This is a genomic window from Kribbella qitaiheensis (assembly GCF_042657745.1).
Taxonomy (GTDB): Bacteria; Actinomycetota; Actinomycetes; order Propionibacteriales; family Kribbellaceae; genus Kribbella; species Kribbella qitaiheensis.
The window spans coordinates 1-57,269 of record NZ_JBHSKE010000022.1 but is presented as its reverse complement, the minus strand read 5'-3'; the positions used below and the strand labels follow the sequence as shown (position 1 = coordinate 57,269).

The following is a 57,269-nucleotide window of genomic DNA, read 5'->3' as shown; positions in this document are numbered from 1 at the left end:
ACCCTTCGGCGACCCCGGCGTACGAGGCGACCAGGGTGAAGCCCAGCCCTTCGGTGAGGAACTTCAGCGCGGCCTGACCGTCGCGGTAGATCAACGTCGGCCAGACGCCGATCGCAGTTCCTTGCTGCGCTTGTTTCTGGGTCTCGTTCACGGTTGCGTTCATACCTCCGACTCTGGCAGCGGATCCTCGTTCCTGTCTTGGACGAATGGGAGTTCCTCGGTCATCCACTGCCGCGGCGAGCACCCGGCGATCGAGTGCCACTCGCGCGTCAGGTGTGCCTGGTCGGCATACCCGAGGTCCGCCGCGAGATCCGCCAGCCTGGTCGTGGGTCGCTGCTTCAGCCGGTTGACGGCCTGCTCGAATCGCATCACCCGCGCAGTGACCTTCGGCGCCAACCCGTACTCCGCGCGGAACCGCTCGGTGAGATGCCGCCGGCTCCACCCGACCTCCGTCGCCAACTCCTGTACTCCGACGCCGCCCGCCGTCTCGCACAACCGTCGCCAGGCCCAGCTGAGCTCGGCCCTCGGCTCGGGCACAGGCTCGTCGCGCCAGTTCTCCAGCAGCAGCCGTTCGACCAGGTCGAACCGTTGCTCCCAACTCGTCTTCGCGCGCAGTTGCTCGGAGAGCTCCCGCGCGGGCCGGCCGAGCACGTCGTCGAGGTTGATCACGATCGAGGCCAGCTCACCCGGTGGGATACCGAGCAGGACCCGCGAACCGGCCGGCGTCAGGGCGAGCTGGATGCCAGACACGTTGGGGGACTCGCCGATCCGCACGGCCGTCGAGTGCAGCCCGCCGACGAGAGTGTCGAACTTGTCCACCGGCGCACCGGGCCAGGCCACCCCGACCGGCTCGTCCAGGCTGATCACGATCGTCAGATACTGCGAGGGGAGTCCCCGGTGCACCTCCGGCGGCTCGTCGACGTACGCATAGCCGATCAGGGCGCCCAGGTACGGCCGCAGCGCCGGCACGGCCGCGCGGGCGTGGAACTCGAACCCGGACTCCATCTGCTCAGGCTAGATCCCCTCGCCGACAGAATCAGACCAAGCGGCGGCAGCCGGTTGGGTGGCGACCGCGATGCGGGACCGGAGTACCGGTATCTGGACGCGAGGTGGCACCATGCAAGCTGGGCGGAAGCCGCCGCACCGGATCAACCTGGAGAGATCGTCGTGCCTGAACTGAGGTCCCGCACTGTCACCCACGGCCGCAACATGGCGGGCGCCCGCGCCCTCATGCAGGCCTCCGGCGTCGCCAGAGAGGACTTCGGCAAGCCGATCATCGCCGTGGCGAACAGCTTCACCGAGTTCGTCCCCGGGCACACGCACCTGCAGCCGGTCGGCCGGATCGTCTCCGAGGCGATCCACGCGGCCGGCGGGATCGCGCGCGAGTTCAACACCATCGCGGTCGACGACGGCATCGCGATGGGTCACGGCGGGATGCTCTACAGCCTGCCGTCGCGGGACCTGATCGCCGACTCGGTCGAGTACATGGTCGAGGCGCACTGCGCCGACGCGCTGATCTGCATCTCCAACTGCGACAAGATCACCCCGGGCATGCTGATGGCCGCGCTGCGGCTGAACATCCCGACCGTGTTCGTCTCCGGCGGCCCGATGGAGGCAGGCCGGGCCACCCTCGTCGACGGCACCGTGCGCAAGCTCGACCTGATCGACGCGATGTCGGAGGCCGTGAACGAGAACGTCTCCGACGCCGACATCCTGCGGATCGAGGAGAACGCGTGCCCGACCTGCGGCTCCTGCTCCGGCATGTTCACCGCCAACTCGATGAACTGCCTGACCGAGGCGATCGGCCTGTCGCTGCCGGGCAACGGGTCCGTGCTCGCCACCCACACCGCCCGCAAGGCGCTGTACGAGAACGCCGGCCGGACCGTCGTCGAGATCACCAAGCGGTACTACGAGCAGGACGACGCCACCGTGCTGCCCCGGACGGTTGCCTCGCGCGCCGCCTTCGAGAACGCGATGGCGCTCGACATCGCGATGGGCGGTTCGACCAACACGATCCTGCACCTGCTCGCCGCGGCCCAGGAGGCCGAGGTCGACTTCGACCTGGACGACATCAACGACGTGTCCCGCCGGGTGCCCTGCCTGGCAAAGGTCGCACCGAACGTGGCACCGGGCGGCACCTACTACATGGAGGATGTGCACCGTGCCGGCGGCATCCCCGCCATCCTGGGCGAGCTGTACCGGGGCGGGCTGCTGAACGAGGACATTCACACGGTCCACAGCGCCTCGATCGACGAGTGGCTGAAGAACTGGGACCTGCGCGGCGGTTCGCCTTCGGCAGAGGCCGTCGAGCTTTGGCACGCGGCGCCCGGCTGTAAGCGATCGGCGACGGCCTTCTCGCAGTCCGAGCGCTGGGACACCCTCGATACGGATGCTGCCGGCGGCTGCATCCGCGACCGCGAGCACGCGTACTCGGTCGACGGCGGTCTCGCGGTCCTCAAGGGCAATCTGGCGATCGACGGTTGCGTGGTGAAGACGGCGGGCGTGGACGAGTCGATCTGGACCTTCGAGGGGCCGGCGGTCGTCTGCGAGTCGCAGGAAGAGGCGGTCGAGAAGATCCTCGCCAAGGCGGTCAAGCCCGGCGACGTGGTGGTGATCCGCTACGAAGGTCCCAAGGGCGGCCCGGGCATGCAGGAGATGCTCTACCCGACGTCGTTCCTGAAGGGCCGCGGCCTGGGCAAGGTGTGCGCGCTCGTCACCGACGGCCGCTTCTCCGGCGGTACTTCGGGGCTGTCGATCGGCCACGCCTCCCCGGAGGCGGCCTCGGGCGGCACGATCGCCCTGGTCCAGGACGGCGACCAGATCCGCATCGACATCCCGAACCGCTCGATCGACCTGCTCGTCCCCGACGAGGAACTCGACGCCCGGCGCGAGGCCCTGAACGGCGTCTACGCGCCGAAGGTCCGCGACCGCAAGGTCTCCGCCGCCCTCCGCGCCTACGCCGCGATGGCCACCAGCGCCGACAAGGGCGCAGTACGAGACGTCACCAAACTCGGCTGAGGTACTCGAGCACCAGAGGCGCGCGATCCCCATCGTCTTCGCGGCGACTGGGTGGTGCGGTCGGGTTTGCCGCTGGGTGACCTTGTGCACGAGGTGAGCAGTCGCATGCCCGGGCGCTGCTCAGGTGGTGCACAAGCTGACCGCTGCTGCTGGCGCTCGGTGGCTGTGTGGTTGGCGCGCGGTGGGCCAGCGCGGGTGCCGGGCGTGTGGCGTGCCGAGGGCAGTGCCGGTGCGAGGGTGCCGGGGCGGAGCGGGGTGCCAGGCGGGGGTGGGGAGATCAGGGGCTTAGATCGAACGCGCGGGTTATTCCTTCGGTCAGGAGGTGTTCCTGGTCGGGGGAGGAGATAACCGGACAGGCGGCTTACCTCCTCGGGGAGGGGTTCGCCCACTGGCAGAGCAAGGGGCGAACCCCCGCAAGAGGAGCGAACCCCGCTGAAGCCCAACCCGCCCACGCCGGACAGCGCCCACCCGGCACACCACCCGACCTGCCCACCCCAACCCAGCACGAACCCCCGAACAGGCGGCTTACCTCCTCGGGGAGGGGTTCGCCCACTGGCAGAGCAAGGGGCGAACCCCCGCAAGAGGGGCGAACCCCCGCAAGAGGAGCTAACCCCCGCAAGAGGAGCTAACCCGCGCAAGAGGGGCGAACCCGCGCAAGCGGGGCGATCCCCCGTAAGAGGGGCGAACCCCCGCTAGAGGAACTAACCTCCGCTGGAGCCCTGGCCCGGTCCACCCGCGCTCGCACGACCCCGATGTACAGCTTGCGCTCCGCGGCCACGCGAACACCCGACGCGCCGAGGCCGCATGAAACTGCTCCGCCCTCCGACGGCGCTCGGTTAGCGGAGGGGGTCCAGGTCGAAGGCGAGGGTTATGGATTCGGTGAGGAGGAGCTCCTGGTCGGGGAGGAGGTAGCCGATCAGGCGGCCGAGCTGGAGCTTGGGGATGGTCTGGATGTTGTCGCAGCTGATCGCGCTCGGGTGGTCGAGGCCGTTCTGGGTGCCGACCAGTACTTCGGTCGACAGGCCGCGGATCGTGCTGGTGATCGGGGCGACGGTGACGTTCTTCAGCCGCGGCCGGATCAGCTCGCGGGTCAGGACCACCACGGGCCGGGGCTTGTCCAGCCGGGCGACGTGCAGCGGCCGCATCAGTCGAGGTCGGACAGCGCAGTACCGCCGGCGTAGCTCGCGAGTCCGTCGAGGTCGGACGGCTCGCCGTACTCGGCCAGAATCGCGGCGTCCCGGGCAGCCAGTTCCCGGCGGCGCTCGCGCTCCATCGCCCGGGCCACCACGGAGGCCCGGCTGGATGCCTTGTTGTCGTCGACGAGCCGGTCCATGAACTCGACCAGCTCGTCCGGCAACCGCACAGTGATCTGCTTACTCATACCAGAACCATACCGCTCTGGGATTCACTTCACCACCAGTCGGCGGAGCGGACCGGTCGAGCGGGTCAGTTCGGTGACATGTCGGACCAGGGGAGGTCGGTGGCGGGGAGGGAGGGGAGGGCGGTGATAGCGGAGAGCTCGGTGTCCAGGAGGCCGACGAGCTGGGCCAGGCGGGTGGTGGTGTCGGTGGCCTCGAGGAGCTTCTGGCGGTCGGGGGTGACGAGCGTCATCGCGGCCGACATCAGGTACGAGAGGGTGGTCGGGTCGTCCGGCAGTGACTCGATGTGCAGGCCGGGCTGGGAGATCTCGGTGACCGCCGCGGCGTAGCGACGGAAGCGCTGGACCGCCACGGTCGCAGTACCGAGGGGGTCGTCGCCGGGTTCCTCGTCGAGAAACTCGACGTCGGCGACCAGGTAGTCGCCGCCGCTGTCGAGTTCGGCGACCTTGAAGCGGCGGTTGCCGGTCAGGGTGACCTCGACCGGGCCGTCGTCGCCCGGGTCCAGGGAGATCTCGGAGATGGTCGCGGCGCAGCCGGTGCCGTAGAGCGAGCGGAACACCCGGTCGCCGAGCTCGTAGCCGTCCCGGACCGCCACCGCTCCACAGACGAGTTCCCCGCCGTTCTCGACCAGGTCGCGGATCACCGACCGCCCCTGGACGTCGGTGACGGGGATCGGGAGCACCAGCCCTGGGAAGATCACTGTCTCGACAGTGAGGAGCGGCAGGCGGGAGTCCATGCCGTCGAGCCTAATGGCAACCGCCACCGGTCACCGTCCGTGCAGCAGACGGCGCGCGGGGACCGGGGGAGGCGACCACTAGACTGAGCCCCATGATTCGCCGCGTCGACCTGCGGGGCCGAGTGGCAGCCGGAGAGGTGCTCAACCTCCAAGCCCTGGTCCCCCGAGCCGTATTCGACGTCGAGGCAGCTCTCGACGTCGCCCGACCCATCTGCCTGGACGTCCGTCATCGGGGCCTCGAGGCGATCAGGGAGTACGGCGAGAAGTTCGACCATGTTCGGGTGGAGGACCTGAGGGTCCCGGCCGAGGCGCTGAAGACCGCGCTGGAGGAGCTCGACCCCGGGGTGCGCAGCGCGTTCGAGGAGTCGATCCGGCGGGTGCGCGAGGTCAGCGAGGACGAGCGCGGCGCGGACGTCGAGTCCCAGCCCGCTCCGGGTGGCCGGGTGACCCAGCGGCTGGTCCCGGTGCAGCGCGTCGGGCTGTACGTCCCAGGCGGCCGCGCGCCGCTCGCGTCCAGCGTGGTGATGAACGTCGTACCGGCCCAGGTCGCGGGAGTTCCGTCACTGGCTGTGGCGTCGCCGCCCCAGAAGGATTTCGGGGGACTGCCGCACCCGACGGTGCTCGCGGTCTGCGCGATGCTCGGCATCGACGAGGTCTACGCGATGGGCGGCGCCCAGGCGATCGCTGGGTTCGCGTACGGCTTCGAGGGCTGCCGCAAGGTCAACCTGATCACCGGTCCGGGCAACATCTACGTCGTCGCGGCCAAGCGGTTCCTGCTGGGCGAGGTCGGCATCGACTCCGAGGCCGGCCCGACCGAGATCGCCGTGCTCGCCGACGACAGCGCGAACGCCGCGCACGTCGCCGCGGACCTGATCAGCCAGGCCGAGCACGACCCGATGGCGGCCAGCGTGCTCGTCACCCCCAGCGAGACCCTTGCGGCCGAAGTGGAGGCCGAGCTCGGCGTGCAGGTCGCGCAGACGAAACACCGGGAGCGGGTGGAGGAAGCCCTCGCCGGGCAGCAGTCGGCCGTAGTACTGGTCGACGACCTGGAGCAGGGCACTGCGGTGGTGGACGCGTATGCGGCCGAGCACCTCGAGATCCAGACGGTTGACGCCGAAGAGCGGGCCGGGCTGATCAACAACGCGGGCGCGATCTTCGTCGGCGGCTGGTCGCCGGTGTCGCTGGGCGACTACTGCGCGGGGTCGAACCACGTGCTGCCCACGGCCGGCTGCGCGTGCCACTCGTCCGGCCTGTCCGTACGCAGCTTCCTGAAGGCGATGCACGTCGTGAACTACTCGCGCGAGGCGCTGGAGCAGGTTGCCGGCCACGTCGTCACTCTCGCGCACGCCGAGGACCTGCCCGCCCACGGCTCGGCCGTGTCCGTTCGCTTCAAGGCAGCGCGTCCCAAGGAAGGCGACTGATGGGCCGCTTCGACGGGCTGCCGCTGCGCGACGAGCTGAAGAGCTTCGAGCCGTACGGCGCGCCGCAACTGGACGTTCCCGTCCTGCTCAACGTCAACGAGAACCCGTACCCGCCGAGCGAGGCGACCGTCGCGGACATCACCGCGTCCGTGGCCGAAGCGGCACGCGGGCTGAACCGGTACCCGGACCGCGAGTTCCTCGACCTGCGGGCCGACCTCGCGGCGTACCTGGGTCGCGAGTCGGGGGCACAGCTCACCGCTGAGCAGGTGTGGGCCGCCAACGGGTCCAACGAGGTGATGCTGCACCTGCTGCAGGCCCTCGGTGGTCCGGGCCGTACTGCGCTGTCGTTCGCGCCGACGTACTCGATGTACCCGGAGTACGCGCGGGACACGAACACGGCCTGGGTCACCGGTCGCCGGTCCGAGGACTTCACCCTCGACCAGAGCAAGGCGCTCGCCGCGATCTCCCGGCACCGGCCGTCCGTAGTACTGCTGGCGTCGCCGAACAACCCCACCGGTACTGCGCTGCCGATCCAGCTGGTCGAGGCAGTCGCCGCCCGGACCTCCGCGATGGGGGCGGTCCTGGTGGTGGATGAGGCGTACGCGGAGTTCCGCCGCGCCGGTACGCCGAGCGCGGTCACGTTGTTGCCGTCGTACCCCAACCTGGCGGTGGCACGGACGACCTCGAAGGCGTTCGCGCTGGCCGGAGCCCGGGTCGGTTATCTTGCCGCCAGCAAGCAACTCGTGGACGCGCTGCGGATCGTCCGGCTGCCGTACCACCTGTCGGCCGTGACGCAGGCGGTCGCGCGGGCGGCGCTGCGGCACGCCGACGAGCTGCTCGGCCGGGTCGAGCAGCTCCGCATCGAGCGCGACGAGACGGTGGACTGGCTGCGGGCGCAGGGCCTGCGGGCGGTCGACTCCGACGCGAACTTCGTGCTGTTCGGCACCTTCGCCGACCGGCACGCGGTCTGGCAGTCGCTGCTGGACGACGGCGTGCTGATCCGCGAGACCGGACCGGCCGGCTGGCTGCGGGTGTCGATCGGCACCGGCGCCGAGATGGCGGCGTTCCGCGCCTCGCTGGAAAGAGTTCTGAAGACAGACGTGGGAAGGCAGACATGAGCAGGACAGGCCGGATCGATCGCGAGACCAGCGAGTCCAAGGTGCTGGTCGAGCTCGACCTGGACGGCACCGGGCGGGCGGACATCTCCACGGGGGTCGGCTTCTACGACCACATGCTCAACGCGCTGGCCAAGCACGCGCTGCTCGACCTGCACGTGAACACGGTCGGCGACCTGGAGATCGACGCGCACCACACCGTCGAGGACACCGCGATCGGCATCGGCCAGGCTTTGAAGGAAGCGCTGGGAGACAAGCGCGGGATCAGGCGGTTCGGCGACGCGACCGTGCCCTTGGACGAGGCGCTCGTGCACTGCACGGTCGACCTGTCCGGCCGGCCGTACTGCGTGCACACCGGTGAGCCCGACGGCCAGGTCTACGCGATCATCGGCGGCGACTACGCCGGTTCGCTGACCCAGCACGTCTTCGAGACGCTCGCGTTCAACGCCGCGATCTGCATCCACATCCGGGTGCTGTCCGGCCGCGACCCGCACCACATCGTCGAGGCCCAGTTCAAGGCCTTCGCGCGGGCGCTCCGGGCCGCGGCCGAGCTCGACCCGCGGCAGCCGGGCATACCCTCCACCAAGGGCGCCCTGTGAGCAAGAAGGTCGTCCTGCTCGACTACGGCTCGGGCAACATCCGCTCCGGCGAGCGTGCGTTGCAGCGGGTCGGTGCGGACGTCACCGTCACCGCGGACTTCCAACAGGCGTTGGACGCGGACGGCCTGCTGGTCCCCGGCGTCGGCGCCTTCGAAGCCTGTATGACGGGCCTGCGCGCAGTGCGCGGTGACGTCCTGGTGGATCGCCGGCTGACCCGCGGGCGGCCCGTGCTCGGCATTTGCGTCGGTATGCAGATCCTCTTCGGCAAGGGCATCGAGCACGGCGTCGAGACCGAGGGCTGCGACCAGTGGCCCGGCGTGGTGGAGCGGCTCCAGCCGAACGGTGCGGAGCCGGTTCCGCACATGGGCTGGAACACGGTCGGCGTGCCGTCCGGCAGCAAGCTGTTCGAGGGCATCGACAAGGAGCGGTTCTACTTCGTCCACTCCTACGGCGTCCGCGAGTGGGAGCTCAAGGACACCCGAGCGTCGGTGGCGCCGGCGGTCACCTGGACGTCGTACGGCAGTGACCGGTTCGTGGCGGCGGTGGAGAACGGACCGCTCAGCGCCACCCAGTTCCACCCCGAGAAGTCTGGCGACGCAGGCGCTGAACTGCTGGCCAACTGGGTCCGCTCGCTCTGACAGCAGCGCGGGCGAACGGCCTGCGGCTCATGCGGAGGGGGTGAGGACGGCTCCGGGCGTCCGGGTGTGGGATGGGTTGCGGCGACAAGTCATGTCGCCGCGATCAAGGGGTGATCGGCGATGGGCGGGAGCAGCAGCACCAGAGCACGGGCGGCCAGCGACCGATGAGGTCCTGGGCAGCCGGCTTCCGCGCCCGCCAGTTCGTCCGGCAGAGCCTGTGGGTGGTGCCGCTGATCGGTGGCGTGGTCGGTGCGGTGCTGGCCGACGTCGATCTGTGGCTCGAGGGCCGGATCACCTTGCCATCGGAGTGGTCGTACTCCGACAACACCGCGAACGCCGTCTTGTCGGCCGCCGCGGCCGCGATGATCGGGCTGATCGGCTTCGTGGTCACGATCGGTGTGCTGGTCGTGCAGATGGCGACCGGCACGCTGTCGCCACGCTTCATGCGGCTGTGGTACCGGGACCGGCTGCAGAAGCTCGTCCTCGCGGCCTTCACGGCCACGTTCACCTTCGCCTTCGCCCTGCTGCGCCACGTGGAGTCCGACTCCGTGCCCGATCTGGGCATCACCCTGGTCGGGCTGGCCGTCGCTGCCGACCTGATCCTCCTGCTGCTGTACTTCGACCGGTTCGTGCACGCCCTCCGGCCGGTCGCCGTCGCGGCCGCGATGGCACAGGCCGGTCTGGCGATCGAAGTCGAGGAGGACGGCCTCACCACGGCCGCCGAGTCCGGCGATCAAACCGACCGGCGCGGTGCGCCGGACGCACGGGTGCCGGCGCCCCGGTCGGGCGCCATCCAGGCCATCGACATCGCCGGCGTCGTCCGGTTCGCGGCGGCCCGCGGCCAGGTCTGCGTCGTACCGCACACGATCGGTGACTTCGTCACCGTGGGGAGCGTGCTGATGGAGGTTCACGGGGCGGCGAGCGAGACCGACCTGCGCCGGCTGGGTGGGATGGTCTCGCTGGGCCGCGAGCGCACGATCGACCAGGACCCGGCCTTCGCCCTGCGCATTCTGGTCGACATCGCCATCCGCGCACTGTCCCCGGCGGTCAATGACCCCACCACGGCGACCCAGGTGCTCAACCACATCGACGCCCTCCTGCTCGGGATCGGGTCCTCCGACCGCGCCTTCCGGGGGACCGCCCTCGACGCCGACGGCCGGGTCCGCCTGGTCGTCCGGACCCGCGGCTGGGCGGAGTATCTCGACATCGGGGTGACCGAGATCCGCCAGTACGGCGCCGCCTCGCCGCAGATCTGCCGGCGGTTGCGCGCCATGCTCGAGGATCTGCGGGCCGGCGTCCTGCCTGAACGCCGGGCGGCCGTGCAAACTCAGCTCGAGGCCCTGGACCGGGCCACCGACGCGGCGTTCGCCGACCCGTTCGATCGGGCCCTGGCGAGGATGAGCGACCGGCAGGGCCTTGGTACCACCCGGCCCGGCGAGACGTCCGATGCCCGCCGTTGACCCGAGACTGATCCGACGGACGCGGGCGGTCCGCGCGCTGTGGCTGCGGTCCACCGCGCTCGGACTCGCGACCGCGGCCTTGATCGTCGCGCAGGCCTGGCTGCTGTCCGGTCTCCTGTCAGAGTCGTTCCAGGACGGCGCCGGCCTTGCCGAACTGCGTGGCCCGCTGCTGATTCTGCTCGGCGTCGTCCTCGCCCGTGCCCTGCTCGCCTGGTGGGCAGAACTGATCGCGCACCGGGCCGGCGCCCAGGCCAAGGCGGAGCTGCGGATGACTCTGCTACGGCACGTTGTCGACCTCGGCCCAGCCTGGCTTGCCCGGCACCGCACCGCCGAGCTCGAGGCACTGGGTACCCGCGGCCTCGATGCACTCGACGGCTACTTCACCCGCTACCTGCCCCAACTGGTACTGGCGGTCGTCATCCCGACCGCGGTCATCGCCGCGGCAGTGACGCAGGACGTCGTGGCCGCGGCGATCATCGCCGGCACGGTTCCCCTGATCCCACTGCTGATGGCCGTCGTCGGTGCCGGCGCCAAGGCCCAGGCGGCAAAGCGTCTGGTCACCCTGCAGCGTCTGGGCGGCCACTTTCTCGACAGCATCGCCGGGCTGACGACGCTCAAGGTGTTCGGGCGGGCGCGTGCCCAGGCAGCGGTGGTACGACGTGCGACGGACGACTTCCGCCGGGAGTCAGTGAGCGCGCTGCGGGTGGCCTTCCTGTCGTCCCTCGTGCTGGAGTTGCTCGCCTCGTTGTCGGTGGCGGTGGTCGCGGTGGCTGTCGGAATCAGGCTCGTCAGCGGCGATCTCGAGCTCTCGACCGGCTTGTTCGTGCTCATCCTTGCTCCCGAGGCCTACCTCCCGCTGCGCACCTTGGGCGCGAGCTTTCACGCCGGCACGGATGGTGCCGCCGCGGCGGACCAAGTGTTCACGGTGCTGGACAGTCCGCTTCCGGCCCGCCGTACCGGCGCGGGTCTCCTGTGCGACCAGGCCGTGGAGCTGCGCGTGGACGAGGTGTGCGTGAGCTATTCGGACCGGGCCGAACCCGTGCTCGACCGGGTCAGCCTGTCGGTCCGGCCGGGTGAGGTGGTGGCCTTGACCGGTCCGAGCGGATGCGGCAAGTCGACCCTGATCGCCGTACTGCTGGGCTTCGCCGCCGTCGACTCCGGGCAGGTGACTGTCTGCGGGGTGGACCTCGCCCAGCTCGATCTCGACGTCTGGCGCCGGAATGTGGCCTGGGTCCCGCAGCGGCCCTACCTGCTGGCCGCGAGCCTGGCCGATAACGTCAGGCTCGGCAGGCCGGACGCTGCTGAGGAGGACGTACTTAGGGCGGTTCACGACGCCGGGCTGGCGCAGTTGACCGACCGGCTGCCGCACGGGCTCGCGACGCCACTGGGCGAGCGCGGCGCCGGTCTGTCCGCGGGGGAGAGGCAGCGCCTCGCACTGGCCCGGGCCTTCCTGATGGATGCGCCCCTGCTCCTGCTGGACGAACCGACGGCCAACCTGGACGGGGAGACCGAGGCGTCGGTGCTAGCTGCGGTTGCCCGCCTGACCGTCGGCCGCACCGCGCTGATCGCCGCGCATCGACCGGGCCTGGTCGCGTTGGCGGACACGGAGATCCGGCTGGAACACGCGACCATGCTGGACTACCGATGATTACCGGTGTGAGGGCCCGGCTGGCTGCGGCCAGTCTCCTCGGAGCGGGTGGCGCCGCCGCCGGCCTCGGTCTCGCGGCGACCGCCGGCTGGCTGATCGCCCGCGCCTCCGAGCAACCGAACATGGCCGCGCTCGGACTCGCTGTCGTCGGAGTGAGGTTCTTCGGGATCAGTCGCGGTCTGCTCCGGTATGGCGAGCGCTTGGTCGGCCATGATGCGGCGTTCCGCGTCCTGGCCGACGTACGGATGAAGGTCTACGCCAGACTCGAGCGTCTCGCGCCCGCAGGCCTGCCAGGTTTCCGGAGCGGTGATCTGCTGGCCCGGTTCGTGGACGACGTGGATTCACTGCAGGATCTGCTGCTGCGCGTAGTCCCGCCGTACGTGGTCTTCGTCGCCTCCATCGGGTTGACGGTCGGCCTGGTCGGGACCTTGGTACCGGCTGCCGGTGTGGTTGTCCTGGTCGCCGCGCTGCTCTGCGCGACCGCAGTCCCCGTCCTCGCTCGGCAGTTGGTGAAACGATCCGAGGCGCGCCAGTCCGAGACGCGAGGGGAGCTGTCGACCGCGGTGGTCGACCTGGTCCAGGGCGCGCCCGACCTCATCGCCTACGGTGCCGCGGAAGCGCAGCTGCGCCGGGCCGAGCGAGCCGATGCCGAGTTGACCAGGGTGGCCCGGGCGGCTGCTCGCACCGCCGGGACCGGCTCGGGGCTCACCACACTGCTCGCCGGGCTGTGCGTCTGGGGTGTGCTCGCGGCCGGAATCGTTGCCGTCGACAACGGCCAGCTTCCCGGTGTCCTGCTCACGGTCGTCGTCCTCGTCTGTCTGGCTGCCTTCGAGCTGGTCTCCGGACTCCCGCAGGCCTTCGCCACCTTCGAGCGGGTACGCCGTTGCCAGGAACGGGTCGATGCCCTCCTGGCTGTCGATGACCCGGTCCGCGAGCCCACGGATCCGGTGCCGCTGCCGGCCGCGCCGTACTCGATCCGCCTCCGCGGCGTGCGCGCCCGCTACCCGTCCGGACCGCTCGCGCTGGACGGGATCGACCTGGATCTGGCTCCCGGCGAGACCGTCGCGGTGGTCGGACCCAGCGGAGCAGGCAAGTCCACGCTGGCCGCCGTCCTGGTGCGGTTCCTCGACCTCGAGTCCGGTACGGCGTCGCTGAACGGGGTCTGTCTCGGCGACCTGGAACCCGATGCCCTCCGCCGGGTGGTCGGGCTGGCCGGACAGGACGCACACGTCTTCGACCGCACGATCGGCGACAACCTCCGGCTGGCGCGGCCGGACGCGACCGATGCCGAGTTCCGGGCCGTGCTGGCGGGGGTCGGTCTGCTGGCCTGGGTCGACGGTCTGCCGAACGGCCTGGCCACCGAGGTCGGCGAGCACGGTGCCCGGCTCTCGGGCGGCCAGCGGCAGCGGCTCGTCGTCGCTCGCGCCCTGCTGGCGGACTTTCCGGTGCTGATCCTGGACGAGCCGACCGAGCACCTCGACCCTCGGGCCGCCGACGCGCTGACCGCGAACCTGCTGGCCGCTGCCTCCGGGCGCACCACATTGCTCATCACCCACCGGCTGAGCGGCCTGCAGACCGTCGACCGGATCCTGCTGCTGGAGGCCGGGCGGGTGGTGGAATCGGGCACCCACACGGATCTGGTCGCGGCCGGCGGGACGTACTCCCGGATCTGGAACAGGGAGCAAGGGCACCTCATCCGTTCTGAGTGATGCGCCGACCGCTGACCAGGGACGAGCCTGCCAGAAACGACGAGCGATTCCGACGAAGGGTGATCAGCCCGAGGAGAGGTCTGCGATGGACCCGACCGACCTGGCTCGTATCCAGTTCGCCACCACGAGCATCTACCACTTCGTGTTCGTCCCGGTGACGATCGGGCTGGCGTTCCTGGTGGCCGTGCTGCACACCCAGTGGTACCGATCGGGCCAGGAGGACCACAAGCGGCTGACCCGGTTCTTCGGCCATCTGCTGCTGATCAACATCGCCGTCGGGGTCGTCACCGGGCTGGTGCAGGAGTTCCAGTTCGGCATGAACTGGTCGGTGTACTCACGGTTCGTCGGCGACGTGTTCGGCGCGCCCCTGGCGATGGAAGGGCTGGCGGCGTTCTTCCTGGAGTCGACCTTCCTAGGGTTGTGGGTCTTCGGCTGGAACGTACTGCCCCGGCGCGTCCACCTCGCCACGATCTGGCTGGTCGCCGTCGGGGCCTCGCTCTCGGCCGCGTTCATCATGGCCGCGAACTCGTGGATGCAGCACCCGGTGGGCTACACCACAGACGCCCAAACCGGGCGGCCGCAGCTCAGCTCGATCGGGGACCTGTTCACGAATCCGGTGTTCGTCTGGGGATACGTCCACGTGATCCTGGCTTCGTTGCTCACCGGAGCCGTGCTGATGCTGGCAGTGTCCGCGTGGCAACTCAGGCGCCGCGAGCACAGCGGACCCTTCCGCGGCTCGGCCAAACTCGCCATCCTCGTCCTGGTCCCGGTCTCGATCCTGGCGCTGGGGGTCGGCAGCCACCTCGGCGTGGTGGAGGCGGAGTACCAGCCGATGAAGATCTCGGCCGCCGAGGCACAGTGGGAGACCTGTCAGCCCTGCTCGTTCTCGCTGTTCCAGATCGGCGGCGGCAGGAACGACGAGACCCCGACCCAGTTGATCGAAGTACCCCATCTGCTGTCCTTGCTGGCCACGGGTACGTGGAACGGGCAGGTGGAAGGGCTCAACCAACTTCAGGCGGCCGACGTCCAGCAGTACGGCGACGGCAACTATGTGCCGGACGTGTTCGTGCAGTACTGGTCGATGCGGGTGATGGCCTACCTCGGCAGCCTGATGACGCTGATCGGCCTCTGGGGAGCCTGGCTGCTGTACCGCCGGAAGCTGACAGAGTCGCGAGTGTTCCTCGCGGTGGCGACCTGGGCGGTGCTGGCGCCTTTCCTGATGAACACGGCCGGCTGGCTGCTGACGGAGAACGGGCGCCAGCCATGGCTCGTCCAGGGACTGATGAAGACCGCGGACGGCGTGTCCACCTCGGTCAGCACGACCGAGCTCGCGATCAGCATCGGGGTGCTGGTCGCCGTCTACGTGCTGCTCGGGATCGTCTACCTCTTCCTGATGCTGCGCTACGCACGACGCGGTCTCGAGCTCGAGCACGCCGACGACGAGCCCACAGGTGATCCCCGGACGCCGGCGATCACCTACTAGCGACCCTGGAGGCGGCCGTGGGACTACCCGAGCTGTGGTTCGTGATCATCGCGATCCTGTGGACCGGCTTCTTCGTCCTGGAGGGTTTCGACTTCGGGGTCGGGATGCTGCACCGGGTACTCGGCCGGACCGGCCTGGAACGCCGGGTGGCGATCAACACCATCGGTCCGTTCTGGGACGGCAACGAGGTGTGGCTGGTGGTCGGCGGTGCGGCGATCTTCGCCGCGTTCCCCGACTGGTACGCCAGCTGGTTCTCCGCGAGCTACCTCGCGGTGGTGCTGCTGCTGGTGGCGCTGATCGCCCGAGGCGTGTCCTTCGAGTTCCGTGGCAAGGTCGACAGGCCCGGCTGGCGCCGGCTGTGGAGCGGCACGCTGACGATCGGCAGCCTGCTGGCGCCGCTCGTACTCGGGATCGCGCTGGGTGACCTGGTCGCCGGCCTGCCGCTCGACGCCGACGGCGAGTTCACGGGCACGTTCTGGGATCTCTTCACGCCGTTCGGCCTGTGGACCGGAGTGACGCTGGTGGTGCTCTGTCTCGTGAACGGGGCGACGTTCCTCGGCATCAGGACCACTGGTGAGCTGCGTGAGCGAGCGCATCGTGCCGCTCGCTGGTTCGGCTGGCTGAGCTTTGTGGTGGTCACGGTCTACGCGATCTGGATCCTGGTCATCGCGGACCACGGCTGGGCGCCGATCCTGCCGCTGGTCGTCGCCCCGGCCGCGCTGCCCGTCTCCGTCTGGGCGGTGCACCGGGCCCGCGATGGCGCCGCGTTCGTCCTGTCGGCGACCGCGATGGCAGGTGCCGTGGCGGGACTGTTCGCCGCCCTCTATCCCCAGGTCCTGGTGTCCAGCACGGACCCCGCGAACAGCCTCACCGTCGCCAACGCGGCGTCGGCCGACTATGCGCTCACGGTGATGAGCGTCGTCGCGTTGATCTTCTTTCCCTTGGTACTTCTCTACCAGGCTTGGTCGTACGTCGTCTTCCGTCACCGCCTGAGTACATAGGCCACGTCATCCATCGCGGATGAGGCATCTCGCGCGGATTCGACGAAGGGTGGAGAGATGGCTGGCGATCAGCACTACGACGTGATCATCATCGGCACCGGCGCAGGTGGCGGCACACTGGCCCATCGTCTGGCGCCGTCCGGTAGGCGGGTCCTCCTGCTCGAACGCGGTGACTATCTGCCGCGAGAACGCGAGAACTGGGACTCCACCGCCGTGTTCGTCGAGGGCCGGTACCGGGCTCCGGAGTACTGGTACGACCAGCACGGCCACGAGTTCCCGCCGGAGACCAACTACTACGTGGGTGGGAACACCAAGTTCTACGGCGCCGCTCTGTTCCGGTTGCGACCGCAGGACTTCGGGGAGCTGCGGCACCATGGCGGCGTCTCGCCCGCCTGGCCGCTGCGGTACGAGGACTTCGAGCCGTACTACACGGAGGCCGAGCACCTCTACCGGGTCCACGGTCGTCACGGCGAGGACCCCACCGAAGGTCCGGCCAGTGCGCCGTACCGCTTCGCGCCGGTCGAGCACGAGCCCCGGATCCAGCAGTTGAGCGACGACCTGGGCAAGCAGGGGCTGCATCCGTTCCATCTGCCGATCGGTGTCGATCTCATCCAGGACGCGCAAGGCCGCGCGAGCCGGGACAGCGTTTGCATCCGGTGTGACCGGGTGGACGGATTCCCGTGCCTGCTCCAGGCGAAGTCGGACGCGCAGGTGATCTGCGTCGACCCGGCGCTGAAGCACGAGAACGTCTCGATGCTGACGAACGCCCACGTGCTGCGGCTCGAGACCGACCCGGCCGGGCGGACGGTCTCGCAGGTCGTGGCCGAGGTCGACGGGTCGACCATGCAGTTCAGCGCGGACCTCGTGGTTGTCGCCTGCGGCGCGGTCAATTCCGCCGTACTGCTGCTGAAGTCGGCGAACGACCGCCATCCGAACGGCCTGGCGAACAGTTCGGACGTTGTCGGCCGCCACTACCTGCGGCACAACAACCTCGCGCTGATGGCGGTGTCGAAGGAGCCGAACCCGACCCTGTTCCAGAAGACCCTGGCGATGAACGACTGGTACCTCGGGGCCGACGACTGGGACTACCCGCTCGGCGGGATCCAGATGCTGGGCAAGTCCGACACCGAGCAGGTCCGCAGCGGCGCGCCGCGCTGGGCCGGCAAGATCTCGCCGGGCATGCCGTTCGAGATGATCGCCCACCACGCGGTCGACTTCTGGCTGTGCGGTGAAGACCTTCCGCAGCCGGACAACCGGGTCACCGTGCGCAAGGACGGCTCGATCCAGCTCGCCCTCGACGAGGAGAACAACATCGAGGGCGTCAAGCGGCTCAGGCACAAGTTGGAGGGCATGCTCGGTGACCTCGGGATGCACGAACACCGGCTGCTCGACCACAGCATCTACCTGTACAAGGGGATGCCCATCGGCGCCACCGCGCACCAGGCGGGCACGGTGCGGTTCGGCGACGACCGGCAGAGCTCGGTCCTCGACGTGAACTGCAAGGCCCACGACCTCGACAACCTCTACGTCGTCGACACCAGCTTCTTCCCGAGCATCGGCGCCGTGAACCCCTCGCTGACCGCGATCGCGAACGCGCTCCGGGTAGGCGACCACATCCTCGACCGGCTCCGCTGAGTCCAGCGGACCCGGACTGAACAGGAGAACCGCTATGCCAACCGCCGACATGGACGCGCTGGTCATCTTCGGTGCGACCGGTGATCTCGCGAAGCTGGAGACCTTCCCTGCCCTGGTCGGGCTGGTCGACCGGGGCGTGCTCGACGTACCGATCGTCGGGGTGGCCAAGAGCGGCTGGGGACTCGACCAGTTCCGCGCGTATGCGACCGCGTCGTTGAAGGCCAACGGGATCGACCCGGACAGCACCGCGGCGGCCGGCATGCTGGGCCTCCTGCGCTACATCGACGGCGACCTCGGCGATGCCGCGACGTACGCCATGATGGCCGACGAGGTCGGCGCCGGGAATCGGGCGCTGTTCTACCTCGAGGTGCCCCCGCCGTTGTTCGGCCGGATCGCCGAGGGCATCGCGGGTGCGGGCAAGGCCGACGGGGCCCGGGTGATGGTCGAGAAGCCGTTCGGCACCGACCTCGCCAGCGCCCGGAAGCTCAACGCGATCATGAACAAGGTCTTCCCCGAGGAGGCCATCTACCGCGTGGATCACTGGCTCGGCCTGGACCCGCTGGAGAACGTGCTGTTCGCCCGCTTCGCCAACTCGGTGCTCGAACCGCTGCTCAACCGCGAGCACGTGGAGAGCATCCAGATCACCATGGCGGAGAGCTTCGACGTCTCCGACCGAGGCAGCTTCTACGACCGTACCGGGGCGATCCGCGACGTCATCCAGAACCATATGCTGCAGGTGCTCGCGAGCGTGACCGCCGATCCGCCGGGCCATCTCGAGGACGCCAACTGGCGGACTCAGAAGGCCGCGGTCATCAGCTCACTGCGCCCGCTGACCAAGGACGACACGGTGCGCGGGCAGTACGACGGCTACCTGGACGTCGCGGGCGTCGAACCCGGGTCGCAGACCGAGTCGTACGTCGCGGTCCGGCTGGCCCTCGACACCTGGCGCTGGGCCGGTGTACCGATCGCGATTCGGGCCGGGAAGTGCCTGCCGGTCACCGCGACCGAGATCGTGATCCGGTTCCGCCGCCCACCGCGGGACCTCTTCGGGCTCGAGGGTTCCACCGCATCGAACGAGCTGCGGTTCCGGATCTGGCCGGAGAGCGAGGTTGGACTCACCCTGTGCGGCAAGAAGCCGGGCGCCGGCTGGACAGCGCAGGCCGAGCACCTCACCTTCGCCCAGGCGAAGGGATCCGACCAGCGACCGTACGACCGGCTGATCGGGGCGGCGCTCCTCGGCCGGCAGGCGCTCTTCGCCGCGCAGGACACCGTGGAAGCCGCCTGGCGAGTGGTCGAGCCCGTGCTTGGTGACGCCGTCCCTGTGATCCCGTATGCCAAGGGCAGTTGGGGGCCGAAGGAGGCCGACGCCTTGCTGCCGCCGGGGGCGATCTGGCATGACCCGGCCGGATGATCCAGGGGGCCCGGACGATGAGACAGCGGACCAGGAGCGGCGCGGAGGATCGATCGGAGCCTCGCCGGGTGGTGATCGTGGGCGGGGGCTTCGCCGGTTTGTTCGCGGCGCGCGCGTTCCGGCGCCGACGGGTGCAGGTCACCCTCGTGGACCGCGCCACCCACCACCTGTTCCAGCCGCTGCTGTACCAGTGCGCCACCGGGGTGCTGTCCGAGGGGCAGGTCGCGATGCCGCTGCGGGCGATCCTGCGCAAGCACGCCAACGTCGACTGCGTGCTCGCCGAGGTGACCGGTTTCGACGTCCAGGCCCGCATCGTCCACGCGCTGCGGCCGACCGGCGGCGAGCTCGAGTTCCCGTACGACGACCTGATCCTCGCCGCCGGCGTGCGGCAGTCGTACTTCGGGCATGAGGAGTTCGCCGCGTTCGCACCCGGGATGAAGACCCTGGCCGATGCGCTGCTGATCCGGCGCCGGGTCTTCGGTGCGTTCGAGATGGCCCAGTCGGCCACCGATCCGCAGGAGCGCCGGCGGTGGCTCTCGTTCGCTCTGGTCGGCGCCGGGCCGACCGGTGTCGAACTGGCCGGGCAGATCCGTGAGCTCGCCACGTCGACGCTGAGCAAGCAGTTCCACGACATCGATCCCACCGAGGCGAAGGTCCTGCTCTTCGACGGCGGCGACGCGCCGCTCGCGCCGTTCGGCCCGGAGCTGTCCGCCAAGGCCGCCGCCGCGCTGACCGACCTCGGCGTCGAGCTCCACCTGGGGTCGATCGTCACCAACGTGGACCAGAACGGGCTGGTGGTCCGAGGACCCGACGGCGCGAGTACGTCGTACGAGGTGGGAACCGTGCTGTGGGCCGCCGGGGTGGCGGCGCAGCCGGTCGCCGACCAGCTCGCGAAGGCCGCGGGCGCGGAGCAGGACAGGGCCGGACGGATCAAGGTCCAGCCTGACCTCACCCTGCCCGGCCACCCGGAGATCTCGGTGGTCGGTGACGTGATGAGCCTCGACGACCTTCCCGGTGTCGGCGAGGTGGCGATGCAGACCGGGTACTACGCGGCGAAGCGGATCAGGGACGAGGTGGACGGGAAGACCGATCCGCCGAAGCCGTTCCGGTACCGCGATCTGGGCTCCGCGGCCTACATCGCGCGCGGTCAGGCGGTCGTATCGGTCGGCCGGGTGCACCTGAGTGGCCGGATCGGCTGGCTGGCCTGGCTCGGCATCCACCTCGCCTTCCTGACCGGTTACCGCAACCGGTTCGGGGCGGTGCTCAGCTGGGCGATCGCCTTCAGCCGCGAGACCCGGCGCGAACGAGCTTTCACGATGCAGCAGGTCGCACCCGGTGGCGCCGACCTCTATCGCAACCGAAGAGGAGAAGACCCATCATGAGCGACTACCCACCCATCGCCGAACACGGGTTGATCGGCGACCTGCAGACCGCCGCACTGGTGACCACGGACGGATCCATCGACTGGTTCTGCTGTCCACGGTTCGACGCGCCGAGCGTCTTCGCCGCGCTGCTCGACCACGAGCGCGGCGGCTACTTCCGGGCCCGCGCGACCGGCACCGACGTCACGAGCCGGCAGCTGTACTTCCCGGACACCGCGATCCTGATCACCCGCTTCATGACCGAGGACGGCGTCGGCGAGGTCGTCGACTTCATGCCGCCGGCCGGCAAGCAGCCCACCGCGAACCACCGGATCCTGCGGATGATGCGGTGCGTGCGGGGGCGGATCAACTTCGAGGTGGACATCGCGCCCCGGTTCGACTACGGCCGCAAGGAGCACGAGACGCAGCTGGTCGAGCAAGGGGCGGTCTTCGTGACCGAGGACCTGAGCCTGACGCTGCACGCGGTCCGCGAGCCGGGTGACGAGCGGCTGGCGCAGGTGCGGGTGGACGGCGGCGACCTCCACATCGACTACGCGATGACAACCGGGGACGTCCGGGGGCTGATGCTGGAGTCGGCGGCCGAGGGGCCACCGCGTGAGATCGAGGTCGCGGAGTTCACGGCGATGTTCGACGACGCCACGACCTTCTGGCGAGAGTGGCTGTCCAAGTCGACGTACACCGGCCGGTGGCGGGAGATGCTGCAGCGCTCGGCGATCACGCTGAAACTGATGACGTACGCGCCGAGCGGCGCGCTGGTGGCCGCACCCACTGCCGGGTTGCCCGAGCAGGTCGGCGGCGAGCGCAACTGGGACTACCGCTACACCTGGGTGCGGGACGCCTCGTTCTCCGTGTACGCACTGCTCGGGATGGGCTTCACCGAGGAGGCGGACGAGTTCTGCGCGTGGTTGCGTGACCGCGTCCTGGAGAAGACCACCGGGCAAGGCGGTCCGCTCAACATCATGTACCGCGTGGACGGTTCGTCCGACCTGGTCGAGGAGTCGCTCGAGCATCTCGAGGGCTACCGGGGTTCCCGGCCGGTGCGGATCGGCAACGGCGCCTCGGACCAGCGGCAGATGGACATCTTCGGCGAGGCGCTGGACAGCATCTACTTCGCGGACCAGCACGGTATCGAGCTCGGCCACAAGGGCTGGATCGCGCTGCGTGGCATCGTCGACTGGCTGGCCGACAACTGGGACCTGCCGGGTGAGGGGATCTGGGAGACGCGCGGGGGGGAGAAGGACTTCACCTATGGCCGGGTGATGAGCTGGGTCGCCTTCGACCGGGCGATCCGGATGGCCGCGGAGCATGGCCGGCCGGGGGCGGTGGACCGCTGGAGCACCAGCCGGGACGCGGTCTACGACCAGGTGATGCAGCGCGGCTGGAACGAGAAGGTCGGAGCCTTCGTGCAGCACTACGACGACACCGTCCTCGACTCGTCGATGTTGCGGATGGCAACGGTCGGCATGATCACCCCCAACGACCCGATGTGGCTGTCCACGCTGGACGCGATGGATGCCGAACTCGTGGTCGACAGTCTGGTCTACCGCTACAACCCGGCCGCCTCGCCGGACGGGCTGGCCGGCGACGAGGGCACGTTCTCGCTCTGCACCTTCAACTACGTCGACGCGCTGGCGCGGGCCGGCCGCCTCGAGGAGGCCCGGCTCATCTTCGAGAAGATGCTCACCTACGCCAACCACGTGGGCCTGTACTCCGAGGAGATCGGCTCGACCGGCGAGCAGCTCGGCAACTTCCCGCAGGCGTTCACGCACCTGGCGCTGATCGACGCGGCCATCACCCTCAACGCCGCGCTGGATCAGGCGAAGGCCGGCGGGCGGGACGCCGCGACAGACGTCCCGGCCGCGCGCCGCAAGGCGGATGCGGCGGCGACCTGACCGGCTCCTGACACGGCGTCCTGACCACGCGTTCTGACTGGCGTGCGGGCTAGGGCCGGGTCTCGTCGGGTGCGTCGGGTGCGCCGAGGGTGCGGTCGAGTCTGCGGTCGATGGCGACGGCGATCGCGGGGTACACCAGCACCGACAGGACGCCGGCGCCCACCAGCGCGGCGGCGTTCTCGGGGAGCATCTTGCCGGTCTCGAGCCCGATCTCGCTGAGTGCGACGAGCAGCGGCAACGCCGTCGACACCACGAAGACGAGCTCGAAACGTCTCGACCAAGGCAGTGCGGATCGGTACACCAGCAGCGTCGGGAGGCCGCGCACGACGAGCAGCAGCAGGAAGAACAGCAACAGCCGCCCCGGTGCCTCGAGGATGGACTTCAGATCGAGACCCATCCCCGACGACACGAAGAAGATGGGGATGAAGAAGCCGTAGCCGACGGCATCGAGCTTGTGGTCCAGCGACTCGACGTCCCCGGGCGCCCATCGACGCAGCACGACGCCTGCCACGAAGGCACCCAGGACGACGTCGAGCCCGAAGTCGTTGGCGACGACGAGCAGGAGCAGCAGCAACGCGACCGTCCACCGCAGCGTGGTCTGCGAGGTCGCGTCCTTTCCCTCCGACAGGATTCGCGCGATCCGCCCACCACGTCCGAGCCTGGGCGCCACACTCAGCAGCAGGGCCAGGACTCCCACCGCGACCAGGGAGATGAGCCCGACGAACCGGCCGTTCGACCCGAGGAAGATCGCGATCGCCACGACGGGCAGGAACTCTCCGACCGCCCCCGCGGCGAGCACGTAGGAGCCGAACGACCCTTGCAGCATGTTGTTGTCCCGCAGGATCGGCAACAGCGTTCCCAGCGCCGTCGTCGTCAGACCGAGCGCGACCGGTACGAACGCGTGCACGAGGCCCGCCGCCGCCAGCAGGCCGACCACACCGATGGACAGCGCCACTGTGACCAGCCACCCCACGATGGCGAGCTTGCCGGCCCGCTGCCCGAAGACGGCCAGATCCAGCTCGTAGCCCGCCAGCAGGAACAGGAACCCCAGACCGACGTTCGCGAGCAGTTCGATGCTCTCGGGGTCCGCCAGATCGAGCACCTCCGGCCCGACGACGACACCGCCGAGAATGAGCACCACGACCTGAGGAATCCGCAGCCGGCCGAACAATCCGACCAGCACAGGAGTCACGGCCGCCACCAGCGCTACCACGAAGAGGCTGGTCAGTCCGAGACCGAGCTCACTGCCCATTCCTCCAGCCTGGCGGCCCGTCCCCGCCGGAACCTCCCCCGGCCCGGATGATCCTCACGGCATGCCTCAGCTGTACCACGGCGTTGCCGTAGTTTGCTCCTGACTGAGCGGAATGCGTTGTCAGGCAGCGTTTCCGGTCACGATCACGTTTTGGCGACCGGCGTCCGATTTCCGGGCCGGAGCCCTTCCGCAGATGACATCGGTGCTGTCACACTCACTCGCCAGGACGGTTGGAACCTTCGGGGATCCAGGAGGCCGGACGTGCTGGCAGCGACGAATCTCGAGGTCGTCTACGACGATGTGATGCTGGTGCTGCGCGGAGTCAGCCTCGAGGTCCCGCAGGGGCGGATCGTCGCCCTGCTGGGGGCCAACGGGGCGGGCAAGTCCACGCTGCTGCGCGCCATCTCGGGGCTGCTCGACGTGCACGGCGGCGAGGTGAGCCGCGGCGCGATCACGCTCGACGGCGAACCGATCCACGGTCTGGACCCCAGCCGGATCGCTGCCCTGGGCATCAAACAGGTGATGGAAGGCCGCCGGATCTTCAGCGATCTCACGGTCGAGGAGAACCTGCGGGTCGGCGGGCACGTCAAGCCGCGGTCGCTGAAGGTCAACCTGGACCGGACCTACCAGTTGTTCCCCGTGCTGGCCGATCGGCGGCGCAAGATCGCCGGCTACCTGTCCGGTGGTGAGCAGCAGATGCTGGCGATCGGGCGCGCGCTGATGTCCGACCCGCGGTACCTGCTGATGGACGAGCCGAGTCTGGGGCTGGCGCCGATGGTGGTGCAGCAGATCCGGGACGTGATCGTCGACATCAACGCGGCCGGCACCACCGTGCTGCTGGTCGAGCAGAACGCCGCGATGGCGCTGGCGATCGCCGAACACGGTTACGTGCTGGAGAACGGCGCGATGGTGATGGACAAGCCGGCCGCCGACCTGCTCGCCGACGGCGACGTCCGGGAGTTCTATCTCGGCCTCGGGGCGGAGGGCGCCTCCAGGTCGTTCCGCGACGTGAAGCACTACCGGCGCCGCAAGCGGTGGTTGTCATGACCGCGACCGAGACCCGGCCGGAGTCCACCCGCCCGGCGGTACAACCGGTGCTCACCTTCGACGACGTGCTGCTGGAGTTCTCCGGCGTGACCGCGCTCAACGGCGTGAGCTTCACCGTCGACCCCGGCGAACTGTTCGCGGTGATCGGCCCGAACGGCGCCGGCAAGACCTCGATCTTCAACGTGCTGTCCGGGGTGTACCGGCCGCAGCGGGGCTCCGTGCGCTTCGGCGACGAGGAATTGATCGGCCGCAAACCGCACGCGATCGCGCGACTCGGCATCGCCCGGACTTTCCAGAACATCGAGCTGTTCTCCAACCTGACCGTGCTCGACAACCTGATGCTCGGCCGCCATCACCACCACCCGTACGGCGTGCTGGCCGGGTTCGCCTGGCTCGGCAAGGCTCGCCGCAACGAACTCGCGAACCGGGTGGCGGTCGAGGAGATCGTCGACTTCCTCGAGCTCGCCCAGTGGCGGCGGATGCCGGTCGGCCTGCTCCCGTACGGCGTGCAGAAGCGGGTGGAACTCGGCCGGGCCCTCGCTTCGGAGCCGAAGTTGCTGCTGCTGGACGAACCTGTCGCCGGGATGAACCTGGAGGAGACCGAGGACATGGCACGGTTCATCCTCGACATCCGCGACGAGCTCGGCCTGCCGATGGTGATGGTGGAGCACGACATGGGTCTGGTGATGGACCTGGCCGACCGGATCATGGTGGTCGACTTCGGCCGGCCGATCCGGACCGGCCGGCCCCGGGAGGTGGCGACCGATCCCGACGTGGTGCGCGCCTACCTGGGCGAAGAACACAAGATCGTGCAGCAGGCGGGCGGCGAGCGGGCATGAGCACGGTCACCGCCGGAGTCCGGTTGTCCACGATCGCCGCCCGGGTGCGGGACCGCGCCACCGCGACCCCGGACGTGATCGCCCTGCGGGAGAAGGACCTCGGCCTGTGGCAGCAGGTCAGCTGGTCGCAGTACTGGCAGACCGCTGAGCTGGTCGGTCACGCGTTGCTTGCCCTGGGCATGGAAGCGGGCGACCGGGTGGCGATCCACTCGGAGAACCGCCGGGAGTGGCTCTACACCGACGTCGGAGCGGTCGCGGTACGTGCCGTCACGGTCGGTCTCTACCCGACGAACCCGGTCGCCGAGGTCGCCTATCTGCTGCGCCATTCCGGGACGCGGGTGTTGATCGCCGAGGACCAGGAGCAGGTCGACAAGGCACTGGCGGTCGCCGACGAGCTGCCTGCGCTGGAACACATCGTCTACCTGGAGCCGCGCGGCATCCGGCACCGGTACGACGACCCGCGGCTGCTGGCCTGGCCCGATTTCCTTGCCCTCGGCAAAGAGCACCGCGAGGTGCACCCGGATGCTGTGGACGAGCGGATGCGCCAGGTCCGCCCGGACGACCTCGCGACGCTGGTCTACACCTCGGGGACCACCGGTCCGCCTAAAGGCGTGATGCTCACCGTCGCCAATGTGGACTTCGCCATTCAGGAACTGGTCGAGCGCGGTGGATTCACCGCACCGCCGCCCTCGTCCAAGGACAGCGTGTTGTCCTACCTGCCGTTGTGCCATGTGGCCGAGCGAGTTTTCAGCTGCTGGTTCGGCGCGGGTGCGGGCGTCTGCGTGCACTTCGCGGAGTCGATCGAGACCGTCGCTCCCAACCTGCACGAGGTGCAGCCGACGATCCTGTTCGGCGTACCGAGGATCTGGGAGAAGATCGCGGCCGGCGTCCAGATCCGGATCGCCTCGGCCGGTCCGCTGAAGCGCCGCGTCGGCGGCTATTGGCTGCGCCGCGCCGACTGGATCGGCGACACCCTCGCCGCCAACGGCGGTCGGCACACCACGTCCTCCCGGCTGGTCCACGCGATCGGGTACGTCGTCTGCTACCGCGCGCTGCTCGACCGGATCGGCCTGCGCAAGGTCCGGTACTCCGCGTCCGGGGCCGCGCCGATCGCGCCCGAGGTGCTGCGGTTCTTCATGGGGCTCGGACTGCCGATGCACGAGGTGTACGGGATGACCGAGAACACCGCGGTGGCGACGGCCAACCGCCCGGGCCGGGTGAAGGTCGGCACGGTCGGCGAACGGCACGAGGGGGTGGAACTGCGGATCGACGAGACCACCGGCGAGATCCTGACCCGGCATGCGGGCACCTTCGCCGGGTACTGGCAGGACCCGGAGGCGACCGAGCGGATGATCGACCCGGACGGCTGGTTGCACACCGGCGACGTGGGGGAGTGGGTCGACGGCACCCATCTGCGGATCACCGACCGGATGAAGGACCTGATCGTCACCGCGGGCGGCAAGAACATCGCGCCGTCCGAGATCGAGAACGCGCTGAAGGCCTCGCCGTACGTCAAGGAGGCGGTGGTGATCGGCGACCGGCGCAAGTACCTGGCCGCGCTGATCGGGATCGAGCCGGACACCGTCGGCCACTGGGCGCAACTGCGCCGGCTGCCGTACTCGACGTACCGGGACCTGTCCTCGAAGGCGGAGGTGGTCGCGCTCGTGCAGGGGGTGGTCGACGAGGTGAACGAGCGGTTCGCGACGGTCGAGCAGGTGAAGACGTTCCGGCTGCTGCCGAAGCTCCTGGAGCACGAGGACGGTGAGCTGACCGCGACCCAGAAGGTGAAGCGGAGTGCCGTCACGAACGCTTTCGCCGAGCTCGTCGAGTCGATGTACCGCGGAGGTGTGCGGTGAACGAGTTCGTCGCCACGGTGGTCCGCGGTCTCGGCAACGGCTCGATCTACGCCCTGCTCGCGCTGGGTTTCGTGATCATCTACAAGTCCATGCGGGTGATCAGCTTCGCCCAGCCGGCCTTCATGATGACCGGCGGCGTGCTCGTCAGCTACCTGGTGCTCGAGATGAACTTCTTCCTGGCCGTCGTGGTCGGGCTGCTGCTCACCGGGTTGCTCGGCGCGGGGGTCGAACGGCTGGCGCTGCGGCCGATGATCGGCAAGCCGGTATTCGTGATCGCGATCATCACGCTCGGCGTCGACATCGTGATCCGCACGGTGGTGAACTCCTTCATCGGCCTGGACATCCGGCAGATGGGCGACCCCTGGGGCCTGAACCAGGTGAAGGTGCTCGGGGTGACCGTCGACCAGCGGAATCTCGCCACACTGGTCACCACGCTGGTGGTGGTCGCGGCGCTGTTCGCCTTCTACCGCTGGTCCCGCACCGGACTCGCGATGCGGGCGGCGTCGTCCGACCAGGAGGTGGCACAGGCTCAGGGCGTGTCCGTCGGCCGGGTGTTCTCGCTGTCGTGGGCGCTCGCGGCGATGCTCGCCGGACTGGCCGGGGTGTTCCTGTCGACCGGCATCGGGCTGGAGCAGAACCTCTGGCTGACCGCGCTCAAGGCGTTGCCGGTGATCATCCTGGGCGGCCTGGACTCGCTCGGCGGCGCGGTGGTCGCCGGACTCGCGATCGGAGTGGTCGAGGCGCTGGTCGGCAACTACGGCGGCGACCTGGCTCCGGTCTTCGGCGGTGACTTCTTCCTGGTCGTGCCGTACCTGCTGATGCTCCTGGTCCTGCTGGTCAGACCGTACGGCCTCTTCGGCACTCGGGAGGTGGAGCGGATATGAGCAGCACCAGGCTCGGCAGACCCCAGCTCTACCTGTCGTACGGGCAGGACATGGCGTTGCTGAACACCCCCGCGAAGCGCTGGTGGACCCTCTTCCTGGTGCTGGTCGCAGTACTGCTGCCGTTCATGCTCCAGGACGACCTGCTCGCCGTTCTGGCCACCGCCTTCGTGGCCGCGATCGGCGCCATCGGGCTCAACCTCGTCACCGGGTACGCCGGCCAGGTGTCCCTGGGGCACGCGTTCTTCCTCGGGCTCGGCGCCTACACGGCGGCGACGTTGTCGGGTGATCCGGACAGCACCCGGCTGATCGGGTTCGGGATCACGTCGTTCCCGATCTGGTTGCTCGCGTCCGGGCTGGTCGCGGGACTCGCCGGGCTGATCGTCGCGCCGTTGGCGGCTCGGTTGCGCGGGTTGTACCTGGCTGTGGTGACGCTCGGGCTCGTCTTCATCGGCGAGCACCTGTTCAAGCACTGGGGGGATCTCACCGGGGGAGTGGGAGTCGGCCGGCCGGCCGCGGTACCGGAGTTGTTCGGAATCCAGTTCGCGGTCGACGGCGAGTTCTTCACGAAGGCACAGAAGCTGTATCTGCTGATGTTCGTGCTGCTGGTGATCTTCGGGGTGCTGGCGCGGAACCTGGTCCGGTCGCGGATCGGCCGGGCGCTGGCCGCGGTACGGGACCGCGATCTGGCCGCCGAGGTGATCGGCGTCGACGTGACGCGGTACAAGATGATCGCCTTCGCGGTGTCGTCGTTCTACGCCGGCGTCGCGGGGGCGTTGTTGTACGTGATGATCGGCTTCGTCGAGCCGGGGTCGTTCAACCTGGCGCTGTCGGTGCAGTACATCGCGATGATCCTGGTCGGCGGCGTCGCCACCATCTCGGGATCGGTGCTGGGCGCGTTGTTCATCACGTTGTTGCCGCGGGTCACCCGCGAGCTGCCGGCCGTGCTGCCGTTCATCAGCAGCAGTTCGACGTCCGGGGGCATCACGGTCTTCCAGGTCGAGACGATCCTCTACGGCCTGTTGATCATCGGCTTCCTGATCTTCGAACCGCGAGGGCTGTTCGGGATCTGGATCCGCATCCGCACGTACTGGAAGTCGTGGCCGTTCTCGCACTGACCCTGGGGTCCGTCGGCGAGAAGCCTGAGGAGGAAGAGCGATGAGCAGAAGTCGCAGGACGGTCGCGGTGGGCCTGGTGGCCGCCGTACTGGCCGTCGCCGGGTGCCGGAACGACGCGCCCGAGACACAGCAGGGCAGCGAGGGCGTCAAGTTCGACGTCGGCGTCACCGCGGATCCCTGTCCGAGCGCGGTCGACCAGGCGAAGGGCTGTATCTACCTAGGCGTCATCTCGGACCTGACCGAGGGCCCGTTCAAGGCGCTGGGCGTGCCGGTCACGGAAGGCCAGAAGGCGTTCTGGAAGCGGGTCAACACGGCCGGCGGCATCGGTGGGTACGAGGTCGACATCACGAAGTACACCAAGGACAACAAGTACAACCCGCAGATCCACAACGAGGTGTACTCCGAGATCAAGCCGAACGTGCTCGGCCTCGCGCAGACCCTCGGCTCCCCGCCCACCGCGGCGATCCTGGCGGACCTGAAGGCGAGCAACGTGATCGCCGTGCCGGCCTCGTGGACGTCCGCCTGGGCGTTCGAGGACGTGATCCTCGAGTCGGGCACGAACTACTGCTTCGAGTCGATGAACTCGGTCGACTACGGCTCGGAGACGCTGAAGGCGAAGACCGTCGCGGCGGTGCACTTCCCGGGCGACTACGGCGACGACGCGGCCGCCGGTACGAAGATCGCGGCCGAGGCGAACGGGATGACGTTCACGGACATCCCGACCGCTCCCGGTCAGGAGAACCAGGGCGCGGCGATCACCAAACTGGTGGCGGCCAAGCCGGACATGGTCATCCTCACCACCGGTCCGACCGAGGCGGCGACCATCGTCGGCGGCGCGGCCCAGGCGGGGTACAAGGGCAAGTTCATTGGCACCAGCCCGACCTGGAACCCGGCTCTGCTGAAGAGCCCGGCCGGGCCCGCGCTGACGGCGCTCTACCTGCAGTCGGCACCCTGGGGTCCGTACGGGACGGACACCCCGGGCCACAAGGCGTTGCGCGAAACCCTGGGGGAGGCCGCGTTCAAGGCCGCGCCGAGTGACGGGTACACGGCCGGCTGGGTCTGGTCGTACCCGATGAAGGCCGCGCTGGAGAAGGCGGTCGAGAGCAAGGATCTGACCCGGGCCGGACTGCTGGCCGCGGTGAAGTCCCTGACCACGGTCGACTACGAGGGCATGCTGCCCGCCGACGCCGGCAAGTACGGCGGAGAGGCGAACGACCGGGTCTTCCGGCAGAGCCTGATCTCCAAGGTGGATGCTCCGTCGCCGACCGGGGTGGCGGTCGAGAAGGACTTCTTCACCGGCAAGACGGCGGAGAAGTACGAGTTCAGCAAGCCCTGCTACCAGTAGGCAGAGCTGTTCGTGTCGCGCGTGGACCAGGTGGTCCGCGCGCGGCACGTCACGTGTGGGCTCCGCGACGATGTGGCGCGACGCGCGGTTCACCTTGTCGTTGACGGCTGTTCACCATACGTTCACAGGGGTCGGCACATTCTTCCCGCCCAAGGAGGCCTCCTCGTGTCCGTGGAACCGCAGTCGAATCCCCTGTCCCGGCGGCAGTTCGTCGCCCGTGCCGCCGCGGCGGGTGTTGCCGTCAGCGTGGCGGGCTCGGTCGAGGCGCTGTACACCGCCCAACCGGCGCTCGGCACCTCGGGCCCGAAGATCGGGTACGGCCCGCTGATCGAGGACCCGAAAGGCATGCTCGACCTGCCGCGCGGGTTCAAGTACAACGTGCTGTCCCGGGAGGGCACGGTCAGGCCGGACGGGTTGCAGACCCCCAGCCGGTTCGACGGGATGGGCACCTTCCCGGACAGCCACGGCGGCAACCGGCTGGTACGGAACCACGAGTGCAGCCCGACCGCGACGATCAAGGTGGTCGCCCCGCCGGAACGCACGTATGACCCGGCCGGCGCCGGTGGTACCAGCACTCTGGTGGTCGACAAGCACAACCACCCGACCAGCGAGCACGTCAGCCTCGGCGGCTCCGCGATCAACTGCTCGGGCGGCATCACCCCGTGGCGCACGTGGCTGACCTGCGAGGAGACCGAACTCAAGGCCGGCCAGAGCGGCTACACCAAGGACCACGGCTTCATCTTCGAGGTCGACCCCTATGACGACCGCCGCAACAACAACCCCTTCCCGCTGAAGGAGATGGGGCGGTTCCAGCACGAGGCGGTCGCGATCGACCCGTCCACCGGCATCGTCTACGAGACCGAGGACGCCTTCGTCGCACCGCTCGGCGGCTTCTACCGCTTCCTGCCGAACCGCCCGCGCGGCGGCTGGGGCAGCCTCCGCGCCGGCGGCGAGCTGCAGGCGATGAGCATCGCCGGTACGCCGGACCTGTCCGTCTTCCAGGAAGCCGGCACGGTACTGCGCAACGTCGAGTGGGTGAAGGTCCCGGACCCGCTGGCGACGAGCGTGTCGGTCCGGGCCCAGGACTACCAGAAGCCGATCACCGGTGGCTACAAGCTCGAAGGCTGCTGGTGGGGCACCCGGGACCGCTGCGTGTACTTCGTCTCGTCGTTCGCGCGGACCGAGCTCGGCCCGAAGCAGAACCACGACGGCCAGGTCTGGAAGTACGACCCACGCAAGGGGACGCTCCGCCTCGAGGTCATCTTCACCCGCCCGACACCCGGATCGGACAACCCCGAGTTCGATGCCCCCGACAACATCACGATGTCGCCGTACGGCGGTCTGATGATGTGCGAGGACGGCCTCGGCGACCAGCACATCCTCGGTACCACCGAGGACGGCGAGGTCTTCAAGTTCGCCAGGAACCGGGTCAACAACGGCACCCCCGAGGCCCCGGAGTACGGCGAACTGGCCGGCGCCGGCTTCTCCGCCGACGGCCGCACCATGTTCTTCAACGTCTACACCCCCGGCATCACCTACGCCATCACCGGCCCCTGGCGCCGCCGCCGGTAACACCTGCCCACGCACCACCTCCCTCGCCGCTCCCACCCACCCGCGGCCCGCCACTCCAACGGCGCGGCTCACGGCCGGGTGCGGGCGGCGCGGTTGTCCTCGATCTCGATGGCAAAGCAAGGCGTAGCGTCCCGATTGAGGACTGCGGACCGCGACGCAAGGGAGCTGCTGTCCCAAACGGTTGGCGCTACCCCCACCGGTCGGGCAGGATGCGTCGCCCCAAGGACATCGCAGCAGCAGCGGCGAGGTCCACTGCCTGGCTCGCGTCACTCGCCGACCACAGCAAGTCGCGGGGCATGCGACCCTTGCCGCGATGCCGCGATGCCGCGATGCCGCGATGCAGCGCTGAAGGGGCTGTCCGTATGCCAACCAACACCATTTTGTCCATTGCCCGCCTCGCCGCCACGGTCCTCCTCGTCCTGCTTCTGAACGGATGCGCCGACAAGATCGACTCGACGAGCACCTCGTCGGCCCCCGCGTCGCCGGCCGTGTCCAAGCCCGCCACCACGAGCGCGGTGGTGCCGACCGCCACCACGGTCCCGTCGATGACCGCCGAGGAGCTTGCCTGGCTCAAGGCGGTCGCGACGCTGCACAACACGGTGGACAAGGCCTTCATGGGAACGGGGAATGTCTACCTCACGCGCGCGAAGATGAGGTCGTATGCGAACACCCTTCGCAGCTGCAGTCGTGAGCTCGCCCGGATCGGATCCCCTGGCGACCGCCTGCAGCCGGCGTACGTGATGGTCAAGCAGGCGTGCCAAACGTTCGAAAAGGGCGCGAAGTGCTGGGATACAGCTGTCAGGGTCAGTGACGCGGGCGGCGCGGTGACCGGCACAGCCAACGAGAAAACGTTCACCCGGGCGAGCCAGTGCGGCTTTGAAGCTCAGGGAAACGGCAGCAACCTCCTCGGGAACGCCGAGGCGAAGGGCGAGGAGATCAAAGCCAAAGTCGGCTGACAACAGGATGTGCGACGCGGCCTGAGCGGCAGTTATCCGGTCACGGGAGGACGTGGACCTCGTCGAGGTCGACCAGGCCGGCGTCCTCGACCACGATGGGGCGGCGGCCCTGCCGGGGTGGGCGGCCGCCGACGACGACCGGCAGGGGCCGGATCGTCACGTCGCGGACGCGGAGGTCGACGTACGCGCGGGTGGTCACGGCTGCGTCGACCTCGCTCCGGCCCCAGCCCGCCACCCGGATCGCGTAGAGGTCGCCGCACCAGCCGATGTCGCAGTGCTGGATCAGGAGCCGTTGGTTGATCCCCGAGTCGGCGCCCCTCTCGTGGTAGCGGTCGGTGTTGTCGCCAGGCAGCAACCGGAATCCGATCTCGACCCGCTCGCCTTGCACGTCCCGCACCTCGACGTCGTGCACCGAGCTGAGACAGAAGGCCTCGAAGGCGTCGTACACCCGCAGTCCGACGACCTGGAAATGGTGAGGGTGCAACGAGTGCCCGGTGATGTCGCTGACCCCGGCACCGACTGCACCCCAGTGCGCGATGAAGGCCGTGCCTCCTCCCCGTACCTCGAGATCCGCGAAGCGTGCGTCCCGGACGGCCCCGATCAGCGTGATGTTGTTCGCGGCGCACCGGCCGGTACGCCGGACCACCACCCGCTCGACGGTGATTCGTTCGATCCACTCCGGCTTCTCGGTGTAGAAGTACCGGCCGACCGTGACGGCGGTCCAGTCGGCCCCGTCGTGTGGACCGGGCGAGGCGTCCGGAAGCTCGAGGGTGAGGTCGGCGACCGATACGCCTGATCCGAGGACATGGATCAGCGGCGACACCTCGGCCTCCGCCCGCCACAACGTCGTACCGGAACCGGACAGTGACCACCGATCGGTGAGGATCAGCCCTCCGGTGATCGGGTAGGACCCTGCAGGCAGAACCAAGCGACCGGGTTCGGACCCGCTCAAGAGGCCGCGGAGCAGCGCACCGTTCTTGTCCCCGTCGCCATCTAGCTGCGGCCGGTACTCGGCGACCATCAGGGCTCGGACTGGACGACGAGCTCCCAGCGCACTGTCTTGTCGTCTACCCCCGGCAGCTCGCGCAGGACCGACGGGTCGATTGACAGCCTGACCAGCGCCGGGGTCCTCAGTGGACCGTCGGTGACGATCTCGATCTCCGCTCCCGCCCGGGCCCGCACCTGCACCCCGGGCATCGCACCAGCTTCGATCCCGGCCAGCTCCACCCGGACGAGGTTCCGGCTGACGAGGTCGGACATCACATCGGCGAGGGGGTTGGGCGGCGGCCCCTTCGGCGGTTCCGGAATCGGAGGGGCAACCGGGGGCGGGGTATGGCCGGGCATCCGCCTCCGGACAGCTCGCAGAACCCTGCGCTCGAGAGCCGTCGCCCGCTTGTTCACTCTCCTCGCCGCCGGAACGGCGGCCACCGGGACGACCCAGCGGGCGGCACGCTTGATCCTGCGTCTGACCTTCCGCTTGATGCCGTGCGATGTACTCGGCGGGGGTTCGACCGGCTCGACGACCGGCGCGATCTTGGTCCGGGGGCCCGGCACCAGCGGCTCGACCAGAGTTGCCCCGGCGATCCAGCGCCGCGGCTCGTCGCGGCCGGTCGGATTGGCTACGAAGTATCCGGCGCGAAGCGTCATGGTGCCGCTGTCCGGGTTAATCGGAAGGGTGCCGGTGGAGACCAGCCCGATCTCCCGATCGCCTTGCGCCTCGGCGAACTCGATCAGTTCCATCATGATGCCGACCGAACCGGACGGCACGGCCGGCGCCCAGTCCGGCCGGTCCAGGTCGGCGCTGTCCATTTCGAGGACGAACAGCCCTTCCGCGGTCAACTCCTCCGGCTGCAGGTCGAAGCTGACGACCCCGGTCGCTGCTCTGCGGAAATCCGCCGCCGGCCGGATCAGCAGAGCGGCGCCGCGGGTCTTGCCCTGCGAACGCACCAGGAGCAGCCGCGGTGCGCCGGCACCCCGGACCACACCCGGCGTCGTGATGCGTTCCTCCCACCAGTCGAGCGCCATGCTGTCGTAGCGGAAGTGCGCGGTGACCCGGACCGGACGGCCGGTCGGTCGTACCTTGACGCCGAGCAGTCCCGGCGAGGCGATGAAGCGGCCGATCACGGCCGTGCCACGGACCAACTGGTCGACTGTGGTGAGCTCAGGGGCCTCCCCCGAGCTCAGTCTTCCGGGCAGCGCCAGCGGCACGACCACCCGGTCGAAAGCGGTCTGGAAACGCGGCGTGGTGAACGTCCTGGTCACAGCTCACCCACTCCACCCAGCGCCAAGGCGAACTCCTCTGGCGGCAACCTCATGTCGATGCGGGTCAGGAAGGGATCCTTACGGGCCCACATCCTGCGGACGGCGGTGAAGGCCGGGTCGGCGTCTGCCTCGACGTGCTGCATCGCGACCCTGACAGAGAGCAGCAGATGTTCCGTCCGACCCATCTCCCAGTGCTGTACCAGCTGGGTCGAGACGTCCGTTCCACCGCGGTAGAACCACCCCCATAGCCGGGCCCGCTCGATCTGCTCCTCGGTGAGCAGCGGGCGCCCGTCCAGCAGGCTGTCGATCGATTCGGCCAGCCGGGTCCAGTAATCGTCAGCGTCCTTGGCCACGATGGTGAACCCGCACTGGCTCCACTCCGACCAGCCGGCCTGAATGGCTGGAATGCCGAACGCGGGAAGCTCGTTGCTGATGCTGCCGCGCACCGTGATGCCCAGATCGACCAGGCTCCACATCACGTTCTTGCTCAGCTCGAGGCTGGGGAGGAAGACCAGCGGCGAGTCGGCGTGCTGCTCCTTCAGACTGTCGAAGAACCCGGTCGCGTCGTACATGAACTGATTCGGGTGGTCGATGAACAGCCAGTTCACGTCATCGCGCTTGACCGCGAAGTCCGCTGTCGCCTCGTACCAGCCGGCCAGGTCGTCGAAGAGCTCGATGTTCGTGCGGGGCGCGTCGGAGATGGCGTGGTTGTACACCGCGACCACCGGCTTGTCGGGGTCGAAGCCGAATCTGGCCAGGGCGTGCTCGCGCACCGCCAGCCGGTCCTCGGGGGTCTGCAGCTCGATCGCCGACATCGCGCCACCACGCCACCACGACGGCTTGCCCCAGTTGCCCTTCAGCCGCCAGGCGGACAGCTCGGCGCCGGACCGCAACCGGTCCCGGTTCGACCAGACGTACTGCTCGTAGAACTCGGCGATCTGAGGGGTGAGCTCGGCCCGGAAGGTCGCGGTACCGCGCCGGGTCTCGGGGAAGAGCGCGTACGCCTTGAAGGTGCCGGTGCTCTGGACGTGCACCGTGGGCACGTTGAACCGGGTGGCCGTCTCGACCGCCAGCCCCCAGTGGTTGTAGTCGACATGGCTGGTCACCAGGGCGACCGGGTTCAGACCGGCGAAGAGGGCGTCGTAGATGGCCGAGAACTGCGCGCTGCGCTCGTGGATCTCGGCGTACTTCGCACCGGCGCGGACCTCGTCGGTCACCCGCGGGATCTTGAGCACCCGGCAGACCGTCGCGCGGACGAACTCCTCCAGCACGGCCGGATCGATTCCCGAACCGGACACCGGCAGGTCTTGTCCGGCGATGTGGAGATCGCCGCGCCCGGGATCGTCGATCCGGCTGTCCACCAGGTCGTGGATGTCGATCACGTCGACCGCGCCGTACGCGCGCGAGATGGCCGCGAGCGCCTCGGCGTCGAAGAACGTCCAGAGGATCTCGTGCCAGTCGTCGTCCGCGCCGGTGAAGACGACCAGCCGGGCCGGGAGGAACCGGCGCAGGGCGTTCGCGAAGGTGAGGTTGCGCAGCGTGACGCGGATGTCCTGGCTCATCGCTTCGACCAGGATCACCCGCTCGCCCCCGGGGAGCAGGTTGCGTTGCCAGAACTCGTAGGCGGTATTGCAGAACAGAAGGAACTCAGGAGACTCGGTCAGACGCTCCTGATCTCCATCAGCGGCGGTCATCAACGATGTATAGCAGGCTATTGGCGAATACTCACCGGGATAGTGTCTTTCAAACAGTCGATTAGATCCGGCGAGGACCCGGCATGGCGGGCGATCTGCCGGTTGGCCCCTCTACCCGTGCTCAAATAGGCCGGGTGAGCACCGCGGAGCGATCAGGCACGACGGCGACCGAGCCGAGGAAACCTTCCGTCGTACCGCGTCCTCGCGTGGCCGGGCTGGCGAATATCGCCCGGCTGGTTCCGTGGCTGGTTCCGGTCGGGGCCGGCGTCGCCGGACTGCTCGCGATCGACGTGCCATTGGCGCCCATCGTCAAGTACGCCGTCTATTTCGGCTGCTGTGTCGTCCTGCCCGGCATCCTGCTGCTCCGGTTCGCGTGGCGCAGTACCGGAAACTGGGCCGAGGACGTCGGCCTCGGTGCAGCGGTCGGGATGGTCTGGCAACTGCTCGGCTGGGCGATCCTCACGGCGCTGGGACTGCAAGCGTGGTTGCCGGCCTCGCCGCTGCTTGTCCTGGCTGCCTTCGTGGTGGTGCCTCGGCTGCGGCCATGCTGGCGGATCGCGGCGCCGGCTCCGCTGCCGGTGGCCTGGTCCTGGGGGCTGGCGATCTGCGCGACGGCGCTGGTCGTCATCACCACTTTCACCATGCTTGCGGATCACAAGGCACCACCGGACGGCGCGTACTACTACCAGGACCTGCTGTTCCACCTGTCGATGGTGAACGAGCTGATGCGGTCGGTGCCGCCGCAATGGCCGCAGGTTGTCGGTGTACCGCTGGAGTATCACTGGTTCGCCAACGCTGACATGGCCGGTGCGGTGGACATCACTGGCGTCTCGCCGATCCTGGTGCTGTTCCGGCTCTGGCTGTTGCCGCAGGCGGTTGTCGTGCTGCTCTTGAGCGCCTGCCTGGCCCGGCAGGTCAGCAAGGTGTGGTGGACCGGAGTGCTGGCCGCGCTGGCCGTCCTGCCGACAACTCCCGCGAGTCTGCTCAGCCCTTCCACGACCTTCAGCATCGTCACCGGGACCGCGGCGGCGATCTTCCTCATCGACGTCCTGTTCCGTCGCAGCGGCGGCCGTGGCGCCTGGGTGCTCGCCGCGGCGCTCGCGGTCGTCGGCGGTGGATCGAAGCCGACGGTGCTGCCCATCCTGCTCGGCGGAGTCGGACTGGCCGCGCTGTTCGTGCTGATCCGGGACCGGAGGCTGCCGTGGCGTTCGGTCGGTGCGGGCCTGATCCTGGTGGTCGCGCTGATCGCTACCTTGCGCTTCGTCTCCGGGAGCACCGGTGGATCGGGGCTCCAGTTCTTCGGCGCCGCCAGGTTCCGAGCGGATTACCAGGCGATCACCGGAGACACCTCGTTGCCAGGCACCGGCGGCCTGCTGCCACCGTCGCTGACCTTGGGTGACTCGACGGCGATCGCCGGGGTCGGGGTCATGCTGGGGCTGCAACTGTTGTCATCCGCCGGGCTGCTGGCCGGTTTCGGCTTGCTTCTCGTCCGGTCGACCAGACGCGATCCAGTCGCCTGGCTGCTGGTCGGAGCCCTCACCGGCGCTTGGGCGGGCATGCTGTTGGTCAACCACCCTTCGGCGGGCCAGCTGTACTTCCTGCGCAGCGTCGTGCCGTTCGCGGCCGCGGCGGCAGCTTGGCTGGTGGCCGTCGCTTTCAAAGGCCGCAGCCGCCGGACCATGGCGGTGGTCAGCGTGTCCGCGCTGGTGCTCGGCTACGTGTTCTACGAGGCCACGAAACCCGCCGGGCGCCAGGCCGGAGCCTCCAGAGCGGCTCAGGTCGATGCACTGGCACGACCGCTGCTGGTGGCCGCCGTACTGACCGTGCTGCTGGTCGTCGGCTGGTTACTGATCAACCGTCTCTGGGTGAGACAGCCGGGACTCGGCGTCGCGATACCCGTCCTCGTGGTGACTGCGCTGGCTCTTGTGACCTTGACCAACCGCTCGTACGTCGGTATCCGGGCGGACGGGACCTACCGTGCGGTGAACGCGGTGGTCCACCCGGACGAGCAGGCGGCCGCGCTGTGGCTCGGGGCGCACTCCAGGCCGAAGGACGTTGTGGTCACCGGCAGTTGGTGCCAATCGGCCGCTCCCCGGAAGGTCGGTTGCGATGCGCGCGGGTATCTCGTCAGCGGGCTCGCGGGTCGGCGAACCCTGATGGAGGGCTGGGCCTACACCCAGCAGGCGCTTGCGACCGATGGTGGCGGCGGCAAGCGGTACATGTTCCAGCCGTCGCCGTGGCCGGACCGGGTCCAGCTCACCCTTCAGATCTTGACGGAACCGACCGCACAGTTACTGGAGGAGGCCCGCCAGCAGTACGGCGCGCGGTGGATCTTCACCGACCTGCACGACGGACCTGTGTCCGCGAAGCTGGACGAACTGGCGGTGCTGCGTTATCAGCAGGGCGAGATCAAGATCTACGAGCTCGGCCCTTGATTGTGGGCGGTGACGCCGGAGGCCAGGAGGTATTGACCGGTGGCGTAGGTGGACATGACCAAGGGGCCGCGGAGGGGGAAGTCGCGGCCGGACATGCGTAGGGCGATCAGGGCGTCGGAGATGAGGAAGAGGGTGCCGCCGAGGCCGCTGCGTGGACTGTGCCAGCGGGAGACGATGGCTGTTGCTGTGAGCAACAGGGCGTACGCCGCGACGGGTACTCGTTGGTCGCCCAGGCCGCGGGAGAGCAGCGCGATCAGGACCGCCCACAGTGCGCCGTACGCCGCGACGACGCGCCATGATCGTTGTCCGGGTCGGGACAGGAACACGGCCAGGTAGCAGGCATGTGCCGCGGCGAAGGCGGCAATCCCGGCCAGTTGCAGATCGGCCTCCAGCAGCAGGTCGCCGGCCGCCGAGGCCAACAGCGCGGCCTGAAGAAGCGGCGGAGCCTGCTGGGACCGCGTCCAGGACAACAGCAGAGGCATCAGGGTCGCCTTGCTGGCCCGCTTCAACACCTTGACGTCAAAGGCAACCGCAACCACCTGCACCACGGTCACCCCCCAGTACGCCGTCAACCGCCGCCGCCCACTCGCCAGCCGCCCGAGATTCATACCGCCGACTATCCCGCACCCCGGTGAACAACCCGAGAACGTCGCTGGGCCTGGCTCAGGGTGGCGTACGGAGTGACAGGAAGATGTCGGTGACGGGGTGCGTCGCGGGCTGGTTGCACGGTGGGGAGTGCGCGAACTCGGGGAGTACTTCCTGTCCGTCCGTACGCCGAACCCTCGGGCCGACCTGATCGCGGGGCGCTCGCCCTCGGTTGCTCGAGTGCGAGCCGCGTGGTTTCTGGTAGGACGGTGTTCCTTCATGCCGGGTGTGACCGGAAACTGGCCGGGCACGGGCGTCTGGGGGGACGTCCGTGCCCGGGCAGGGGGTCTTGGGCTCAGCCGGAACTGGGGGGTCGAGGCTGAGCAGCGGTCAGGGTTCGTCGATGACTATCGCGGCCTCCATCTCCAGGACTCGGCGGTAGTCGTCGTCCAGGGTCTGGGCGTCGCTGTGGATCAGGATCACCCAGGCCAGGCAGGTGAACAGGTCGACCGTCTCGGGGACGATGGCGTCCTCGTCGTGCAGGATCTTCATCCAGTGGAAGGATTTCAGGCTCTCGACGCCGTCGAAGACCTCGCGGTTGCGGAAGTAGCCGTCCCGGTACGCGGAGATGAAGATGCCGCGCAGGTGCTGGACCAGGTCGAAGCTGTCCCGGACTTCGCCGCGGACGCGGTGCGCGACCGTGCGCTTGATGTGGTTGTCGCCGGTGGCCAGTTCGCTGACCATCTGGTGACCGCCACCCGCGGGCCGGGCGGCGACCTCGATCAGCCGTGGACCGTCGGCGGTCATCATCACCTCGGCATGCCCGCAGCCGACCCGGATGCCGACGGCGTCGAGGACCTGCTGGGTGTACGGCCAGAGCGCCAGTACTTCGGGATCGTCCGCCGCCAGGAAGTCGATCCGGTGGTAGATGCCGATCTTGTCGCCGCGGCTGATCTTGGTGTAGCGGCAGACGTCGACGAGCGAGTGCTTGCCGTCCACGGTGTAGCTGTCCACCAGGTACTCCGTGCCTTCGGCGTACTCCTGGATCAGCACGGCGTCGTTGACCAGGCCCATCTTGTTGGTCCGGCCGAGCACCCGGTCGAACCGTTCGCGCCAGTCGCCGTCCTCGAAGACGACGTACACCTCGTCACCGGCGGCGCTCTTCGGCGGCTTGATCACCAGCCGCTTGCCGAGCAGGTCGTTCTCCTTCAGCCAGCGCTCGGCCTCGGCCGGGTCCGCCGTACGGAGCTGCCGCAGCCGCGGCACACCCGCTGCCGACAACGCCTGCGCCATCTCCCACTTGTCGCGGCGCGCACTCGCGAGTGATGGCTCGTTGCCGGTGCCGGGCACCAGGATCTCGGTCAGCTGGTCGCACAGCTCGACGCCGCTCTCCGCACCTGGCACCAGGTACTCCGGGTCGTAGGCCCGGAGCTCCTCGGCCAAGGCGGCGATGTCGCCGGTGAAGTAGAGCACGTGCTCGAAGTCGTCCGGGTGCCAGCTGGTCGTGTACGCCGGCGGTGGCTCGGACCCGCTCAGTACGGCGACCGGGATCTGCCCGGCCTCCTTGAAAGCCGCTGGATATTCCTGCCCCGTGGACAACGGGTCCACGATGATTGTGTATTTCGACATGACGGTCCCTCCTACGAGCTTTCGCTCGGCAACGGCTCTGCGGCCGGGGTGATGTCCACTGCTGGTTCTTCCGTGGCGGCTGTTCCGCTCGACATCCCGAAGTACGCGAGCACGACGCCGACCGCGCCGGCCAGGCCGCACCACACCCAGACCTGGGTGCCAGACGTGTTCCACAGCCAGACGCCGAGGAACGGCCCGAGCGCGGAGCCGAGTCCGAACATCGCGTGCGCGGACCCGACGTACCGGCCGAGCAGCGGTTGCGGTGCGGCCATGCCCGGGTAGGCGAACATGGTCGGGCCGCCGATGATCTCGGCCAGCGTCCACAGCAGGGTGCCGATCACGAAGATCGCGATCCCGCCGGGCAGGGCGTAGAACGCGAGCCCGCCGCCGAGCAGCACGAAGCCGGTGATCGCGACGATCCGGGCCGGCCAGTGCTGCACCACCTTGGTCACCAGCAACTCGCAGGTGATCACGATGAAGCCGTTCAGCGCGACCACCGCGCTGAACCACCAGGTGGAGAGCCCGTCCGCCTTCATGTGCAGCGGAAGCACCGCGAGGTACTGCATGTAGATCGCGGCGTTGATGAACATGCACAGCAGGAACAACACGTACTTGTAGTCGCGGAGTACGGCGAGGTAGCCGCCGCTCGGCTGGGCAGCGTCCACGCCCTGTACGCCGGCCGCGGTGTCGGCAGCAGACGGACGTCGCTTCGGCAGTGCGACGATCGCGACCACGGCGTAGGCCAGGGCGGCCAGCGCCTCGCCGATGAACAGCAGGTTCCACGAGATGGAGACCAGGGCCGCACCGATCAGCGGCGCGGCCGTGGTACCGAGATTCATCGCCAGCCGGTAGACCGCGAAGATCATCACCTGGCGGTTCTTCGGGGTCAGCTCGGTGAGCAACGCCGCGGACGCGGGCCGGTAGAACTGCCCGACCGCACCCGCGAGCGCGACCACCACGACGACCGCGGTGTAGCTCGGCACGTAGGCGATGGCGAGCACGAAGCCGGCCATGCCGAACATGCTGATCATCACCGCGGCGCGCGGCCCGACCTTGTCCGACAGCGAACCGCCGATGATCAGACCGATCACCGAGCCGCCGCCGTAGATGCCCAGCGCAGTACCGGCCTGGACGTCGGTGAAGCCCTTCGAGGTGGTCAGGAAGAGCACCAGGAAGACCTGCAGGAACCAGCCGAGCTTGTTCACGAAGACGCCGACCAGCAGCGCCTTCACCGCTACGGGCGCATCCCGGATCGTCTCCCAGATGCCCGTGCCTTCTTCGGTGGCGGAGCTCATGGCGTGGTCTCCTCCGGCTCTTTCACCTTTCCGGACCAGCGCAAAGCCTTCTCGGCCGCGTCGAGTCCGGCCCGGCAGTCGTCCACCGAGGTGGCGACCGCTGTCGTGTAGGCGATCCGGCCCCACAGGGTGCCTTCCGGCGGCGGGCTCGTCGTCTGCCCGGCCTCCATCAGCACGGTCAGCTGGTCGATGGTGGCGGGCAGGTCGGTCTGGTCGAACTCGACCGACTCCAGCACGGTGTCGTTCTCGTCCACGTAGAAGAAGCGGACGCCGCCAACCATGGCCCGGTCCGGGACCAGTTCGGGGGAGCGGCCGCAGGCGACCGCCGCGGCGGCCAGGCCCGGGTCGGCGCCCGTCGCCTGGAGCCCGAGGTACGGGATCATGTCGCCGCCGATCCGGGCGTTGATCTCGATCACCTTCGGGCCCTCGGCCGTCATCATGATCTCGGTGTGCGTCACGCCGTCGGTGAACGCGATCGCGCCGTGGGCGTTGACGAGCACCTGCATCAGCTGCTCGTCGGCCAGCAGCGGGTCGGCCGCGTCGACGTAGTGCCCGATCTCCTCGGCGTACGGCGGGTAGCCGATCTCCTTGCGGGCCAGGCAGAACGGCGTCACCTGTCCCTGGAAAACGGCCGAGTCGATGCTGATCTCGTAGCCGTCGGCGAACTCCTCGACCAGTACCTTGACGTCGTAGTGCGGCGCCTCCGGCACGGTGGTGTCGTGCGCGAAGGCCCAGTTCTCCCTGAGCTCTTCGGGCGAGTTCACCTTGACCACGCCCAGGCTGGCGGCCAGCGCGCGGGGCTTGAGGATCACCGGGTAGCCGAGCTTGTCGGCGGTGACGAGCGCGTCGTCGACGGTGTCCACCAGTACCGACTCCGGCTGCGGGACGCCGAGCTCGGCGAGCGCAGTACGGGTGAGGTGCTTGTCCCGGCAGCGGTTGATCATCGCGACGTCGCCGCCCGGCAGGCCGAGCGCCTCGGCCACGTGGGCGGTCTGCAGGATGCGTGCCTCGTCCCAGCAGAGCACGCCGTCGATCGGCTGCTCGTCGTTCAGCTTCTTCGCGGACGCGACCAACAGGTCGGCGTCGAGGGTGGTCTCCAGCACGGTCCAGCCCTCGATGTACTCCTCCTCCCAGGTCGGTTCCGCGTGCAGGAACATGTGGATCCAGTACTTCGGGGCGATGGACCGCAGGATGTACTCGCGGAACAGGCGCATCCCAGTGGCCACCACGAGCAGGTGCGGGCGTTCAGTGTCGGGGTTCATCTCAGGCCTCCCGGACCGGTGTGGGGATCTGCGCGATGTAGGTGACACCGGTACTGCCGTCGCTGCGGCGGAAGTGGTCCGCGATCCGGATTTGGCCGCGGGCGTCCAGGGCGGGGACGCTGTGGCACTCGCCGCTGACCAGGTCGCCGGCAGCGGTCAGCAGGCAGTACGCCGCGTCGAACGAGCCGTCCGGGCGCAGGTGCCCGACCAGCCGTCCGCTGCGCAGCGACCCGCCGGCGTAGAACTCCGCCCAGACCAGGTCGTCCTCGCGGTGGTACTGCCCGTACGGCGCACCTGCGGCGGGGTCGTCGACGACGAGCTGGAACCACACGCCGTCCACGTCCGGAGCGAGTGGCTCCGGGGCGGCGGCCGTCACCACTTCACCGCGCAGAGCTCGTCGGAGATCGGGTAGATCTCCCGGTCGAACATCGAGTTCAGCACGATCGCGGCCCGGACCGGCAGCTGCGTCAGGCCCGCGTTGGTCAGGCCGTGGCTGTACCGGCTGGCGTTGAACGAGTAGATCTTGTGGCCGTTCATGCCCTTCCAGCGGACCGAGTAGTCCGGCTCGACCAGCATCTCGCCATCGTCGTCGTAGTCGATCCGGTCCCGCAGGTCGTCGTCGAAGGGTGCCTGGACGTGCTCGCGTCCAGCCGCCACGACCACGTGCCGTACGTCGTGCTCCTCCGGCGTCTCGGGGGTCGTGCAACGGAGCCGGAGCAGGCCGTCGTCCAGCAGTTCCGACGAGGTGACGTCGCGGCCGGGGAGCAGCGTGACCGGGAACCGCCCGAGCGTCAGCAGCCCGTCGTAGTTGGCCTGGTAGAGCGCCTTCAGGCCGCCAGGAGTAAGGGCGTCACCGCTGTAGCGGGAGTCGACGATCATCTCCCGGCGCTTGCTGCGATTGAGCCCCTGCAGGAACTCGATGTGCGACGGCCGGTACAGCTCGTTGGCCATCGGGGAGTCGTCGATACTGCGGAACCACTGGTTGCGGCCGACCCAGCGGATGTCGGTGAAGCCCGAGCCGAGCAGCCGCAGTACGCACTCGAGGCCGGTCTGGCCGCCACCGACGACGGCGATCGGGTCCGCCTTGTACGCGTCCATCTGGGGCAGCCGAACGCCGAGCTCGTCGGCGATGAAGGCCTGCTCCTGCGGCAGCCCGCGGACGTACTCCGGCCAGACCGGCCGGGTCCCGAGGCCGAGCACCAGGTGCTCGGAAACCGCCGCGGGTTGTCCGCCGACGGTGACCTCGAAGCCGTCGTCGGTGATCGAGATCGAGTCCACCCGGGAGCTGAAGTTGACCACGCCGAGCCGCTCGGTGGCCCAGGCCAGGTAGCGCTCGTACTCGATCCGCGGCAGCGCGTCGAACTGGGAGTTGATCAGCGCGTACAACCGCCCGGAGGTGACCAGGTAGTTCAGGAACGTCAGCTCGTGCCGCGGGTCGACCAGCGACACCAGGTCCTTCATCCAGCCCGTCTGCATCCGGACCCCGGGGTAGAGCAGCGGCGTGTGCCAGCCGGCCACCGGGCGGGAGTCGAACAGGGCCAGCTTCTCGGTGGTGACGTTCTTGTACAGGGCCGCCAGCGACAGGTTCGAGGGACCGGCACCGATGCCGATCGTGTGGAACCTGGGCGGGCTGCCGATGGCTCGTTCCGTGATGGTCATGCGCTTGTTCTCCGTCCGCGAAGTGGTGTTACGGGTGTTTCCTCCGGTGGCAAGCGGCCCGAGCAGGTCGCTCGCTGCCGTCCGGCTCGCGGCCAGCGCGGTTTTCACGCTGCCGCCGGACCCACCGGTGAAAGTGAAGAGCCGATGTGTGCTGCCGAGCACCGACCACAGGGTCAGTACCGGCGGATCGGCATAACAGTCGGCGCTGTTGACCGTTCTCGCGGTCTCCAGCAGCCGGAGGTGCGGCAGCCGCTCACCGGCGATCCGGATCGCCTGGTCGGCCAGGTCCTGGATCGGCCGGCTGCTGCCGGGTGGCACCGACCAGCGGTGCGTGTCGACGCCGAGCAACAACCCGCCGTCGGCGGTCGGCCGCCCGTACAGGTCGCTGGTCTCGTCGACGAACATGGTCGGCAGAGCGCCGTCCACTTTGTAGACGGCGACCTGGATCGCCTTGGTCCTGTACGGCTCGGCCGGCAGCTGGTTGCCTGAGAGCAACCCGGGCGTCCAGGGACCTGCGGCCACCACGACCACGTCGTACCGGCTGCTGTCGCCCGGAGTACGGCAGCTGACTGAGCCGTCGGGGTGGGGGACCAGCCTGAGGACCGGGCCTGGCACGACCTTGCTGTCGCGGCCGTGGCTGAGCTGCTCGATCACCGCAATGCGCAGCTCATCCGGCCGGATGAATCCGGCCCGCTTCTCCAGTACGCCGACCGTGCCGTCGGGCAGACCATGCCAGCCGCGGCTGCGCAGGGTCTCCCGGTCGACGATCTCGGCTGAGCCGGGGTGGAGCGCCTCCACCTCGGCCACTGCCGCTTCGAGCCCGGCCTGCTTGGCGAGCAGGTAGGTGCAGCCGGTCTCCGTGTAACCGGCTTGCTCCAGCAGGGCAGGGGATTCCAGCAACTCGGCCAGGCTCTCGATCGCCAGCCGCCGCTGCTCTGGATGGGTCTCGAACGCCCGTACTCCGCCGCCGGACACAGCGGTGGCGTCCGAGCCGGGCGCGCCCGTCACGAGGTCGACGGAGACGCCCGGATAGGCGCTGAGACGCCAGGCCAGGAGCGTGCCGGCGATGCCGGCCCCGATCACACAGACTCGCATCGGCCTACTCCCCGCCCGTCCCGGTCAGTGCCGCCCGCAGCGAGCCGGTCTCCCGTACGCCGCCGGCCAGCAGGCTGAGCAGACTCCGCACGGCCAGTGACGGGTCGAAACCGCCCGGCCGCAAGGCATCCTCGCCACGGGCCAGTTCGACCTCGGCCAGGGCCGGGTGGAGCGCGTCCGTGATCGTGTGGGTGCCGTCCAGCATCGGCCCGACCCGTTCGGCGAAGGCCCGGAAGGTTTTCCAGGTGAAGTCGCTCTGAAAGCGGTCCGGCCGGTCCCAGGCGAGAAACAGTCGCACCAGCGCCGGGTCCTCGTCGCGGAGCAATTCGTTCGCCCAGACCGCGTGATTCCTGCTGGTCGAGAACTTCAATCCGTCCAAGGTGTAGAACTCGTTGACCACCAGTCCGGAAAGAGGTAATGGATCAATTCCCGCCGCCGCCCAGATCGCCTGCCAGTACAGGGCGTACCAGAACGCATTGTCGAGGCCGAGGAAGTGCCACAACTTATCCACCCGGCCGAGCGCTGCGCGGTAGCCGGCCAGGTCGGTGGCGGTCGGGTCGACCGCCCGGGCGACGTTGTAGAGGTCGGTCAGCGCGACCTCCGTGTACGGGCCGATCCGCAGCCCGGCCAGCGGTCCGTCGCCCTCGATACCCCAGTTGGTCGGGTAGGCGAGGGCGATCTCGGGCAGGCCGGCCGCTAGTTGCCGGTCGATCAGCGCCCGGACGGCTGGTGGCAGATCCGCCTTCAGCCAGAGGTCGGTCAGCGTCGCGCGGTGATCCTCCATCCGCAGGACCGGGACGACCGCCTGGAAGGGGCGGGGTTCGCCGCCACACCGGCCGCAAACCGGATCGACCATGCCGTCGACAGAGGTGAAGCCGCCGCACTGCTCGCAGGCGCCACCCGACGCCGGCGCCTGACATCCGCCGCAGCGGCCGGCCAGGTAGGACTCGTGCAGGGTCCGCGTGCAGTCCGCACAGGCGTGCAGGGTCACCTCGCGCAGCGGGGCCGCACCGCTGGCGACCAACTCGTTCATCAGCTGCCGGATGATCGGCGCGTGGTCGTCCTCGAGCGGGTCGCTGAACCGGTCGTAACTGATCCGGGCGCGCTCGTAGGTCTCCTTGATGTCGGCCCGGAAGTCGGCCAGCATCACGCCGACCTCGACGCCCTCGCGCTCCGCCCGGGTCAGAACGTAGTTCTGGTGCACGTCCAGACCGGTGGTGACGACGACCCGCTCGCCCCGCGCCCGGGCGGCCCGCGCGGCGATGTCGGCCGCGAGGTACGGGCCGGACAGGTGGCCGACATGCAGCGGACCGTTCGCGGTCGGTTGCGGGAAGGTGAAGACGGTGACCGGATCGGGATGCGCCGGACCGTTCATTGTGTGGCCGCCGTGGCCTCGACCGGTCTGTCGGCCTCCTCGACAGGTGCCGGCTCGGAGCCCTCGGCGTCCAAGGGCATCCAGTAGGCGCTGAAGACGGTCAGCAACTCGTCCGCCGAGCGGTTCTGCACGACGTGGGCCTCGGTGCTGCCCAGCAGGAAGGCGTTGCCGGTGGTCACCTCGTGCACGGCACCGCCGACCAGGACGTGCGCGGTACCCGCCACGACGATCGACAGTTCCAACTCGGGGTGCTGGTCGACGGGGCTCTCCGAACCGGGCGGAACGGAGTACCACATGGCCTGGAAGGGCATATCGCGTTCCAGTCCGTATTGCTCCCAACGGACTACCCGGAGGTCTTTGACAAACAGGCTCTCGCCGGTGATCAGGTCGAATGTACGCATGCTTCACTACCCTCCGTAGTCGGCCCAGGGCGCGACTCAAGAAGTTGTTTGCAACAAATGAAGGTACGGAACAGACGCTTTGATTCAGCCTTGGATCATCACCGGCACCCGCAACGGCCAAAGGCCCTTGTGGCGCTGGTGAAAGCCCGGCGACCCCCCAGTCTCCGTGACCGGAAATATAGGGAAGGTAGCGCTCCGAGTAAAGGGGAGTACGCAACGAATTCCAGAAGACCCGTAACCGCGCCGGAAATCTTTCGTTATTGCCCAGTTACATCAGCATTCCGTGTCCGGACGGACACGTACGGATACCGGTCTGCACCGGTGCTGCCTCAGGGTGCCTCAGACCTGGCCGGGGAACGCCACCGGAGCGCCGCCCCAGCCGAGCTGGGTCGACGCCGTCGCTATCAGTGTCTGGATCGCGAAGGTCCGGACCGTCGCCTGCTCGGCCGACTCGACCAGGTCGCCGTAGACCGCGGCCAGCCGTTGCTCGATCAGCAGCACCAGAGTGGTCGCCGTTGCGGCGTTCGTCACAGCCCGCGGCAGCTCGTACGCCGGTTCGGCCGCGGCGGGGGTCTCCCCGAACTCGAGCAGCAGGTCGGTCAGGGTGTCGCGCCGGCGGCGGTGTTGCTCGTACAGGGTCGTCGCCGCCCGGAAGCGTGCTCCGCTCAGCTTGCCGCCGGCCACGCCCACGCCGTACAGGGCAGCGTGCTCGCCGGCCAGGGCCGCCTGGAGGGCCTCGTTCTCGGTCACTGGGCGGCCTGCTTCTTCTTGGTCAGGGTCGCGGCCAGCTGGCTCTCCGAGGCGGCCACCATCGCGAGCAGGCGAGCGGGTGTGCCGGACAGCTTGGCGGCGGCGACGGCGTGGTCAACGGCCAGCTTCTGCTCCCGGGTTGCCAGGTCCGCCACGGCGGCGGATGCGGCCTTCGGGAGTGCCGGCAGCTTGCCGGGCTGGGGTGGCTCGGCCCCGCTGACCGCTTTTAGCTTGGCCAGGTGGGCAGCGTGGAGCCTCACGCCGGGGGAGAGCTGGGTGCGTACGGCGGGGAAGGCCCGGCCGACGTCGCCGTAGCGCAGGGCCAGCTGAGCGATCTGGACGGCCGCCGTGGTCAGGGCTGCCACCACGGCGGGGTCGGTGCTCGGAGCCGGCTGGGAGGTGCCGTCCGGACCCTCCGCGGCCCCTCGCGTGCCCGGCTGATCGGGCTTGTCGTCACAGCCGGCGAGCACCGCGGAGAGCGCGGTCGCAGTACCGGCGGCAAGGGCAGCGGTCCGGAGCGCGGTCCGGCGCGAGAGGCGGAGGGGATCGTCTGGCACGGCCGAAACGATATCCCGGCCGGAGGCAGTGGCTCGGACACTGCGCCCGGCCAGATATGGTGGGCTACTGCCCTCGGTCGGATCGCCGAGCGGAATTTACGGGTGCACAACTGGAGAGAGAGGCAGGTCTACCTGTGAGCCGAAGGACTGACCACACGGACCCCGAGAGCCTCGAAAACTTCCTGCGGCCGATCGTCCGGCAGTTCGGCTGCGACCTGGAGGCCGCGGACGTCACGCCCGCCGGCAAGCGGCGGCTGCTGCGCGTGCTGGTGGACCGCGACGGCGGTATCAGCCTGGACGACGTCGCCGAGGTGACCCGGGCGATCTCCAAGGCACTCGACGCCGACGACGTGATGGGTGACGGCGCGTACACCCTCGAGGTGTCCAGCCCCGGGGTGGACCGTCCGCTGACGCTGCCCAGGCACTGGCGGCGCAACGTCAGCCGCCTGGTCGAGGTCACGCTCGCGGCCGGCGGCAAGGTGAACGGCCGGATCAAGGCCGCCACCGACGAGGCCGTCGAGCTGGACGTGAAGGGCCGCGCGCGCACGATCGCCTACGCGGACATCACGAAGGCCAAGATCCAGATCGAGTTCAACCGGCCAGCCGGCAACGACGAACCTGCCGCTGACGGCACGGTGGAGGAGAACTGATGGACATCGACATGGCCGTCCTGCGGTCCCTGGAACGTGAGAAGGACATCGCCTTCGAGATCGTCGTGGAGGCGATCGAGCAGGCCCTGCTGGTGGCCTACCACCGGACCGAAGGCGCGCAGCAGCAGGCGCGGGTCGAGCTGGACCGCAAGACCGGGCACGTCACCGTGTACGCCCGCGAGCTCGCCGAGGACGGCACGGTCGCCCGCGAGTTCGACGACACGCCCGCCGACTTCGGCCGGATCGCCGCCACCACGGCCAAGCAGGTCATCCTGCAGCGGCTGCGCGACGCCGAGGACGAGGTCCGCTACGGCGAGTTCTCCGGCAAGGAGGGCGACATCCTGTCCGGCGTCATCCAGCAGGGCCGCGACCCGCGCTCGGTGATGGTCGACCTCGGCAAGATCGAGGCGGTGCTGCCGGCCCCTGAGCAGGTGCCAGGGGAGAAGTACGAGCACGGCTCCCGGCTGCGGGTCTACGTGGTCGGCGTCCGGAAGGGCTTCAAGGGCCCTCAAATCACCGTCTCCCGGACCCACCCGAACCTGGTGAAGAAGCTGTTCGCGCTCGAAGTACCGGAGATCGCCGACGGGACCGTCGAGATCATGGCGATCGCGCGTGAGGCCGGTCACCGGACTAAGATCGCCGTCCGGACGCTGAATCCGTCCGTCAACGGCAAGGGCGCCTGCATCGGCCCGATGGGCCAGCGGGTGCGCAACATCATGCACGAGTTGCACGGTGAGAAGATCGACATCATCGACTACAGCGACGACCCGGCCACCTTCGTGGGGAATGCGTTGTCCCCGGCGCAGGTTTCATCAGTAGAGGTGGTCGACGCCGCGGCACGTGCCGCCAGGGTCGTCGTCCCCGACTACCAGCTCTCGCTCGCGATCGGCAAGGAGGGGCAGAACGCCCGCCTCGCGGCCCGGCTGACGGGCTGGCGGATCGACATCCGGCCGGATACGGATGTGACTCGTGGGGACGAGAAGGTAGACTGATCTCTCGGTCGGTCGACTGAGTCGTCACCACACCCTGAGGATCACCTGACAGTGACTGCAGACGCACGCCCTGGCAAGCTCAGGGAGCGCACCTGTATCGGGTGTCGGAAACGGGACAGTCCGACCGGCTTGCTGCGGATGACGGTTTCCGGAGGACGTGTCCTCCCGGATCCCGCTCATCGGGCACCCGGCCGTGGGGCGCATCTGCACCCGGTGACCGGATGTCTCGACCTCGCCGAGCGTCGCAAGGCGTTCCCGCGGGCCTTCAAGGTTCCGGGACCGCTAGATCTGACGCTTGTGCGGGAACAGATCGAGCAGCAGGAGCACGACAGCAGGACAAGTGCGGCCGCCCGGCCGCCCGCGACGACCGTCGCGACGACATGAAGGCGGGTCATCGACTCATGACCACTCGATGAGTGTCGAACGATGAGTGCAATGCGATGAGCATGTACGTCAACTAACGGTCCGCGCCCAGGCTCGGACCAGAGGGAGAGTAGTGGCAAAGGTCCGGGTCTACGAGCTCGCGAAAGAGCTCGGAGTTACCAGCAAGGTCGTTCTGACCAGGCTGAACGACATGGGAGAGTTCGTCCGATCGGCGTCCTCGACGATCGAGGCACCCGTCGTTCGACGGTTGGCGGAAGAGTTCGAGAAGAACCCGCCGAAGAAGCGCGCGGCCAAGAAGGCCGCGGCAAGCACCTCAGCAGCGCCGCAGGCGACCGCACCGGTCGCCCCGGCGGAGAAGAAGGCGGCAGCGCCTGCTCCCGCCGCACCGGCTCCGAAGGTGGAGGCCGAGCGCACCGCGCCGGCCGCCGAGGCAACCCCGGCTCCGGTCGTGGCTGAGCCGACGGTGACCGAGAAGGCCGCTCCGGCCGCTCCGGCCGCCGCTCCGGCGCCGTCCCCGGTCCGTCCGGGTCCGCGCCCCGGCCCCAAGCCGGGTCCGCGTCCCGAGGCCACCCCGGCTCCGGCAGTGGAGGCCCCGGTCAAGGCGGAGCCCGCGTTCGAGGCGCCTGCGGCCAAGGCCGCAGAGGCCCCGGCCGCTCCGGCCCCGTCCGCACCGAGCCCGAGCCCGGCAGCGCCGCGGCCCGCGGCAGAGTCCCCGGCCCGTCCGGCGCCGCGTCCCGGCGTACCGGGCAACGCTCCGCGCCCGGGTGGCGCGCCCCGTCCGGGTGCGCCTCGTCCGGGTGGTTCCCCGCGTCCGGGTGCTCCCGGTGGTCAGGGTTCCGGTGGCGGTCGTCCGGGTGCTCCGCGTCCGGGCAACAACCCCTTCAGCTCGACCCAGGGCATGCAGCGCGGTGGCGCCCGTCCGGGTCCGGGTGGCGCTCCGGCGGCCCCGGCCCAGGGTGGTAGCCCGGCGGGTATGCCGCCGCGGCCGCCGCAGGCTCGCAGCGGTGGGTCCGACCGGCCGCGTCCGTCCGGCGGTGTTCCGGGCGCCCCGCGTCCGAACCCGGCGATGATGCCGAAGTCCTCTGCCGGTACCTTCACCGGCCGTCCGTCGGGTCCCGGCGGCGGCAGTGGTGGCGGTGGCGCCGGTGGTGGCGGCCGTGGCCGTCCGGGCGGCGGTCCGGGTGGACCGAGCGCCGGTCCGCGCGGTGGCGGCGGTGGCGGTGGCGGCGGCGGTTTCCGTCCCGGTGGTGGGCCCAGCGGTCCTCCCGGTGGTGGCGGCGGTCGTCCGGGCCCGGGCAACCGGGGCCGTGGCGGGACTCAGGGTGCCTTCGGGCGTCCGGGCGGTCCGGCCCGTCGTGGTCGCAAGTCCAAGCGCGCGAAGCGCCAGGAATTCGACAACATGCAGGCTCCGGCCGTCGGCGGCGTGCGCGTCAAGCACGGTGACGGCGAGGTCGTGAAGCTCGCTCGTGGCGCCTCGCTGACGGACTTCGCCGAGAAGGTCGGCGTCGACCCGGCATCGCTGGTCCAGGTGCTGTTCCACCTGGGCGAGATGGTGACCGCGACCCAGTCGGTCAACGAGGAGACCCTGCAGCTGCTGGGTACCGAGCTGGACTACGACGTCCAGGTCGTGTCCCCGGAGGACGAGGACCGCGAGCTGCTCGAGTCGTTCGACATCGACTTCGGGTCGAACGAGGGCGACGAGGCCGACCTGGCCTCCCGTCCGCCGGTCGTGACCGTGATGGGTCACGTCGACCACGGTAAGACGAAGCTGCTGGACGCGGTCCGGCACGCGAACGTCGCGGCCAAGGAAGCCGGTGGCATCACCCAGCACATCGGCGCGTACCAGGTGACGACCGAGGTGGACGGCAAGGAACGCGCCATCACCTTCGTCGACACCCCCGGTCACGAGGCGTTCACCGCCATGCGTGCCCGTGGTGCGCAGGCCACCGACATCGTCATCCTGGTGGTCGCGGCCGACGACGGCGTGATGCCGCAGACGATCGAGGCACTGAACCACGCCCGGGCGGCGAACGTCCCGATCGTGGTCGCGGTGAACAAGATCGACGTGCCGAACGCGGACCCGACCAAGGTGCGCGGTCAGCTGACCGAGTACGGCCTGGTGCCCGAGGAGTACGGCGGCGACACCATGTTCGTGGACATCTCGGCGAAGGCCCGGCTGAACATCGACGGCCTGCTCGAGGGCGTCATCCTGACCGCGGACGCGGCGCTGGACCTCCGGGCCAACCCGGACATGCCGGCGCAGGGTCTGGCGATCGAGGCGCACCTGGACAAGGGCCGTGGTCCGGTCGCGACCGTGCTGGTCCAGCGCGGCACGCTCCGGGTCGGCGACTCGATGGTGGCGGGTCCGGCCTACGGCCGGGTCCGGGCGATGCTCGACGAGCACGGCAACAACGTCGAGGAAGCCCTCCCGTCCCGTCCGGTCACCGTGCTCGGTCTGACCGCGGTGCCGGGTGCCGGCGACAAGTTCCTGGTGGTCGAGGACGACCGGATGGCCCGCCAGATCGCTGAGAAGCGTGAGGCGCGGGCTCGTGCGGCGGCCAACGCCAAGCGGCGCGCCCGTCGTACCCTCGAGGACTTCATGGCCTCGATGGAGAAGGGCCAGAGCCAGGAACTGCTGCTCATCCTCAAGGGTGACGTGTCCGGTTCGGTGGAAGCGCTCGAGGACGCACTGGTGCGGATCGAGGTCGGCGACGAGGTCAACCTCCGCGTCATCGACCGCGGTGTCGGTGCGATCAACGAGAACGACGTCAACCTGGCCATCGCGTCCGACGCCGTCATCATCGGCTTCAACGTGCGGCCGGCGGGCAAGGCCGGAGATCTGGCCGAGCGCGAAGGTGTGGATGTCCGGTACTACTCGGTCATCTACGCGGCGATCGACGACATCGAGGCGGCCCTGAAGGGCATGCTCAAGCCGATCTACGAAGAGGTCCAGCTGGGCCAGGCGGAGATCCGCGAGATCTTCCGCTCCTCGAAGGTCGGAAACATCGCCGGTTGCTGGGTCACCACCGGCACGATCCGCCGCAACGCCAAGGTCCGGTTGATCCGGGACGGCGCCGTGGTGGTCGACAACGCCGACCTGTCGTCGCTCAAGAGGTTCAAGGACGACGCGTCCGAGGTCCGCGAGGGCTTCGAGTGTGGTCTGACGATCCAGGGCTACAACGACATCAAGATCGGTGACGTCGTCGAGGCGTTCGAGCTGCGCGAGAAGCCGCGCAGCTGATCGGTCCCGGCGCCGAGGTCCCCGGACCCCGGCGCCGGACAGCCTAGTAACGTCCGGAGTGGCGGTTTCTCAACCACCGTCGCTCCGGACGTTACGCATGAATGGACGTCAAGCAGGAACACGAGGGAGTGAGCCCTGATGGGTGAAGCAAGGGCGAAGCAGCTGGCCGACCGGATCCAGGTACTCGTCGCGCAGTTGCTGGAACGCCGGGTCAAGGACCCGCGGCTCGGCTTCGTCACCGTGACGGATGCCAAGCTGACCGGGGATCTGAGCGAGGCGAGCGTCTTCTACACGGTGTACGGCGGAGAGCAGGAGCGGGCAGCCACCGCCGCTGCGCTCGAGTCGGCCCGTGGCCTGATCCGCAGCGAGGTCGGCAAGGCCCTCGGCCTGCGGCGCGCGCCGAGCCTGGCGTTCTACCTGGACGCCATCCCGGAGACGGCCGGCCAGATCGAGGAACTGCTGGCCAAGGCGCGGGCGGCCGACGCCGAGGTGGCCAAGTCCGCCGCGGGCGCCAAGCCGGCCGGCGACGCCGACCCGTACAAGCGCCGCGAGGACGATGACTCCGACGACGAGTGATACCGACTTCTCCGTCGCCGACGGCATCGTCGTCGTCGACAAACCGGCGGGGCTGACCTCGCACACGGTGGTGGCCAGGATCCGCAGGCTGGCCGGCACCCGCAAGGTCGGCCACGCCGGCACGCTCGACCCGATGGCGACCGGCGTACTGGTGGTCGGCCTGAACCGCGCGACGCGGCTCCTCGGCCACCTGCAACTGGCGGACAAGTCGTACGACGCGACGATCCTGCTCGGCGCCGCGTCCAGCACGGACGACGCCGAGGGGGAGATCAGCCCGGTGGCGTCCGCCGACGATCTGGCCGCCGTCACGGTCGAGTCGATCGAGGCTGCCGTGGCGGGCTTCCGCGGGGAGATCTCGCAGGTGCCGTCGAAGGTGTCCGCGATCAAGGTCGACGGGCGGCGCGCATACGAACGGGTCCGCGCGGGCGAAGAGGTCGCGTTGAAGGCCCGCAGCGTCACCATCAGCCGGTACGACGTGGTCGACGTCCGGCCCGGTTCTCTGGGTATCGAGGTCGACGTCTCGGTCGACTGCTCGAGCGGGACCTACATCCGGGCGCTTGCTCGTGATCTTGGTGCTGAGCTTGGGGTAGGCGGACACCTGACGATGCTCCGGCGTACTCGCGTCGGTGCCTTCGGCATGTCCTCGGCGCACACGCTGGAAGAACTGGGGGAGACCTTCACGATGCTCCCGATCGCCGACGTCGCCGCCGACACGTTCCCCCGCTTCGACGCCGACGCGGAACAGGCCGCGGCCATCCGTACAGGCCGTCCTCTGCCGGGCCTCAAACTCACAGCCGGCCAACAAACCGCCATGTTCGACCCCACCGGCACCTTCCTGGCCCTTTACGAACCCCACGGCCCCCTCGCGAAGCCGACAGCCGTCTTCGTCAGCTAACACCCGACCCCTCCAGCCGCCCGAGGACCTCGGACACCTCGTCGGGACCTGGGACAAGTCGTGGGGACGTTGGGAGCCTGTTGCTCTTTGGTTGGCTGGCGTGGGATGCGGTCAGCTCGAGGTTCAGGTGTTGGGGGGG

48 protein-coding genes (1 of these 48 running past the window's edge) are annotated in these 57,269 nt (G+C 69.2%); 29 read left to right on the top strand and 19 right to left on the bottom strand.

Going from position 1 to position 57,269, the window contains the following annotated elements; translation table 11 throughout:
• Together ACFPJ1_RS18595 and ACFPJ1_RS18590 are read right to left on the bottom strand one after the other, a co-directional pair.
• A protein-coding gene (locus ACFPJ1_RS18595; protein ID WP_380105406.1) for a VOC family protein crosses the window boundary here: on the bottom strand, positions 1–163 show its beginning. Its footprint begins 308 nt before the window's first position; 163 of the gene's 471 nt are visible here — the first part of the coding sequence; the start codon lies at positions 161–163; its stop codon lies beyond the left edge, outside the window.
• On the bottom strand, positions 160–1,005 hold the full coding sequence (locus ACFPJ1_RS18590) for an AraC family transcriptional regulator (RefSeq protein ID WP_380105404.1): 846 nt from the start codon (positions 1,003–1,005) through the stop codon (positions 160–162). The genes ACFPJ1_RS18595 and ACFPJ1_RS18590 overlap by 4 nt, the downstream gene beginning before the upstream one ends.
• 162 nt (positions 1,006–1,167) lie before the next feature.
• Here ACFPJ1_RS18590 and ilvD point away from each other — a divergent pair, with 162 nt between their 5' ends.
• Positions 1,168–3,018: a dihydroxy-acid dehydratase gene (gene ilvD / locus ACFPJ1_RS18585; protein WP_380105403.1), complete on the top strand. Its 1,851-nt coding sequence runs from the start codon at positions 1,168–1,170 to the stop codon at positions 3,016–3,018.
• 836 nt (positions 3,019–3,854) lie between these two features.
• On the opposite strand, the gene ACFPJ1_RS18580 is transcribed toward ilvD, so the two are convergent.
• The 3 genes from ACFPJ1_RS18580 to ACFPJ1_RS18570 all read right to left on the bottom strand — a co-directional run bounded on the left by ACFPJ1_RS18580 (position 3,855) and on the right by ACFPJ1_RS18570 (position 5,133).
• Positions 3,855–4,163, bottom strand: a complete 309-nt coding sequence (locus tag ACFPJ1_RS18580; RefSeq protein ID WP_380105401.1) for a type II toxin-antitoxin system PemK/MazF family toxin — start codon at positions 4,161–4,163, stop codon at positions 3,855–3,857.
• The gene (locus ACFPJ1_RS18575) at positions 4,163–4,399 is read right to left on the bottom strand and encodes a ribbon-helix-helix domain-containing protein (protein ID WP_132285758.1); all 237 of its coding nucleotides are present in this window, start codon (positions 4,397–4,399) and stop codon (positions 4,163–4,165) included. The genes ACFPJ1_RS18580 and ACFPJ1_RS18575 overlap by 1 nt, the downstream gene beginning before the upstream one ends.
• A 65-nt stretch (positions 4,400–4,464) precedes the next feature.
• Complete coding sequence (locus ACFPJ1_RS18570; protein WP_380105400.1) at positions 4,465–5,133, bottom strand: LON peptidase substrate-binding domain-containing protein; 669 nt, start codon at positions 5,131–5,133, stop codon at positions 4,465–4,467.
• Positions 5,134–5,225: 92 nt separating this feature from the next.
• Here ACFPJ1_RS18570 and hisD point away from each other — a divergent pair, with 92 nt between their 5' ends.
• From hisD to ACFPJ1_RS18505, 13 genes are all read left to right on the top strand, one after another.
• Positions 5,226–6,554, top strand: a complete 1,329-nt coding sequence (gene hisD / locus ACFPJ1_RS18565) for a histidinol dehydrogenase (RefSeq protein ID WP_380105399.1) — start codon at positions 5,226–5,228, stop codon at positions 6,552–6,554.
• The gene (locus ACFPJ1_RS18560) at positions 6,554–7,672 is read left to right on the top strand and encodes a histidinol-phosphate transaminase (RefSeq protein WP_380105398.1); all 1,119 of its coding nucleotides are present in this window, start codon (positions 6,554–6,556) and stop codon (positions 7,670–7,672) included. Before hisD ends, ACFPJ1_RS18560 begins: the two co-directional genes overlap by 1 nt.
• A complete protein-coding gene (hisB, locus tag ACFPJ1_RS18555) occupies positions 7,669–8,268 on the top strand; it encodes an imidazoleglycerol-phosphate dehydratase HisB (protein WP_132188042.1) in 600 nt (199 codons plus the stop codon). The genes ACFPJ1_RS18560 and hisB overlap by 4 nt, the downstream gene beginning before the upstream one ends.
• A complete protein-coding gene (hisH, locus tag ACFPJ1_RS18550) occupies positions 8,265–8,906 on the top strand; it encodes an imidazole glycerol phosphate synthase subunit HisH (RefSeq protein ID WP_380105396.1) in 642 nt (213 codons plus the stop codon). The genes hisB and hisH overlap by 4 nt, the downstream gene beginning before the upstream one ends.
• 164 nt (positions 8,907–9,070) lie before the next feature.
• Positions 9,071–10,366, top strand: coding sequence for a DUF2254 family protein (locus ACFPJ1_RS18545; protein ID WP_380105394.1), 1,296 nt, complete (start codon positions 9,071–9,073; stop codon positions 10,364–10,366).
• Positions 10,353–12,014, top strand: coding sequence for a thiol reductant ABC exporter subunit CydD (cydD, locus tag ACFPJ1_RS18540; protein ID WP_380105392.1), 1,662 nt, complete (start codon positions 10,353–10,355; stop codon positions 12,012–12,014). The genes ACFPJ1_RS18545 and cydD overlap by 14 nt, the downstream gene beginning before the upstream one ends.
• Positions 12,011–13,723, top strand: coding sequence for a thiol reductant ABC exporter subunit CydC (gene cydC / locus ACFPJ1_RS18535; RefSeq protein ID WP_380105391.1), 1,713 nt, complete (start codon positions 12,011–12,013; stop codon positions 13,721–13,723). The genes cydD and cydC overlap by 4 nt, the downstream gene beginning before the upstream one ends.
• A gap of 85 nt (positions 13,724–13,808) precedes the next feature.
• A complete protein-coding gene (locus tag ACFPJ1_RS18530; protein WP_380105390.1) occupies positions 13,809–15,206 on the top strand; it encodes a cytochrome ubiquinol oxidase subunit I in 1,398 nt (465 codons plus the stop codon).
• Between the two features lie 17 nt (positions 15,207–15,223).
• Positions 15,224–16,207, top strand: coding sequence for a cytochrome d ubiquinol oxidase subunit II (gene cydB / locus ACFPJ1_RS18525; RefSeq protein ID WP_380105388.1), 984 nt, complete (start codon positions 15,224–15,226; stop codon positions 16,205–16,207).
• Positions 16,208–16,264: 57 nt separating this feature from the next.
• Positions 16,265–17,842: a GMC oxidoreductase gene (locus ACFPJ1_RS18520; protein WP_380105386.1), complete on the top strand. Its 1,578-nt coding sequence runs from the start codon at positions 16,265–16,267 to the stop codon at positions 17,840–17,842.
• A gap of 34 nt (positions 17,843–17,876) precedes the next feature.
• Complete coding sequence (gene zwf, locus ACFPJ1_RS18515) at positions 17,877–19,253, top strand: glucose-6-phosphate dehydrogenase (RefSeq protein WP_380105385.1); 1,377 nt, start codon at positions 17,877–17,879, stop codon at positions 19,251–19,253.
• Positions 19,254–19,321: 68 nt separating this feature from the next.
• Positions 19,322–20,635 carry an NAD(P)/FAD-dependent oxidoreductase gene (locus tag ACFPJ1_RS18510; RefSeq protein ID WP_380105383.1) on the top strand — a complete coding sequence of 438 codons (1,314 nt, stop codon included), beginning with the start codon at positions 19,322–19,324 and terminating at the stop codon, positions 20,633–20,635.
• Positions 20,632–22,527 (top strand): glycoside hydrolase family 15 protein, encoded by a 1,896-nt coding sequence (locus ACFPJ1_RS18505; RefSeq protein ID WP_380105381.1) that lies wholly within the window; start codon positions 20,632–20,634, stop codon positions 22,525–22,527. The genes ACFPJ1_RS18510 and ACFPJ1_RS18505 overlap by 4 nt, the downstream gene beginning before the upstream one ends.
• A gap of 49 nt (positions 22,528–22,576) precedes the next feature.
• Here the strand turns inward: ACFPJ1_RS18505 and ACFPJ1_RS18500 are convergent, their stop codons facing one another.
• Positions 22,577–23,779, bottom strand: coding sequence for a cation:proton antiporter (locus ACFPJ1_RS18500; RefSeq protein ID WP_380105379.1), 1,203 nt, complete (start codon positions 23,777–23,779; stop codon positions 22,577–22,579).
• 261 nt (positions 23,780–24,040) lie between these two features.
• On the opposite strand from ACFPJ1_RS18500, the gene ACFPJ1_RS18495 reads away from it, so the two are divergent.
• From ACFPJ1_RS18495 to ACFPJ1_RS18460, 8 genes are all read left to right on the top strand, one after another.
• Entirely contained in the window at positions 24,041–24,826 is a 786-nt protein-coding gene (locus ACFPJ1_RS18495; protein WP_380105378.1) for an ABC transporter ATP-binding protein, read from the top strand.
• Positions 24,823–25,665, top strand: coding sequence for an ABC transporter ATP-binding protein (locus ACFPJ1_RS18490; RefSeq protein WP_380105377.1), 843 nt, complete (start codon positions 24,823–24,825; stop codon positions 25,663–25,665). Before ACFPJ1_RS18495 ends, ACFPJ1_RS18490 begins: the two co-directional genes overlap by 4 nt.
• Complete coding sequence (locus ACFPJ1_RS18485; protein WP_380105375.1) at positions 25,662–27,521, top strand: AMP-dependent synthetase/ligase; 1,860 nt, start codon at positions 25,662–25,664, stop codon at positions 27,519–27,521. The genes ACFPJ1_RS18490 and ACFPJ1_RS18485 overlap by 4 nt, the downstream gene beginning before the upstream one ends.
• Complete coding sequence (locus tag ACFPJ1_RS18480; RefSeq protein WP_380105373.1) at positions 27,518–28,405, top strand: branched-chain amino acid ABC transporter permease; 888 nt, start codon at positions 27,518–27,520, stop codon at positions 28,403–28,405. The genes ACFPJ1_RS18485 and ACFPJ1_RS18480 overlap by 4 nt, the downstream gene beginning before the upstream one ends.
• A complete protein-coding gene (locus ACFPJ1_RS18475) occupies positions 28,402–29,520 on the top strand; it encodes a branched-chain amino acid ABC transporter permease (RefSeq protein ID WP_380105371.1) in 1,119 nt (372 codons plus the stop codon). Before ACFPJ1_RS18480 ends, ACFPJ1_RS18475 begins: the two co-directional genes overlap by 4 nt.
• A 40-nt stretch (positions 29,521–29,560) precedes the next feature.
• Entirely contained in the window at positions 29,561–30,865 is a 1,305-nt protein-coding gene (locus tag ACFPJ1_RS18470) for an ABC transporter substrate-binding protein (protein WP_380105370.1), read from the top strand.
• 165 nt (positions 30,866–31,030) lie between these two features.
• Positions 31,031–32,437: an alkaline phosphatase PhoX gene (locus tag ACFPJ1_RS18465; RefSeq protein WP_380105368.1), complete on the top strand. Its 1,407-nt coding sequence runs from the start codon at positions 31,031–31,033 to the stop codon at positions 32,435–32,437.
• A 362-nt stretch (positions 32,438–32,799) separates the two neighbouring features.
• Entirely contained in the window at positions 32,800–33,393 is a 594-nt protein-coding gene (locus ACFPJ1_RS18460; RefSeq protein WP_380105367.1) for a hypothetical protein, read from the top strand.
• A 40-nt stretch (positions 33,394–33,433) separates the two neighbouring features.
• On the opposite strand, the gene ACFPJ1_RS18455 is transcribed toward ACFPJ1_RS18460, so the two are convergent.
• From ACFPJ1_RS18455 to ACFPJ1_RS18445, 3 genes are read right to left on the bottom strand one after another with little or no spacing between them, the layout of a single operon-like run.
• Positions 33,434–34,414, bottom strand: a complete 981-nt coding sequence (locus ACFPJ1_RS18455; RefSeq protein ID WP_380105365.1) for a hypothetical protein — start codon at positions 34,412–34,414, stop codon at positions 33,434–33,436.
• Positions 34,414–35,655 carry a hypothetical protein gene (locus tag ACFPJ1_RS18450; protein WP_380105364.1) on the bottom strand — a complete coding sequence of 414 codons (1,242 nt, stop codon included), beginning with the start codon at positions 35,653–35,655 and terminating at the stop codon, positions 34,414–34,416. The genes ACFPJ1_RS18455 and ACFPJ1_RS18450 overlap by 1 nt, the downstream gene beginning before the upstream one ends.
• Positions 35,652–37,349, bottom strand: coding sequence for a hypothetical protein (locus ACFPJ1_RS18445; RefSeq protein ID WP_380105362.1), 1,698 nt, complete (start codon positions 37,347–37,349; stop codon positions 35,652–35,654). The genes ACFPJ1_RS18450 and ACFPJ1_RS18445 overlap by 4 nt, the downstream gene beginning before the upstream one ends.
• A 134-nt stretch (positions 37,350–37,483) precedes the next feature.
• On the opposite strand from ACFPJ1_RS18445, the gene ACFPJ1_RS18440 reads away from it, so the two are divergent.
• Complete coding sequence (locus tag ACFPJ1_RS18440) at positions 37,484–39,784, top strand: hypothetical protein (RefSeq protein ID WP_380105360.1); 2,301 nt, start codon at positions 37,484–37,486, stop codon at positions 39,782–39,784.
• On the opposite strand, the gene ACFPJ1_RS18435 is transcribed toward ACFPJ1_RS18440, so the two are convergent.
• The 10 genes from ACFPJ1_RS18435 to ACFPJ1_RS18390 form a co-directional block, all read right to left on the bottom strand.
• Positions 39,766–40,392 carry a lysoplasmalogenase family protein gene (locus ACFPJ1_RS18435; protein WP_380105359.1) on the bottom strand — a complete coding sequence of 209 codons (627 nt, stop codon included), beginning with the start codon at positions 40,390–40,392 and terminating at the stop codon, positions 39,766–39,768. The genes ACFPJ1_RS18440 and ACFPJ1_RS18435 overlap by 19 nt on opposite strands.
• A gap of 367 nt (positions 40,393–40,759) precedes the next feature.
• The gene (locus tag ACFPJ1_RS18430; protein ID WP_380105357.1) at positions 40,760–41,998 is read right to left on the bottom strand and encodes an ATP-grasp domain-containing protein; all 1,239 of its coding nucleotides are present in this window, start codon (positions 41,996–41,998) and stop codon (positions 40,760–40,762) included.
• Positions 41,999–42,009: 11 nt separating this feature from the next.
• Complete coding sequence (locus tag ACFPJ1_RS18425; RefSeq protein WP_380105354.1) at positions 42,010–43,293, bottom strand: MFS transporter; 1,284 nt, start codon at positions 43,291–43,293, stop codon at positions 42,010–42,012.
• Positions 43,290–44,555 carry an ATP-grasp domain-containing protein gene (locus ACFPJ1_RS18420; protein WP_380105353.1) on the bottom strand — a complete coding sequence of 422 codons (1,266 nt, stop codon included), beginning with the start codon at positions 44,553–44,555 and terminating at the stop codon, positions 43,290–43,292. The genes ACFPJ1_RS18425 and ACFPJ1_RS18420 overlap by 4 nt, the downstream gene beginning before the upstream one ends.
• Before the next feature lies 1 nt (position 44,556).
• Entirely contained in the window at positions 44,557–44,931 is a 375-nt protein-coding gene (locus ACFPJ1_RS18415) for an avidin-fold protein (RefSeq protein WP_380105352.1), read from the bottom strand.
• On the bottom strand, positions 44,928–47,309 hold the full coding sequence (locus ACFPJ1_RS18410; protein ID WP_380105351.1) for an FAD-dependent oxidoreductase: 2,382 nt from the start codon (positions 47,307–47,309) through the stop codon (positions 44,928–44,930). The genes ACFPJ1_RS18415 and ACFPJ1_RS18410 overlap by 4 nt, the downstream gene beginning before the upstream one ends.
• 4 nt (positions 47,310–47,313) lie before the next feature.
• Positions 47,314–48,684, bottom strand: a complete 1,371-nt coding sequence (locus ACFPJ1_RS18405) for a class I tRNA ligase family protein (protein WP_380105349.1) — start codon at positions 48,682–48,684, stop codon at positions 47,314–47,316.
• Positions 48,681–49,085 carry a cupin domain-containing protein gene (locus tag ACFPJ1_RS18400; RefSeq protein ID WP_380105347.1) on the bottom strand — a complete coding sequence of 135 codons (405 nt, stop codon included), beginning with the start codon at positions 49,083–49,085 and terminating at the stop codon, positions 48,681–48,683. Before ACFPJ1_RS18400 ends, ACFPJ1_RS18405 begins: the two co-directional genes overlap by 4 nt.
• A gap of 339 nt (positions 49,086–49,424) precedes the next feature.
• A complete protein-coding gene (locus ACFPJ1_RS18395) occupies positions 49,425–49,835 on the bottom strand; it encodes a ferritin-like domain-containing protein (protein ID WP_380105345.1) in 411 nt (136 codons plus the stop codon).
• Positions 49,832–50,392: a cell division protein FtsK gene (locus tag ACFPJ1_RS18390; protein WP_380105343.1), complete on the bottom strand. Its 561-nt coding sequence runs from the start codon at positions 50,390–50,392 to the stop codon at positions 49,832–49,834. Before ACFPJ1_RS18390 ends, ACFPJ1_RS18395 begins: the two co-directional genes overlap by 4 nt.
• Before the next feature lie 134 nt (positions 50,393–50,526).
• On the opposite strand from ACFPJ1_RS18390, the gene rimP reads away from it, so the two are divergent.
• The 6 genes from rimP (at position 50,527) to truB (ending at position 57,130) form a co-directional block, all read left to right on the top strand.
• The gene (rimP, locus tag ACFPJ1_RS18385) at positions 50,527–51,042 is read left to right on the top strand and encodes a ribosome maturation factor RimP (protein ID WP_380105341.1); all 516 of its coding nucleotides are present in this window, start codon (positions 50,527–50,529) and stop codon (positions 51,040–51,042) included.
• Positions 51,042–52,034, top strand: coding sequence for a transcription termination factor NusA (nusA, locus tag ACFPJ1_RS18380; RefSeq protein WP_132188074.1), 993 nt, complete (start codon positions 51,042–51,044; stop codon positions 52,032–52,034). Before rimP ends, nusA begins: the two co-directional genes overlap by 1 nt.
• A gap of 51 nt (positions 52,035–52,085) precedes the next feature.
• Positions 52,086–52,418 (top strand): YlxR family protein, encoded by a 333-nt coding sequence (locus tag ACFPJ1_RS18375; protein ID WP_380105338.1) that lies wholly within the window; start codon positions 52,086–52,088, stop codon positions 52,416–52,418.
• 112 nt (positions 52,419–52,530) lie between these two features.
• Positions 52,531–55,659: a translation initiation factor IF-2 gene (gene infB / locus ACFPJ1_RS18370; RefSeq protein WP_380105336.1), complete on the top strand. Its 3,129-nt coding sequence runs from the start codon at positions 52,531–52,533 to the stop codon at positions 55,657–55,659.
• A gap of 138 nt (positions 55,660–55,797) precedes the next feature.
• A complete protein-coding gene (gene rbfA / locus ACFPJ1_RS18365) occupies positions 55,798–56,235 on the top strand; it encodes a 30S ribosome-binding factor RbfA (RefSeq protein WP_380105334.1) in 438 nt (145 codons plus the stop codon).
• Positions 56,216–57,130: a tRNA pseudouridine(55) synthase TruB gene (gene truB / locus ACFPJ1_RS18360; protein ID WP_380105332.1), complete on the top strand. Its 915-nt coding sequence runs from the start codon at positions 56,216–56,218 to the stop codon at positions 57,128–57,130. The genes rbfA and truB overlap by 20 nt, the downstream gene beginning before the upstream one ends.
• The last annotated feature ends 139 nt before the right edge of the window (positions 57,131–57,269 follow it).

What these genes read in the sequence shown, in the direction of transcription:
- ACFPJ1_RS18580 (WP_380105401.1), bottom strand. Translation starts at nt 4,163, where the DNA reads ATGCGGCCGCTGCACGTCGCCCGGCTGGACAAGCCCCGGCCCGTGGTG.
- hisD (WP_380105399.1), top strand. Translation starts at nt 5,226, where the DNA reads ATGATTCGCCGCGTCGACCTGCGGGGCCGAGTGGCAGCCGGAGAGGTG.
- ACFPJ1_RS18420 (WP_380105353.1), bottom strand. Translation starts at nt 44,555, where the DNA reads ATGAACCCCGACACTGAACGCCCGCACCTGCTCGTGGTGGCCACTGGG.
- ACFPJ1_RS18505 (WP_380105381.1), top strand. Translation starts at nt 20,632, where the DNA reads ATGAGCGACTACCCACCCATCGCCGAACACGGGTTGATCGGCGACCTG.
- zwf (WP_380105385.1), top strand. Translation starts at nt 17,877, where the DNA reads ATGCCAACCGCCGACATGGACGCGCTGGTCATCTTCGGTGCGACCGGT.
- ACFPJ1_RS18430 (WP_380105357.1), bottom strand. Translation starts at nt 41,998, where the DNA reads ATGTCGAAATACACAATCATCGTGGACCCGTTGTCCACGGGGCAGGAA.
- ACFPJ1_RS18545 (WP_380105394.1), top strand. Translation starts at nt 9,071, where the DNA reads ATGAGGTCCTGGGCAGCCGGCTTCCGCGCCCGCCAGTTCGTCCGGCAG.
- hisB (WP_132188042.1), top strand. Translation starts at nt 7,669, where the DNA reads ATGAGCAGGACAGGCCGGATCGATCGCGAGACCAGCGAGTCCAAGGTG.
- ACFPJ1_RS18410 (WP_380105351.1), bottom strand. Translation starts at nt 47,309, where the DNA reads ATGCGAGTCTGTGTGATCGGGGCCGGCATCGCCGGCACGCTCCTGGCC.
- ACFPJ1_RS18475 (WP_380105371.1), top strand. Translation starts at nt 28,402, where the DNA reads ATGAGCAGCACCAGGCTCGGCAGACCCCAGCTCTACCTGTCGTACGGG.
- ACFPJ1_RS18490 (WP_380105377.1), top strand. Translation starts at nt 24,823, where the DNA reads ATGACCGCGACCGAGACCCGGCCGGAGTCCACCCGCCCGGCGGTACAA.
- ACFPJ1_RS18485 (WP_380105375.1), top strand. Translation starts at nt 25,662, where the DNA reads ATGAGCACGGTCACCGCCGGAGTCCGGTTGTCCACGATCGCCGCCCGG.
- ACFPJ1_RS18460 (WP_380105367.1), top strand. Translation starts at nt 32,800, where the DNA reads ATGCCAACCAACACCATTTTGTCCATTGCCCGCCTCGCCGCCACGGTC.
- ACFPJ1_RS18425 (WP_380105354.1), bottom strand. Translation starts at nt 43,293, where the DNA reads ATGAGCTCCGCCACCGAAGAAGGCACGGGCATCTGGGAGACGATCCGG.
- ACFPJ1_RS18560 (WP_380105398.1), top strand. Translation starts at nt 6,554, where the DNA reads ATGGGCCGCTTCGACGGGCTGCCGCTGCGCGACGAGCTGAAGAGCTTC.
- ACFPJ1_RS18445 (WP_380105362.1), bottom strand. Translation starts at nt 37,349, where the DNA reads ATGACCGCCGCTGATGGAGATCAGGAGCGTCTGACCGAGTCTCCTGAG.
- ACFPJ1_RS18590 (WP_380105404.1), bottom strand. Translation starts at nt 1,005, where the DNA reads ATGGAGTCCGGGTTCGAGTTCCACGCCCGCGCGGCCGTGCCGGCGCTG.
- ACFPJ1_RS18435 (WP_380105359.1), bottom strand. Translation starts at nt 40,392, where the DNA reads ATGAATCTCGGGCGGCTGGCGAGTGGGCGGCGGCGGTTGACGGCGTAC.
- ACFPJ1_RS18400 (WP_380105347.1), bottom strand. Translation starts at nt 49,085, where the DNA reads ATGCGTACATTCGACCTGATCACCGGCGAGAGCCTGTTTGTCAAAGAC.
- ACFPJ1_RS18575 (WP_132285758.1), bottom strand. Translation starts at nt 4,399, where the DNA reads ATGAGTAAGCAGATCACTGTGCGGTTGCCGGACGAGCTGGTCGAGTTC.
- nusA (WP_132188074.1), top strand. Translation starts at nt 51,042, where the DNA reads ATGGACATCGACATGGCCGTCCTGCGGTCCCTGGAACGTGAGAAGGAC.
- ACFPJ1_RS18530 (WP_380105390.1), top strand. Translation starts at nt 13,809, where the DNA reads ATGGACCCGACCGACCTGGCTCGTATCCAGTTCGCCACCACGAGCATC.
- ACFPJ1_RS18455 (WP_380105365.1), bottom strand. Translation starts at nt 34,414, where the DNA reads ATGGTCGCCGAGTACCGGCCGCAGCTAGATGGCGACGGGGACAAGAAC.
- ACFPJ1_RS18520 (WP_380105386.1), top strand. Translation starts at nt 16,265, where the DNA reads ATGGCTGGCGATCAGCACTACGACGTGATCATCATCGGCACCGGCGCA.
- ACFPJ1_RS18405 (WP_380105349.1), bottom strand. Translation starts at nt 48,684, where the DNA reads ATGAACGGTCCGGCGCATCCCGATCCGGTCACCGTCTTCACCTTCCCG.
- ACFPJ1_RS18470 (WP_380105370.1), top strand. Translation starts at nt 29,561, where the DNA reads ATGAGCAGAAGTCGCAGGACGGTCGCGGTGGGCCTGGTGGCCGCCGTA.
- truB (WP_380105332.1), top strand. Translation starts at nt 56,216, where the DNA reads ATGACTCCGACGACGAGTGATACCGACTTCTCCGTCGCCGACGGCATC.
- rbfA (WP_380105334.1), top strand. Translation starts at nt 55,798, where the DNA reads ATGGGTGAAGCAAGGGCGAAGCAGCTGGCCGACCGGATCCAGGTACTC.
- ACFPJ1_RS18570 (WP_380105400.1), bottom strand. Translation starts at nt 5,133, where the DNA reads ATGGACTCCCGCCTGCCGCTCCTCACTGTCGAGACAGTGATCTTCCCA.
- ACFPJ1_RS18500 (WP_380105379.1), bottom strand. Translation starts at nt 23,779, where the DNA reads ATGGGCAGTGAGCTCGGTCTCGGACTGACCAGCCTCTTCGTGGTAGCG.
- cydC (WP_380105391.1), top strand. Translation starts at nt 12,011, where the DNA reads ATGATTACCGGTGTGAGGGCCCGGCTGGCTGCGGCCAGTCTCCTCGGA.
- cydD (WP_380105392.1), top strand. Translation starts at nt 10,353, where the DNA reads ATGCCCGCCGTTGACCCGAGACTGATCCGACGGACGCGGGCGGTCCGC.